The 47,592-nt window shown below is 57.4% G+C and carries 44 protein-coding genes and 3 pseudogenes; 26 read left to right on the top strand and 21 right to left on the bottom strand.

Features of this window, described 5'->3' with window-relative positions; translation table 11 throughout:
- Positions 1-91: 91 nt before the first annotated feature.
- Positions 92-217 (bottom strand): hypothetical protein, encoded by a 126-nt coding sequence (locus KGA97_RS29460; protein ID WP_263288008.1) that lies wholly within the window; start codon positions 215-217, stop codon positions 92-94.
- Positions 218-393: 176 nt separating this feature from the next.
- On the opposite strand from KGA97_RS29460, the gene KGA97_RS15730 reads away from it, so the two are divergent.
- Genes KGA97_RS15730 through KGA97_RS15720 form a run of 3 tightly spaced genes read left to right on the top strand, consistent with a single transcriptional unit; the run spans position 394 to position 2,307 of the window.
- On the top strand, positions 394-1,464 hold the full coding sequence (locus KGA97_RS15730; protein ID WP_223415922.1) for a sterol desaturase family protein: 1,071 nt from the start codon (positions 394-396) through the stop codon (positions 1,462-1,464).
- Positions 1,454-1,828: a nuclear transport factor 2 family protein gene (locus KGA97_RS15725; RefSeq protein WP_008029461.1), complete on the top strand. Its 375-nt coding sequence runs from the start codon at positions 1,454-1,456 to the stop codon at positions 1,826-1,828. The genes KGA97_RS15730 and KGA97_RS15725 overlap by 11 nt, the downstream gene beginning before the upstream one ends.
- A gap of 20 nt (positions 1,829-1,848) precedes the next feature.
- Positions 1,849-2,307 (top strand): GNAT family N-acetyltransferase, encoded by a 459-nt coding sequence (locus KGA97_RS15720; protein ID WP_192227350.1) that lies wholly within the window; start codon positions 1,849-1,851, stop codon positions 2,305-2,307.
- Between the two features lie 4 nt (positions 2,308-2,311).
- Here the strand turns inward: KGA97_RS15720 and KGA97_RS15715 are convergent, their stop codons facing one another.
- The gene (locus KGA97_RS15715; protein ID WP_223481060.1) at positions 2,312-3,748 is read right to left on the bottom strand and encodes a M15 family metallopeptidase; all 1,437 of its coding nucleotides are present in this window, start codon (positions 3,746-3,748) and stop codon (positions 2,312-2,314) included.
- Between the two features lie 135 nt (positions 3,749-3,883).
- Between KGA97_RS15715 and KGA97_RS15710 the strand changes: the two genes are divergently transcribed.
- From KGA97_RS15710 to KGA97_RS15700, 3 genes are all read left to right on the top strand, one after another.
- Entirely contained in the window at positions 3,884-6,706 is a 2,823-nt protein-coding gene (locus KGA97_RS15710; RefSeq protein WP_223437960.1) for an amino acid adenylation domain-containing protein, read from the top strand.
- 659 nt (positions 6,707-7,365) lie between these two features.
- A complete protein-coding gene (locus tag KGA97_RS15705; RefSeq protein ID WP_223481059.1) occupies positions 7,366-8,130 on the top strand; it encodes a tetratricopeptide repeat protein in 765 nt (254 codons plus the stop codon).
- Between the two features lie 280 nt (positions 8,131-8,410).
- Positions 8,411-9,415 (top strand): acetoacetate decarboxylase (ADC), encoded by a 1,005-nt coding sequence (locus tag KGA97_RS15700; protein WP_192418680.1) that lies wholly within the window; start codon positions 8,411-8,413, stop codon positions 9,413-9,415.
- Between the two features lie 53 nt (positions 9,416-9,468).
- Here KGA97_RS15700 and KGA97_RS15695 read toward each other — a convergent pair whose 3' ends face one another.
- Entirely contained in the window at positions 9,469-9,918 is a 450-nt protein-coding gene (locus KGA97_RS15695; RefSeq protein WP_223481058.1) for a MerR family transcriptional regulator, read from the bottom strand.
- Between the two features lie 234 nt (positions 9,919-10,152).
- On the opposite strand from KGA97_RS15695, the gene KGA97_RS15690 reads away from it, so the two are divergent.
- Complete coding sequence (locus KGA97_RS15690) at positions 10,153-10,983, top strand: alpha/beta fold hydrolase (RefSeq protein ID WP_223481057.1); 831 nt, start codon at positions 10,153-10,155, stop codon at positions 10,981-10,983.
- 315 nt (positions 10,984-11,298) lie between these two features.
- Here KGA97_RS15690 and KGA97_RS15685 read toward each other — a convergent pair whose 3' ends face one another.
- From KGA97_RS15685 to KGA97_RS15665, 5 genes and pseudogenes are all read right to left on the bottom strand, one after another.
- The gene (locus KGA97_RS15685; RefSeq protein WP_223481056.1) at positions 11,299-12,495 is read right to left on the bottom strand and encodes an ABC transporter permease; all 1,197 of its coding nucleotides are present in this window, start codon (positions 12,493-12,495) and stop codon (positions 11,299-11,301) included.
- The gene (locus KGA97_RS15680; RefSeq protein ID WP_223481055.1) at positions 12,495-13,706 is read right to left on the bottom strand and encodes an ABC transporter permease; all 1,212 of its coding nucleotides are present in this window, start codon (positions 13,704-13,706) and stop codon (positions 12,495-12,497) included. The genes KGA97_RS15685 and KGA97_RS15680 overlap by 1 nt, the downstream gene beginning before the upstream one ends.
- Complete coding sequence (locus tag KGA97_RS15675; RefSeq protein ID WP_008033381.1) at positions 13,706-14,392, bottom strand: ABC transporter ATP-binding protein; 687 nt, start codon at positions 14,390-14,392, stop codon at positions 13,706-13,708. The genes KGA97_RS15680 and KGA97_RS15675 overlap by 1 nt, the downstream gene beginning before the upstream one ends.
- Positions 14,389-15,540: an efflux RND transporter periplasmic adaptor subunit gene (locus tag KGA97_RS15670; RefSeq protein WP_177318176.1), complete on the bottom strand. Its 1,152-nt coding sequence runs from the start codon at positions 15,538-15,540 to the stop codon at positions 14,389-14,391. Before KGA97_RS15670 ends, KGA97_RS15675 begins: the two co-directional genes overlap by 4 nt.
- Before the next feature lie 637 nt (positions 15,541-16,177).
- A pseudogene (locus KGA97_RS15665) lies at positions 16,178-16,354 on the bottom strand (ubiquinol oxidase subunit II); the annotation flags it as partial.
- A gap of 817 nt (positions 16,355-17,171) precedes the next feature.
- On the opposite strand from KGA97_RS15665, the gene KGA97_RS15660 reads away from it, so the two are divergent.
- Both KGA97_RS15660 and KGA97_RS15655 read left to right on the top strand, forming a co-directional pair.
- Positions 17,172-18,146, top strand: coding sequence for a quinone oxidoreductase family protein (locus KGA97_RS15660; protein ID WP_223481062.1), 975 nt, complete (start codon positions 17,172-17,174; stop codon positions 18,144-18,146).
- Positions 18,143-19,069: a LysR family transcriptional regulator gene (locus tag KGA97_RS15655; protein ID WP_223481054.1), complete on the top strand. Its 927-nt coding sequence runs from the start codon at positions 18,143-18,145 to the stop codon at positions 19,067-19,069. The genes KGA97_RS15660 and KGA97_RS15655 overlap by 4 nt, the downstream gene beginning before the upstream one ends.
- A 115-nt stretch (positions 19,070-19,184) precedes the next feature.
- Here KGA97_RS15655 and KGA97_RS15650 read toward each other — a convergent pair whose 3' ends face one another.
- Together KGA97_RS15650 and KGA97_RS15645 are read right to left on the bottom strand one after the other, a co-directional pair.
- Positions 19,185-19,721 (bottom strand): DUF2867 domain-containing protein, encoded by a 537-nt coding sequence (locus KGA97_RS15650; protein ID WP_223481053.1) that lies wholly within the window; start codon positions 19,719-19,721, stop codon positions 19,185-19,187.
- Positions 19,722-19,744: 23 nt separating this feature from the next.
- Positions 19,745-20,395, bottom strand: a complete 651-nt coding sequence (locus KGA97_RS15645) for a DJ-1/PfpI family protein (protein WP_223481052.1) — start codon at positions 20,393-20,395, stop codon at positions 19,745-19,747.
- Between the two features lie 126 nt (positions 20,396-20,521).
- On the opposite strand from KGA97_RS15645, the gene KGA97_RS15640 reads away from it, so the two are divergent.
- Positions 20,522-21,082 carry a TetR/AcrR family transcriptional regulator gene (locus KGA97_RS15640; protein ID WP_223481051.1) on the top strand — a complete coding sequence of 187 codons (561 nt, stop codon included), beginning with the start codon at positions 20,522-20,524 and terminating at the stop codon, positions 21,080-21,082.
- A gap of 111 nt (positions 21,083-21,193) precedes the next feature.
- On the opposite strand, the gene KGA97_RS15635 is transcribed toward KGA97_RS15640, so the two are convergent.
- Positions 21,194-22,327 carry an aminotransferase class V-fold PLP-dependent enzyme gene (locus tag KGA97_RS15635; protein ID WP_223481050.1) on the bottom strand — a complete coding sequence of 378 codons (1,134 nt, stop codon included), beginning with the start codon at positions 22,325-22,327 and terminating at the stop codon, positions 21,194-21,196.
- Positions 22,328-22,594: 267 nt separating this feature from the next.
- On the bottom strand, positions 22,595-23,047 hold the full coding sequence (locus tag KGA97_RS15630; protein ID WP_223437306.1) for a hypothetical protein: 453 nt from the start codon (positions 23,045-23,047) through the stop codon (positions 22,595-22,597).
- A 461-nt stretch (positions 23,048-23,508) separates the two neighbouring features.
- Between KGA97_RS15630 and KGA97_RS15625 the strand changes: the two genes are divergently transcribed.
- Both KGA97_RS15625 and KGA97_RS15620 read left to right on the top strand, forming a co-directional pair.
- Complete coding sequence (locus KGA97_RS15625; RefSeq protein WP_223481049.1) at positions 23,509-25,020, top strand: HEPN domain-containing protein; 1,512 nt, start codon at positions 23,509-23,511, stop codon at positions 25,018-25,020.
- 544 nt (positions 25,021-25,564) lie between these two features.
- A complete protein-coding gene (locus tag KGA97_RS15620) occupies positions 25,565-27,127 on the top strand; it encodes a YecA family protein (protein WP_223481048.1) in 1,563 nt (520 codons plus the stop codon).
- Positions 27,128-27,207: 80 nt separating this feature from the next.
- Here the strand turns inward: KGA97_RS15620 and KGA97_RS15615 are convergent, their stop codons facing one another.
- The 5 genes from KGA97_RS15615 to KGA97_RS15595 form a co-directional block, all read right to left on the bottom strand.
- Positions 27,208-27,858, bottom strand: a complete 651-nt coding sequence (locus tag KGA97_RS15615) for a hypothetical protein (RefSeq protein WP_223481047.1) — start codon at positions 27,856-27,858, stop codon at positions 27,208-27,210.
- Between the two features lie 280 nt (positions 27,859-28,138).
- Entirely contained in the window at positions 28,139-28,438 is a 300-nt protein-coding gene (locus KGA97_RS15610; protein ID WP_223481046.1) for a hypothetical protein, read from the bottom strand.
- A gap of 270 nt (positions 28,439-28,708) precedes the next feature.
- Positions 28,709-30,148: a hypothetical protein gene (locus KGA97_RS15605; protein WP_223481045.1), complete on the bottom strand. Its 1,440-nt coding sequence runs from the start codon at positions 30,146-30,148 to the stop codon at positions 28,709-28,711.
- 238 nt (positions 30,149-30,386) lie between these two features.
- Positions 30,387-31,058: a class I SAM-dependent methyltransferase gene (locus tag KGA97_RS15600; RefSeq protein ID WP_223481044.1), complete on the bottom strand. Its 672-nt coding sequence runs from the start codon at positions 31,056-31,058 to the stop codon at positions 30,387-30,389.
- A 77-nt stretch (positions 31,059-31,135) separates the two neighbouring features.
- Complete coding sequence (locus KGA97_RS15595; protein WP_223481043.1) at positions 31,136-31,435, bottom strand: hypothetical protein; 300 nt, start codon at positions 31,433-31,435, stop codon at positions 31,136-31,138.
- Positions 31,436-31,781: 346 nt separating this feature from the next.
- On the opposite strand from KGA97_RS15595, the gene KGA97_RS15590 reads away from it, so the two are divergent.
- Together KGA97_RS15590 and KGA97_RS15585 are read left to right on the top strand one after the other, a co-directional pair.
- On the top strand, positions 31,782-32,936 hold the full coding sequence (locus tag KGA97_RS15590; protein WP_223481042.1) for a GNAT family N-acetyltransferase: 1,155 nt from the start codon (positions 31,782-31,784) through the stop codon (positions 32,934-32,936).
- A gap of 71 nt (positions 32,937-33,007) precedes the next feature.
- Positions 33,008-34,126 carry a glycosyltransferase 61 family protein gene (locus tag KGA97_RS15585; RefSeq protein WP_192229009.1) on the top strand — a complete coding sequence of 373 codons (1,119 nt, stop codon included), beginning with the start codon at positions 33,008-33,010 and terminating at the stop codon, positions 34,124-34,126.
- A gap of 40 nt (positions 34,127-34,166) precedes the next feature.
- Here the strand turns inward: KGA97_RS15585 and KGA97_RS15580 are convergent, their stop codons facing one another.
- Complete coding sequence (locus tag KGA97_RS15580; RefSeq protein ID WP_223437318.1) at positions 34,167-34,481, bottom strand: NIPSNAP family protein; 315 nt, start codon at positions 34,479-34,481, stop codon at positions 34,167-34,169.
- A 191-nt stretch (positions 34,482-34,672) separates the two neighbouring features.
- Between KGA97_RS15580 and KGA97_RS15575 the strand changes: the two genes are divergently transcribed.
- The 3 genes and pseudogenes from KGA97_RS15575 (at position 34,673) to KGA97_RS15565 (ending at position 36,604) form a co-directional block, all read left to right on the top strand.
- Positions 34,673-35,002: a DHCW motif cupin fold protein gene (locus tag KGA97_RS15575; RefSeq protein ID WP_008029418.1), complete on the top strand. Its 330-nt coding sequence runs from the start codon at positions 34,673-34,675 to the stop codon at positions 35,000-35,002.
- 134 nt (positions 35,003-35,136) lie between these two features.
- Positions 35,137-35,313, top strand: a pseudogene (locus KGA97_RS15570) (YbfB/YjiJ family MFS transporter); the annotation flags it as partial.
- A 43-nt stretch (positions 35,314-35,356) separates the two neighbouring features.
- Positions 35,357-36,604 (top strand): MFS transporter, encoded by a 1,248-nt coding sequence (locus KGA97_RS15565; RefSeq protein WP_223481041.1) that lies wholly within the window; start codon positions 35,357-35,359, stop codon positions 36,602-36,604.
- Here the strand turns inward: KGA97_RS15565 and KGA97_RS15560 are convergent.
- Entirely contained in the window at positions 36,521-37,432 is a 912-nt protein-coding gene (locus tag KGA97_RS15560) for a LysR family transcriptional regulator (RefSeq protein ID WP_207285896.1), read from the bottom strand. The genes KGA97_RS15565 and KGA97_RS15560 overlap by 84 nt on opposite strands.
- A 271-nt stretch (positions 37,433-37,703) precedes the next feature.
- On the opposite strand from KGA97_RS15560, the gene KGA97_RS15555 reads away from it, so the two are divergent.
- The 4 genes from KGA97_RS15555 to KGA97_RS15540 all read left to right on the top strand — a co-directional run bounded on the left by KGA97_RS15555 (position 37,704) and on the right by KGA97_RS15540 (position 41,255).
- Entirely contained in the window at positions 37,704-38,018 is a 315-nt protein-coding gene (locus tag KGA97_RS15555) for a DUF485 domain-containing protein (RefSeq protein WP_008029410.1), read from the top strand.
- Positions 38,015-39,685: a cation acetate symporter gene (locus KGA97_RS15550; RefSeq protein ID WP_223481040.1), complete on the top strand. Its 1,671-nt coding sequence runs from the start codon at positions 38,015-38,017 to the stop codon at positions 39,683-39,685. Before KGA97_RS15555 ends, KGA97_RS15550 begins: the two co-directional genes overlap by 4 nt.
- Before the next feature lie 82 nt (positions 39,686-39,767).
- Positions 39,768-40,322 (top strand): cytochrome b, encoded by a 555-nt coding sequence (locus KGA97_RS15545; RefSeq protein WP_223481039.1) that lies wholly within the window; start codon positions 39,768-39,770, stop codon positions 40,320-40,322.
- A gap of 3 nt (positions 40,323-40,325) precedes the next feature.
- A complete protein-coding gene (locus KGA97_RS15540; protein WP_008029403.1) occupies positions 40,326-41,255 on the top strand; it encodes an NAD(P)H-dependent flavin oxidoreductase in 930 nt (309 codons plus the stop codon).
- A 145-nt stretch (positions 41,256-41,400) separates the two neighbouring features.
- Here the strand turns inward: KGA97_RS15540 and KGA97_RS15535 are convergent, their stop codons facing one another.
- Positions 41,401-42,285: a LysR family transcriptional regulator gene (locus tag KGA97_RS15535; protein WP_207285901.1), complete on the bottom strand. Its 885-nt coding sequence runs from the start codon at positions 42,283-42,285 to the stop codon at positions 41,401-41,403.
- Between the two features lie 114 nt (positions 42,286-42,399).
- Between KGA97_RS15535 and KGA97_RS15530 the strand changes: the two genes are divergently transcribed.
- Positions 42,400-43,071, top strand: coding sequence for an MOSC domain-containing protein (locus KGA97_RS15530; protein ID WP_223481038.1), 672 nt, complete (start codon positions 42,400-42,402; stop codon positions 43,069-43,071).
- Between the two features lie 69 nt (positions 43,072-43,140).
- Here KGA97_RS15530 and KGA97_RS15525 read toward each other — a convergent pair whose 3' ends face one another.
- Positions 43,141-43,500 carry a DUF6124 family protein gene (locus tag KGA97_RS15525; RefSeq protein WP_223481037.1) on the bottom strand — a complete coding sequence of 120 codons (360 nt, stop codon included), beginning with the start codon at positions 43,498-43,500 and terminating at the stop codon, positions 43,141-43,143.
- Positions 43,501-44,030: 530 nt separating this feature from the next.
- Here KGA97_RS15525 and KGA97_RS15520 point away from each other — a divergent pair.
- From KGA97_RS15520 to KGA97_RS15505, 4 genes and pseudogenes are all read left to right on the top strand, one after another.
- Positions 44,031-45,548 carry a CoA-acylating methylmalonate-semialdehyde dehydrogenase gene (locus KGA97_RS15520; RefSeq protein WP_008039778.1) on the top strand — a complete coding sequence of 506 codons (1,518 nt, stop codon included), beginning with the start codon at positions 44,031-44,033 and terminating at the stop codon, positions 45,546-45,548.
- Between the two features lie 122 nt (positions 45,549-45,670).
- Positions 45,671-46,060: a tautomerase family protein gene (locus KGA97_RS15515; protein ID WP_223449219.1), complete on the top strand. Its 390-nt coding sequence runs from the start codon at positions 45,671-45,673 to the stop codon at positions 46,058-46,060.
- Between the two features lie 63 nt (positions 46,061-46,123).
- Positions 46,124-47,173 (top strand): NAD(P)H-dependent flavin oxidoreductase, encoded by a 1,050-nt coding sequence (locus KGA97_RS15510; protein ID WP_223481036.1) that lies wholly within the window; start codon positions 46,124-46,126, stop codon positions 47,171-47,173.
- Positions 47,174-47,432: 259 nt separating this feature from the next.
- Positions 47,433-47,592, top strand: a pseudogene (locus KGA97_RS15505) (GntP family permease); the annotation flags it as partial.

Below are 47,592 nucleotides of genomic sequence, written 5' to 3'. Positions count from 1 at the left end.
GTCCGGGATGGCGGGTTCACGCAAAACCTGTAGGAGCCCGGCTTGCCGGCGATGGCGATTTCACGGACGCCTTCGCCGGCAAGCCTGGCTCCTACGGATTGGGGGGCGTACCCATCGATTTTTCCTGATCGAAAACCTGCAATTCATCGGCGATCCGGTCGAACAGCGCCCGGTCGGATGTATCGGACAGGTAGATCGTGGGGGTGGGTTCGCTCATGTTGAGCCTCCGGAAAGTCCCGCGACTTTACGTCAGCCGCAAATCCTGTGGCGAGGAAGCAGATCCAATCTCTGAGTAGGGGGATGTGCAGAGGCTTGAACTCAATCTACACTTAAGAACCGTTCTCTGTTGCGGTTAAATTCCAATACCTTTTCTTTGAGGGAGGCAAGCTCCTGGTGGATGCCCTTGTGCTGCTTTTTAACGGCCTGACCGAGTGGGTGATCGAGCCCGTCACTCGCCAGTTCCTGGGCCTTTTCGATCTGAATGGGCGCATGGGTGTACTGTTTCTGTTCTCGTCTTACAGCATCGCTTACGCCCTGTTCCGGTTCAGGAAACATCGAGGTCTCACCGACGCGCAGTCGTTCGGGCAGTTCATCGGCGGGCGTCGGGTGTATTTCCATCGTTCGGCGTTGCTCGATTACCGCTACTACTTCGTGCGGGCGATTTTGAAAGTGGCGTTGGTGTTGCCGATTGTCGGTCTGGTGGACCCGCTCGTCCTGCGCTCCGGAGACTACATCGCCTTTTTCACCAACCTGTGGGGCGCGCGGGTGCAAGTGGAGCAGAATCTTTCACTGTCCTTGCTCTACGGGCTGGGCGTTTTCCTGGTGAAAGACTTCATGGCCTACTGGGCGCACCGCGCCTTCCATTCCAAATGGCTGTGGGCATTCCACAAGGTCCATCATTCGGCGCCGGTGCTGGTTCCAGCGACCGCCAGCCGGGTTCATTTCGTGGAAAAGATTGTCGAAAAGCTCTCGACGATCATCGGCATCGGCGCCTATGCCGGCGTCTTCTGGTATGCCTGCGGCGGCGAGATCAGCCGCTATACTTTGTTCGGCGTGACCTGGCTGGTGTTCATCCTCAACGGGCTGGTGGGAAACCTGCGTCACAGTCATGTCTGGCTGTCGTTCGGCCCGGTGTTCGAACATGTGCTGAACAGCCCGGCCCAGCACCAGATTCATCACAGCGACGCGCCGCACCATTTCAACAAGAACTTCAGCATCAACCTGTCATTGTGGGACTGGATGTTTGGCACGCTCTACGTCACCACGTCGAAACCCGAAGCCCTGCGGTTCGGCACCGGTGAGCAGGATTCTGAGCGTTACCTGACGGTTTACAGCCTGATCGTCACGCCGTTTGTGGACATTGCCCGCAAGATCCGTTCGACCAAACGACCTGATCGTTCGCGGGCGCCCTTGCGAACAATCCAGAATGCGTTAGCAGAAGTGGAGGTGAGACATGACAACTGATTCCGCGGAAAAAGAGTCTGTCAAAGAAGCCGTCAAACACTATGTCGAGGGTATGGTCTTCGCTGACGAAGCCTCGTTGCGAAAAGCATTTCATCCGTCTTGTCGCATCATCGGTCACTTCCAAAAAGCGCTTGAATGGCTGTCCCTTGATGAGTTTGTCGACGCGATCAAAACCGAAGGCCCGGCGGCAAAAGAGGTGAAGCCTTTTTGGGAAGTGATTGACCTGGACATAACAGGCGACGCCGCCGCCGTAAAAATCATCGATGATTATGCGGGGATGAGGTTTACCGATTACCTGTCGCTACTGAAGATCGATGATCGCTGGGTCATCATCAACAAGCTGTACTACTACCATGAGTCGTGAACCGCACGGAGACCATTGAGATGGATGTTCAGGTACATCGCGCCGACGCAACGCACATCGATCAAGTCGCCAGCCTCTTCGACGCCTATCGGGGGTTCTATGGCCAGCCCTCGAACCTGAATCAGTCCCGCCACTTTATCGCCGAGCGCATTGCCCGGGATGAGTCCGTGATCTTCTTCGCCCGGGACACCGACGGCGAAGCACTGGGTTTCGTCCAGTTGTTCCCGACTTTTTCGTCTATCGACGCGCATCGCACCTGGCTGCTCGGTGACCTGTTCACCGCGCCTGCCGCCCGAGGGCGCGGGGTCGCAACGCGGCTGATGAACACCGCGCGCGACTTCGCGGTGTTGAGCGGCGCCAAAGGCCTGGTGCTGGAAACCGCCACGGACAATCACGGTGCGCAGCGGTTGTATGAAGCCTTGGGCTATGTGCGCGATACGGGTTACTACACGTATTGCCTGGATTTGAAGCAGGGCTGACCGGTCACCGTTCCGGCAGGTTCCAGCGCTCGCGAACGTGCTCGTATTGCGCCTCGGGCATTTGCACCAGCAGGGGAGACTGCTGCGGATCGAGCCAGTCGAACAATCGGCTGATGTCCGCCTGATCCATGGCTGTGCAACCCGCCGTCGGCGATGTCGGGCTACGCCATATGTGGAAAAAGATGCACGAGCCCGAGGCGGGGGATGCCGGTGTGTTGTGCTCGATGACAATTCCTTTTCGATAGCCTTCTTCGCTGCGCATGCGTTCTGAGCTGTTCCAGTCCTTGGGCATCGCGGCGCCGTCGACCAGGGTGTTGTAGTGTCCGGAATGGCTGTCGTCCACGCATTCGGTGGTCGCTGTCAGGGCGAGGTAGGGCAGTTTCGTGTCGGCGCTGGTCTCGTAACCGAACGCTGTTCCCAGCGTGAAAATCCCGGCCGGCGCTTTTCCATCGCCTTCGTGTTTGACGGGTTCTGCGCCTGGCCCAACGTTGTCCAACCCTTTGCCCCAGGCCATGCCGTTTTTGCCGACCACCACCGCAAACGCCTCGCCATATTTGCGGAAGGTGTTCCCGTCGCGTTCATAGCGCTGGGCGCTGCCTTGCAGGTCATCCCAGTTTTTTGTGGTGACCACAATCAGTTGATGGCTGGCGTCGAGTGCGGCATTGGCGTCGAGCGGCGTGATGGGGAAATCCATCACGTTGTTCGGTGCCTGTGCGCTGCCATAAGTGAAGTGCCACCATTCTTTCGAGTACCCGGAGAAGCCTTCTTTTGCCATGGCGCTGCGGAGCCGCTGGCGATTGTCCTGCGCGGTCGCATTGATCGTCGGGTTGGCGGTATGCGCCCGCTCATCGAAGCAATCGAAGCCGGTGCCCATGTCGAGTGCGCCGTCATGCCAGCGCTGATCGTAGGGGGCGGTGCAATCGACCTGCGTGGCCGAGGGCGTCCAGGCGCTGGCGGGCAATGCCTTGGGCCCGGTGAGTGTCAGGTCCACGGTCGAGCCTCTGGAGTGATTCGACACCCGCGCCACATACCCCAGGCGCCAGAAGTCCTGCTTGTCCACACGCGGGTAGAACTCGGCCTTGCGTGGGTCGCCCGGTTCGGTGGCAAAGCGGCCCATATCGGCCACCGCCCGATTCGGTCGATAACAATCAAACACCTTCAAACCGTAGCCTTGCGCACGCAACGACGCTTGTACCCGGGCGAGCGCCCTGGCAGCGTCCAGCGTCAACAGGCATTCGGCGGCGGCATAACCGTCGAGTGGGTGACCGGTGAAGTTGTGGGGGCTGGCGTAGCGAATGTCTTGCTCGATGCTCGGATCAATCGCGCGCAGATAGACCATGTGCCCGGGTCGCGGCTCGGCACTGGACATGCCCGCCAGGACGCTGCCCAGCAACAGCAGTGATTGCAGCCAGGGGCGGGCGATGGTGCGAAGAGGGCGCATGCGATGTCTCCAGGATGCCGGGTACGCAATGAACGGGGGAAAGGTAGCAGACTGAGGTGAGGGGGACTAACCTCAGTCTGCATTTCCGGATCACGACGTTAACCTCGTACAGATCATGCGGAGCATAAATCCAAGATGCAGGATCATCGCCCAAATCCGACGCTTAATCTGGAGTATTGTGCCGATCGCCCGATATTCATGGACTTCTTGCAACAGGCGCAGCGCTCGCCTGACGCCATTGCGGTCGTCTCTCACGACGCGACGTGCAGTTATCGTCAGCTTGAACAGATAAGCCATGGCATTGCGTCCTTCCTGAAGGTCAATGGCGCGACCGAATCCGACCGGGTGGTTATTGTTTCCAATCGCTGTGCGGGGTTGGTCTATGCAATGCTCGGCGCCTTGCGTGCCGGGTCGACGTTCACCGTTGCCGACGTTGCGTATCCACCTGCGCGCATCGGGCAAATCATCCGAGTGCTAAAGCCTTCCTTTGTCCTGCTTTGCGGTGGGGCCACCGTCGATCTCGATTCCGAACACCTGGAGGCCGGGCGTTCGGCTCCACGGATCGTCAGCATTGCGGAAAACCCCGCCGATTCATTGCGTGAGTTCGCCTTTCACCAACATGCCTTGCCGCAAGTCGACCCTGCACAGCCGGCCTATATCACCTTCACTTCGGGCAGCACTGGCGAACCGAAGGGCATCGTGGCCACTCATGCGCCGCTGGTGCATTTCATTGAGTGGCATACCCAGCGCCATTCCTTGTCAAAAGACGATTGCTTTTCGCTGCTGTCCGGGCTGGGGCATGACCCTGTGTACCGGGATGTATTTACCCCGCTGTCGATTGGCGCAAAAGTTATCGTTCCCGCACAGTCGACCGTCATAGACCCTGTGGCATTGGCGGCGTGGATACAAAAAAATGCCATTTCGATTATTCATCTGACGCCGCCGTTGGGAAGGCTGATAGGAACCGGCGCAACACTTCAGGGTGCAAGATTCAACGCGCTTCGATACTTGTTCTGGGGGGGCGATGCATTAGGCATTTCGCTGTTCGAGCAAATGTGCGTGATCGCCCCCAATGCCGTCAGTGTCAATTTTTACGGTACGACGGAAACGCCTCAGGCAATGGCGTACCACCACGTCGACCCTGAAGCCGACAATTCCAGGATTCCACTGGGTAGAGGCATTAAAAACGCGCAATTGCTGGTTGTGAATGACACCCGTCAATTGGTGCATGAAGGTGAGGTCGGAGAAATCCTGATACGCAGCCCTTACTTGGCGCAGGGTTACTGGGAGGACATCGCGCAAACCCGGGAAAAGTTTGTGGTGAATCCGTTTACGAATGTCGAGAACGACATTTGTTATAGAACCGGCGACCTTGGGACTTATCTTTCAGATGGCAGAGTCAGCTTTCTGGGGCGGGGCGATAGTCAGGTCAAGATTCGCGGACATCGTATTGAGCTGGCTGAAATCGAAGGCGCACTTTCGAAACATCCGCTGATAAAGCAGTGCGTTGTGCTTGCCGTCAATGACAACGCGCAGGTCAGGCTGGTGGCCTATTGCGTTTCAATCAACGCTGTTTCAACGGGTGAACTGCGTGAGCACCTCAACACTCGGCTCCCGGAATACATGGTGCCGGCGTTGTTCGTCTTTCTGGATGCGATTCCACTGACGCCGAACGGAAAGATCGATAGGCGGGCGCTGCCGCGGATAGCTGCCAACACAGAGGCGGCGTCCAACCATTCCGATCGGGATCTATCGCCGCTTGCGTTAAAACTGACACAGGCTTGGGCCGAAATACTCCAAGTCCCGCGCATCGACGCAAACCTGACGTTTGTCGAGCTGGGAGGGGATTCGCTGTCGTTCGTTCAGGCCTCAATGGTGCTTGAAGAACTGATCGGCCATCTGCCCGATCAATGGGAAATGACACCCGTACATGAACTGTGTGGGTTGGCCGGTAAAACCAGCAGTTCAAAGCTGGCCATCAGGGCAATGGAAGTCCCTGTCCTTTTACGTGTTATCTCGATAATCCTGATTGTCATTGGGCATCTTCATCTGTTCTCGACCTGGTCAGTGGTAGGGGAGACAACGGTATTGTTTCTGATCTCGGGTATCAGTCTGGCGAGGTTCCAGTTTCAAGCCATCAATGAACGCGGCAATGTGCGTACGCTGGTCAGGTCAGTGGTCTTTATTGCGGTGCCGACCCTCCTTTACACACTTTTGAATCAGATACTGTTCGACCAGGTTCATTGGCAAACGATGTTGCTGATCTCCAACTGGTTTCCACCGACGATGATGGGCGGCTTTGCCTACTGGTATGTTGAAGTGCTCCTGCAGATGATTGTCATCATCGGGTTTGTTCTGTCGTTCGAGCGCGTCAGGAACATCATTGTTGCGAACCCGTTTCGCTGCCTTGTTCTGGCGGCATGTGCATTGGCCGTGGCCGACATTGTGATCAGTGCGTTTCTGTTTGACGCGTCACCGCTCTATAACCGCGTGCCACAGCATTATCTTGCAGTCATGGTGCTTGGAATGGCCGTTCACTACGCTCATTCAAGTGCCCAGAAGTGGATCGTCAGTGCGGTTGCTGTGGTTGTGATGGGTGGGGAGGATCTTCTGGCAATCTTCGGGACGGGGGCGCAGGAAGTTGCGAAGGATTATGTTGATATCGCCATCCCTGCAGTTCTCTCTCTGATTTGGGTCAAGTCAATTCCGGTGCCAGGTCTCATCGCCCGGGGGCTTGCGCTAGTTGCATCGTCAACGCTGTTTATTTATCTGACGCATTTTCAATTCCAGTCCCTGGCCCGGCATATTGTTGACCTGCCGGTATTTGCGGTGGTCTTTGCCGTCGTAGGTGGCATCGGGGTCGCGTATGGGTGGAACAAAGTTGTTCGATTCGTTTTGGTGCGCTGGAGTGGCGCAGGCAAGAAGAGCGGTTCGGATACGGTTGAGCGTGTGGCTTGATGGTGAGCTTTGTCTAATGGATGGGGGGCGAAGCGGCCTACCGGCGTCTGCACACGTTCCCCCTGTAGGAGCCGGCTTGCTGCGGGTGGCGTTCCGACGATGGCGTCCTTTCAGGCGACAGATGTGTCGATTGACCCACCGCTATCGCCAGCAAGCCGGCTCCTACAGTTGATTGGTGTCATGTCTAAGTAGCCTGCCCGCTTGAGCCTCGCTGTGGCTCGGCATGCCCTCGAGGGGCGCTCAGATCAAAAGCTGAAGGCGAGCTAACGCTCGACCTGATGAGTGGCGAAAATCAAAAGCACACGCGAATCCCTGTAGGAGCCGGCTTGCTGGCGATAGCGTCCGTTCAGCCAATACATGCGTTGACTGACACATCGCCATCGCCAGCAAGCCGGCTCCTACAGTTGATTGGTGTAGCCAGTCCGTTTTAGGTGCCGCCCCGGCCATGGATCGGTGCGCAGCTCAAGGTCGATATCACCAGCGCTTTTAAGTTGCATCAACCTTCACGCTTAGTGATGGGGTGGCAAAAAACACACGGGTTACAGGGGCCGTTGCAGCGGGAACTTCAGGCTGCCGGGCAGGTCAGTTGGAGCCCTGTATCGAGTGCTGTGGTCGGTTGTACGATCGTGCCACGAGAGATCAATCGAGTTCGCCCGCTGATGCCAACCAAACGTTTTCTGACAGGTTTTATTCTGGTGTTCTGCGCCAGCGCGTCGCTTTATTCGGTGGCTGCTGAGCGAAGACCGACAGCGCAAAGTAACAGCGCATCAACCACCTTGATCGAAACGGCCTCGCGGCAGTATGAAAATGGCCAGTTGGACCAGGCTGCCGCCACGCTGGAACGGGCCCTGCATATCCAGCCGAACAATCCGGCGACGCTGCATTACCTCGGTGTGTTGCGTCTTCAGCAGGGGCAGTACCAGCAGGCTGAAACCTTGGCGATGCGCTCGAACATTCGGGTGGGGCGTAACGTCGAGTTACGTAACCGCAACTTGCAATTGATACAGGCTGCGCAGCGGGCCCAGGCTTCCGGTATCCCACCCAATGCCAACGCAGACAGGGTCGCCGTACTGAACAAACCGGCAGTGGAGACCCAGAGGCGCAGCGAAGAAGAGAACAGCATTGCTGAACAACCTGCTCAGAATGCCGGGCGCGACGCTGGCAGTTTCGCTCGCGCAGAGGCAGCGCCGGTATTGGACTCGCCTATGGTTGGCAGGCCGGGGCCCGAAGGAAACATGCGAATGGCTTCCACCGAGCCTGCGGGTACAAACGATGTGGTCGAGATTCCCCGCGGCCATTGGCCGCCGCCGGGCAAATGCCGAATCTGGTTCCCGGATCGCCCGCCTGGGCATCAGCCCGCACCCGGTAAATGCAAGAAGCTGCGACATCGGGTTCCGCCAGGGGCCTATTTGGTCCGCGGTTGAGCTTCTGGGCGTCTGTATATGGACTCATCAGGTTGAGGACAGGCGGGTGAGCCATTCACTCCATTTGCCATCACCGATGAAGGGCCAAAACCCTCAATCGCGAATCGCTGAATCCTGGTCGATGGCACGTTGAAAACGCTGCTGCGAACAAACTGAAAATCTGCCTTTCCAGCGCTTGACCTTAAAGTTTAGTTTAACGTTAAGGTGATTTCAAGCCGGCCTCAGAAGCCTGCCCTGGCCGACGCCATCAAGCAGATGCAATCACCTGGAGAGAGACAGATTGAAACTCGCAAGCGCCGTTTTAACAGGATTGCTGTTCAACACGTTCGCCAACCATGCGTTGGCGGGGATGCCTGAAATGCCCAGCCCGACCGACACAGCCATGATCGATATCGCCGGTCACCAGGTACCCGTCGTCAAGGGCGGTTTGTACGATCGCTTTCGCTCCAACCCTCCTTTGTCGGTGATTGCAGCAGAAGTACCGGGCGTTGATTTGAGTTGGTTCAAAGGGTTGGAGAAGAACAAGGTCGACATAGGCTTTGAATCGTTCTCGCCAAACTTTTACTACCAGAACAGTCGCGTAACGGCTGTCTATACGGCAGATCTGGACAAGCTCCGGGCACTGATGCCACCCGAAGTTCTGGCAACCGCCCAGCCTCTGCAAATCTGGCCTGGTCGAGGCTTGATTGCGTTTACCGCATACACCTATGAGCACTGCGATAACGACGCCTATAACGAAGTCGCGGTGTCGATCATCACCAACAAACCGGGCAAAGCCAATCTGGGGCCGTTCACGCTGATTGGCCAGTCGATGTCTGGAGACTTCTGGGGTTATGTACTCAAGTTGCCGGTCAATACAGAGCTTGCGAGGGTTCGTGGTGTCGTCGGTTACAACCTGCCGAAATGGCTGACGGGGATTGACCGCAAAGAAGATGCCCAATCGGTGGTCTATGACATTACCGATAGCGAGACGGGCAAAGTGGACGTGTCCTTCAAAGCGCAGAAGCTCGACGACCTGTCCAGTGACGTCGATATCGTCACCAGCAGTTTCACCAATCTTGATCACCAAGGCCGGTTAGCCTATGGATATGCTGTTTCCCGCCAGCTCAGTCATGGCTCCAGCAGAAACGAGGATTCGGCAACCCTCACGCTGGGCGACGGCAGCCTGTCGAACTACATCCGCTCCTTGAAGCTGGGGAAAATGATGAAGTACGAATACGTGCCAGCGTTCCAAAGTGCGCTCTACGCGCCGAAGCCGTTGGCGGCACTGGCTGACACGCACTAACTAAACCTGCCGGCAAAAATCTGTCAGGCCTCAAAAGCCTGACAGGTGACGCCTTACTTGGACGATGCGGTATCACGGCCGCGCGGTGCTGGCGCTACACCTTCCTCCCGCAGGCGATGCAATAACAACTGCGTGTTGTCCACGCAACCCATGCCTTCCGGCTTGCTTTCAATGCCCTCGATAACCAGAAGAAGTTGCGCTTTATTCTGGGCCAGCCGTTGCTGCAGGACTTCGATTTCCTCAACCTTGCGTTTGAGCCCGCTGAGCAACTCTTCATGCTGCCAACCGTTCGCATTCATCGGCAGTAATTGTCGGATTTCTTCCAATGAAAACCCCGCCGCCTGAGCGCCCGTGATGATCTCCAGAACCCACTCTGTGTCAGGTGCGTAGTCCCGATACCCATTGGCTTTGCGCACGACAGATTTAATCAGGCCGCTCGCTTCGTAGAAACGGATACGTGAAGGCGCCAATCCGCTGATTTTCGCCAGTTCGCCTATTCTCATATTCCCCCCAGAAAACCATTGACCTTAAAGTTGACTTTAAACCTAAAGTGATTTGGTGGCCAAGCGGCGCGGATGTCATGCGTTGCTCAAACGCCATGGAATGCAGGGATAGGCGAAAGCCGGACCAGGACCCGTCTCAGAACCGCCTATGGGGTGGGCTGCACTTGTTCAACAAGGGGCACGATCAGTACACGATTCTGGTCATGGCCTCCATTTCATTCGGGAGATGCGAACATGGGTTATGTCACTACGCAGGACGGTGTTGAGATCTTTTATAAAGACTGGGGACCACGCGATGCCCCAGTGGTCTTTTTCCATCACGGATGGCCGCTCAGCGCGGACGACTGGGATGCGCAAATGCTATTTTTCCTGGCGAACGGCTACCGGGTGGTTGCACACGACCGACGCGGTCATGGGCGATCCAGCCAGGTCTGGGACGGCCACGACATGGATCACTATGCTGATGACGTCGCGGCCGTAGTCGACCATCTTGGCGTGCAGGGCGCAGCCCATGTGGGGCACTCCACCGGCGGTGGTGAAGTCATTCATTACATTGCTCGCCACGGCGAAGACCGAGTGTCCAAGGCCGCCATCATCAGCGCCGTGCCTCCGCTGATGGTGCAGACCCCGGCGAATCCAGGTGGCTTGCCGAAGTCGGTTTTCGATGACTTGCAGGCCCAGCTCAAAGCCAACCGTGCACAGTTCTACCACGACGTTCCAGCGGGACCTTTCTACGGTTACAACCGCCCGGGCGCCAAACCGTCTGAAGGCATCATCCTGAACTGGTGGCGCCAAGGCATGATGGGCTGCGCAAAGGCACATTACGACGGGATCGTAGCCTTTTCCCAGACCGACTTTACCGACGATCTGAAGAGCATCAAGATCCCCGTGCTGGTGATGCATGGTGATGATGATCAGATCGTGCCTTATGAAAACTCCGGGCCCTTGTCAGCCAGTCTCTTGCAGAACAGCACGCTGAAAACCTACTCGGGCTACCCACACGGAATGCCTACAACGCACGCCGATACGATCAATGCCGATTTGCTCGCTTTCCTGCGAGGCTAGGCAATCGGGGGGAGGGCGGGTGAAAATCCTGCCCTTATTTATGTATGGACTCGCCCCCCACTGTCTACCTGCTTTATCAAACACTGCCACCCGACCACAAGGCAAACCAATAGGAAATGTCGCCCAGGTTAACGAAATGGATCGTGACGCGCTCTTCAACGCTGAGTTCGTGATAAAACATGGCAACACCCTACCGAAGCGGTCAGGTGTTGCACTCAGTTTTTGCCGCTGCCAACCAATTAAAATCACCGGCCCAGCGCCGGCGTTATCGTCACGCAGCGTACAGCTAGCCCGTCAGGCTCATTGGCCTGGCCGCTATTCACTGCGCAGAGCCGCCACCGGATGCAGGCGGGCCGCCCGCAGTGCCGGAGCCAGGCCGGCGAGAATGCCGAGCACCGCCGCCAGCAGCAGCGCCAGCAGCAGAAACAGCGGCTGCAGCGCCAAGGGCAGGCTCGGCATGGCCAGATGCAGTAGTCCGAGCAGGAGGCCCATCAACAGCAGACCAAGCAGACCACCGGCCAGGGACAGCAGTGTCGCTTCGGCGAGAAACAGCCCGAGCACCTGCCGCGGACTGGCACCAATCGCCCGCAACAGGCCGATTTCCGCCGTGCGCTCGCCCACAGTGGTAGTCATGATGGTGAGAATGCCGACGGCACCGACCAACAAGGAAATGCCCCCCAAGGCACCGATGGCCAGGCTCAGGGTGCCGAGAACGCGGTTGAAGCTGCGCAGCATGTCGTCCTGGGTGCTCAAACTGAAGTCCTCCACGCCGTGCCGTTCGCCGAGCACCTGGCGAATCTGCCGACTCAACGTCCGCGAAGTGGTGCCGGCGCCGAACACCACATGGACTTTGACCACCCCGGTGCGGTTGAACAGGCTTTCGGCCCAATCCACCGGGATGTAGGCGATATCGTCGAGGTTGAAGCCGAGCAATTGGCCCTTTTCCGCCATCACGCCTATCACCCGGAAACGCACGCCCCCGACGCGGATCAGCTCGCCCAGCGGATTGCGTTCACCGAACAGCTCGACACGCAACTGATGGCCGAGCACCACATAGGGCGGCGAACGACCGTCACGGGCCACGGGCAGGAACTCGCCCAGGCTCAGTTGCATGCGCCAGGTCTGCGCCAGCTGATGGCCGCCACCGAGAATGTCGCTGCGCCGGCTCAGTTGACCGAACTGGATATCCCCGCTGCCCTGAATGATCGGCACCGCCGCCTCGACATGCGGCAAGCGCCGCAGGGCGTCGGTATCACTGATAGTCAGTGGCCGTACGCTGCCGAGCAGACCGCCGAGGCCGCTGGTCTGGGTCTTGCCCGGGCGCACGGTGATGATCCGCGTACCAAACTGCGAGAAGTTCTCCAGCACATAGCCGCGCGCGCCTTCGCCTATGGCCGTGAGCAGCGCCACAGCGGCTATCCCGATCGCTACCCCGAGCAGGGTCAGCAGGCTGCGCAAGGGGCGACAGGTCAGCGCCGAGCTGGTCAGCCGGAAACCATCTTGCCAGCGCATCAGTGCGCTCCCGGCGGGCGTAGCGCCGCCACCGGCTCCAGCGCCGAGGCCCGAGCGGCCGGCAGCCAGGCGAACAGCAGCGCCGTGCCGAGTGCCAGCAGCACTGCGCTAGCCCGCGCCCACCAGGGTGCATAGAGCGGCAGATCGAACGCCAGGCGCCCCAGCCAGAGCAAGGTTTCGGCCAGAAGTAGCCCCGCCAGCGCCCCCGTCAGTGCGAGCAACGCCGCCTCGCCGAGGAACAGCAGGCGCAGCTGCGCCGCCGTCGCACCTATGGCTTTGAGCAGGCCGATCTCGGCGCTGCGCTGGCTCACCGCAATCCAGGTCACGTTCATGATCAGGATGCCTGCCACCAGCAGGCTGATCGCGGCAATCCCGGCCACTGCCAGGGTCAGCACCGCGAGTATCTCGTCGAAGGCGCTGAGCAGGCTGTCCTGACTGATCAGGGTGATGTCTTCCTTACCCTCGTGGCGCTCCTTGAGCGCGGCGAGTATCAGCCGCTTGCTACGGTCGAGAAAGCTCGGACCACGCACCTCGACAAACACCCGCAACAACCCCTCGCGATTGAACAAGGCCTGGGCACTGGCCACCGGGATGATCAACATCTCGGCGAAATCCATCCCCAGGGATTCGCCCCGCTCACCGAGGATGCCGACCACCCGGAAGCGCCGGTCGCCGGCGCGCAACCATTCACCCAGGGCCGGGCGCGCACCGAATAGCTCGCGCCGGAGTTTGCCGCCGATCACACAGACGGCCTCGGCCTGCTCAGGGTCCAGCGCCGGCAGGGGTTGGCCCTGGACGACCGTCAGTTGGCGAATGGCGAAGAAGTCCCGGGTGGTGCCCAGGGTCAGCACCTCACGATTGCGGTTGCCGACTATCACCTCCATCTGCCCGGCCTGCAGCGGCGCGACCCGGCGGATGCCCGGCAACTGGGTGATGGCCTGGACGTCCTGCAAGGTCAATTCGTGCGGCGTCAGGCCGGTGAGCGGCGGCATGCGCCCCGTGGTTTCCTTGCGGCCCGGGAAAACGATCAGGATGTCGCGCCCGAGCAGCGAGAACTCGTTCAGGACGAAGGCCCGCGCCCCTGCGCCGAGACCGGTGAGCAGATTGACCGCAACCACTCCGATAGAGATGGCCAGCAGCAGCATCAAGCTGCGCGAGCGATGCCCACGCAAGGCGCCGAGCCAGAAGCCCAGGGCATCGGCAGCGCGCATCAGGTCAGCGCCCGCTGCGGCGCAGCAGTGTGGATCCGCCCGTCACGCATGTGTAACTGGCGCTGCGCGCGGGCGCCCAGGCTGGCGTCGTGGGTCACCACTATCAGGGTCAGGCCCTCGCCGTTGAGCTCCTCCAGCAGGCTGAAGACCTCGGCGCCGGCCTGGCTATCGAGATTGCCGGTGGGCTCGTCGGCCAACAACAGCGCCGGTTGCATGACCATCGCCCGGGCGATGGCGACGCGCTGGCGCTGACCACCGGACAGCTCGGCAGGGCGGTGGGCAATGCGCTCGCCCAGCCCCAGGCGCGCCACCAATTGGCTGCTGCGCTTGTGCCGTTGCGCCGCGCCGATGCCAGCGAGGACCATCGGCAGCTCGATGTTTTCCAGCACAGTCAGCCGTGCGATCAGGTGGTAGGACTGGAACACGAAACCTATCAGTTGGCTGCGCAATTGGGCGCGCCGCGCCTCGCTCAGCGTCGCCGTGGCCTCGCCCTGCAGCCAGTATTCGCCGGCGCTCGGCGCATCGAGCAAACCGAGGATGTTCAGCAGGGTCGACTTGCCCGAGCCCGACGGGCCCATCACCGCCATGTAGTCACCGGCGGCGATGTCCAGATCCAGGCCGTCCAGCCCCATCACCTGCTGCTCGCCCAACTGGAAACTGCGGCTACCGCCGCGCAGACGGATCATTGCTCAGTCTCCGCCGCATCCACCGGGATCACCGCCACGTTGTCCTTGAGCCCTTCCTGCTCGAGGCTGGCGACTATACGCGCGTCCTCGTCCAGCCCTGCGAGCACCTCGGTCCAGCGCCAGTTGCTCAACCCGGTTTGCACCTCCACCTCGCGTAACACCCGGGTGGTCGGGTCATATCGCAGCACGTGCTGCCCCTCCAGCAGGGTCTCGGTGGGGATGCGCAAAGCACGTGCGCGCTGCTCCAAGAGGATCTCGACATCGGCGCTATAGCCGGTGAGCAGGACCAGATCGGCCGGCGGCTGGTCGAAGCGCACCTCGACATCGACGGTGCGCGCCTGCTTCTCCAGTTCACGCACATAGGGCGCGATGCGGCTGACGCGGCCGGCGAAATGCTGGCCACGGAAGGCATCCAGGCTGATCCGCACGGCGGTTCCGGGGCGAACCCGGGCAGCGTCCACCTCATCGATCGGCGCCTCGACATACAGGCAGCTGTCGTCGATCAGGTCGATCGCCGGCGGCGTGGGAATACCCGGCGGCGAAGGGGTGACGAACTCGCCGAGTTCGCCGTTGATTTCTGCGACTATGCCGGCGAATGGCGCACGCAGGGTCGTCTGCTCCAGCAGTGAACGCTGCAACTGCAGGCTGGCGTCGGCCTCGCGGATCAGCACGGCAGTGGCACTGCACATCAGCTTCGCCAGGTGAGCCTTGGTCTCGGCCTGATCGAGACGATCGGCGGCAACCAGCTTGCGGTCGGCCAGAAGGCCCAGGCGATCTAGGTCGCGCCGGTCCAGATTAGCCTGCTGGCAGCGCTGTTCGCGGGCGTTGCGTTGGGCCTCCAGCCGCGCCTCGGCCTCCTGCAGCCGGGCCTGTTGCTCGTCCTGTCGCAGGCGCATGAGCACCTGCCCCGGCTGAACCCGCTGGCCCTCGCCGATCAGCAACTCGGCAACCTGGCCGCCGACATTGAAGGACAGATGCGAGCGTCGACAGGACTTCAGCGTACCCGCGCGAGTGTTGGCCACCAGCGTCTCCACCGGTCCCCGCTCAACCTCTAGCAGCCTGACCGGCAACGGCTGTGGTCGACTCAACCAGCCGCCAAGCACCATCAGACAGGCCAGCATCGACGAGCCAATCAATAATTTGCGCATGGACTGCACCTCCTCCCACATGGCTTGAGCCTAGGTCAGGAAGGTAAAAGCTCAACGCGAAGCGCCATTTATCCGACGATTTTCAGACGAGCGTCATAAAAATGGCGAATGAGATTTATTTCTCTCGCAACTGCTATCCCCCAGCCATGCCAACTCACTAAAACTCCTTGCCGCGGCGACGCTACGACGTCGAAATATCCCCGGAAACTGTGCCACGCTTTGCTCATACCCGAATGTCTTCAAGCAGCCCAGGCTGTCGGTCAGCATTGGCTCAAATTGGCCGATAGCTGCGTGTTGAACTCAAGGTCTCAAACTAGTGACGCAGGTCTAGGTAGACCGGGTAGGCGCGACTGGTTTTCGTGCTCGAAGAAAAGCCCCCGCACTCGGCTCAAGTGTGGGGGCTTTCTGGTTGAGCGAAGGGGGATTTTCTCACTTCGGTTCGGGTCGTTACGGGTAACACTGTGGTTCAGTCCGGAGGGCGATCGGCCTCATCCACCGTCAGAGCGTTCCGAGGGGCAACTCCATCGCTACGAAAGTGCTCAACGCCAACATAATTAGCAACGCTATAAACATCAGGCTCAAATGAGCGACCTGCTTATAACGGGGTATCAGCCTATTCGTGATTCGAGCAATTGATTTAACAGTGGAAGACATCACCAATCCTCACTTTTGCGCAAAACACCCAATAGTTCCTGAAGGTGTACATCAGAATCACCGGCAGGATGAACAGCGTGCCAATCAAGGCGAACAGCTAACTGGTGGCCGGTGATGTCGCCGTCCACAGGCTGACGGATGGCGGGATGATGTCCGGCCAGCAAGGTCAGCAAGGCATCCGGCGCGGCCTTTGGGGCGGCCGGCGGGTTAGTAGTTGCCGAAGGGGCCGCCGGTGGTGGCGGACCGAAATCATCCAGTTGCATGGCGTTGGCGGTGGTCAGGGTAAGGCGCATCGGACAGCGCAGCCTTGACCCGAGCAGCAAGGCGACGGAGCGGCATGGTGGTGTCGCGCGTTTCATTTTTCACCCCTCCTGTCATGCCGAATCTGCCAAGCCCTGTCGTCTGCATGATGTCCGGGACGACAGCTATTGCGGGTACGAGGGGGCGGTGCAACTAATGAGCCATTTCAATAGAGCGAAAAAAGTTCAACTTAATTAATAAACTGCTTCCGGGCGTTTCGAGTTAGAGAAAAGGTGAGTGGGGAATAATCCTCAAATCAGGTGGTAAACGCCCGGTTGCGTGGGTGTAATTCCCCATTTATGGAGATCGTAGCGACCCTGTTTCACCGACCGCTTCTGGCCGATTTCTGCCTGTCCCCACAGTCACCTTTGAGTCGATCCAAATCATACAGCCGCCAATCATGCGCCCCGTGGGGAAACCGGGGCCAGACCACCATTATCCTAAACATGGTCTGACCACGTTTTTCCGAAGCAGACGCTCTGCAATGATCTTTGGCGTCTCTACAACCGCTACACACCCGCCATCGATCTACGCGAAAAACGCGTGGTGTTATCGATTTTATTGCTGCAATCTGTGCATTAATGATCTGCAATAAACCAGTCTTGTTCATTACGGGGGCAGTTCTCACACTAGAGGCATCAATGTGAAGGCAGCTTCTGGATGAAGAGGAAATGACCATGGTATCTGCGATCCGGTTTAACCAGTTTGGCAATCCTGAAGTACTGAACCTGGAGACACTGAGCGAACAATTGCCAGGGCAAGGCGACGTTTGGCTTGAGCAAGAAGCGATTGGTGTCAATTTTCTCGACGTAACCCAACGTAAGGGCGCAGTGCCCATCGCGTTGCCATCTGGACTTGGGTTGGAAGGCTCCGGGCGTGTCGCCGCTGTGGGTGCCGGTGTCAGCAATGTGCAAGTTGGGGATCGCGTCGCTTATGCCACCGGGCCTATTGGTTCGTATGCTTCGGCCCGGCTTTATCCGGCGGCGCGACTGGTCAAAATTCCGGATGCACTGTCGTTTGATGATGCCGCAGCCGTCATGTTCAAGGGCCTCACAGCACAGTACCTTTTGAAGAGCACCTATCCCGTAGGGCATGGCACAACCATCCTTCTTTATGGTGTGGCTGGAGGACTGGGGGAAATTATGGTGCCGTGGGCAAAGCATTTAGGTGCGACCGTAATCGGCGTAGTTTCAAAGTCGGCCAGTGTCGAAAAAGCCAAGGCGTTGGGCTGTGATGAAGTCTTGGTGTTTGACGCTGACAGCCTGGCATCGGACGTCGCTCGTATCACCGAGGGTAGAAAGGTCGACGTGGTCTATGACCCCATAGGGCGCGCTTCCTTCCAGGCGTCTTTGGATAGTCTGCGGCCACGGGGTTTGATGGTCTCGTTTGGAGCTTCATCCGGTGCACCGTCTGCCGTGGAGCTATCAACACTCAATTCCAAAGGCTCGCTGTACCTGACGCGTCCTTCGTTGGCAGCCCATACGGCAAGTGCCGCTGAGTACCAGGAACGAGCAAAGGATGTCTTGGCAGCCATAGCTGCGGGTATTATCAAACCCCGGATCTGGGCGAGCTATTCATTGGCTGACGCAGCATTGGCGCATGCCGACCTGGAGTCGGGGCGTTCATCCGGGGCGATCATTCTAAAACCATGAATCTTGATGTTCTGAATAATCAATACAGTGACGAAATCGCTGCGTTTCTGGCCGTTGCCTCGCAAGGCTCATTTGTCGGGGCTGGTCGGCTATTGCAGCGACACCCTACGGTCGTCTCGAAACGACTCGCCTCAATGGAAAAGCGCCTTGGTGTTCGGCTGGTGGAGCGTTCAACCCGGCAGGTTCGAATTACTGAAGTAGGTGCCAAGCTGGAGCAGCGTCTTCGCTCCGCCATCGAACTGATGAATGAAGCGCAGCAGCAAGCAGCGGAGGGTGCCAGCGAAATTCGAGGAACTTTGCGGCTTGCGCTGCCCGCAGCCATGGGACGGCGTTGGCTTGGCCCGATGCTGCCGGAGTTTCTCAAGGCTTACCCTCACGTCTCAATCCTTGCAGACTATAGCGAGCGGCTGGTCGATATCATTGATGAAGGTTTTGACGCTGCCATCCGAATTGGAGAGTTGGAAGACAACAGGTTGATCGCCAGGAAACTGAGTGATCATCGCCGCATATTGTGTGCGTCGCCTGTTTACATCAGAGAGCATGGCATGCCTGAAACGCCTCAGGATCTGGTCAAGCACAATTGCCTTCGCTTCAGCGGCCTTGCGTCTTTTCCTCAGTGGCGACTTCATCGAGGTAATGAGCTTCAGACGGTTTCACCCAAAGGAAACCTGACGGCCAATGATAGCGAGTCGTTACTTGCGGCGGCCCGAGCGGATGCGGGAATACTGGGCGCCGGTGACTGGTTGATGAGTAGTGATATTGCAGCCGGAAAACTGCTGCATGTTCTTCCTGACTGGCAATTGGATACCGCTGGTGGAGTCTACTTGGTCAGGCCATCGGCCAAATTTCCCAGCGCCGTGGTCGTCGCCTTCAAACAATGGATCGAGTCAAAGTTCATCCCAGTGCCCCCCTGGGCCATTTGACTGGCTGATCTTCAATTCTCCCTTAATAAGTGGAGGCCCCTTGTTCAAAGGTGTCGTTCTTTCTATAGCGTCGTCCTGCCTTTTTGCCACCCTGTACTACTACGCGACCTTGCTCTCAGCCTTCGGAGCCGGTAGCCAGAGGCCAACCGATGCGCGCTGCACGGAGGAGGCTGGCCTTAACAACCAAGCGGTGAAATGGGGCAATAACGAATATGTAGGCCCGGCCTAGACGGTTGTGGCAATGGACCACGGTTGAAAAAACGAGTTGGCGACTGCCTTCTGGCTCTGCCTCTCCAGAACACAGGATCGATATCCGGAAGTCGAGGTGCTTGTCGTCCTCTCCCAACACGATTTCAGTCTGGTTCGAGCTGTAGACCTTGAAGATTTGAATCCGATCAGCAAGCGTTGCCAAATGTCTGGCTGTCTTGATACCAAAACAGGCAACGATAGTGTCTCGGACTTTCATGAGCCATCCGATCCAGGATGGCTGGTGGGAAAGGATGAATCGAGCCAGCACATCTGGATTGCTGGAGGTGCCCGCCGGGAGCCGAATCGCAAAAGCGTCCGCCAGGTTCATCGACTCGTAAAGGTGGGTGATGCCGGACCTCGAGGGTACTGGCACGGACATAATGAGTTCAAATTCTCGGGGCATCGGGGATCTCTCCTGAGTTCCAACTACCAATTAGATGACATGCCATGTCGCGTTTCTTGTTGCGATGGTTTGTCGTATAACGCTCCTTGTCGGATGCTGAGCCCGATCAACGCATCATAGAGCTCTTGCTGCCCAGCTGGCAAAACAGGGAGCAACGTCGCTCGGCGCTTGCCGACATCGAACCAGGATTCAACCAGCCATCCCACCAGATAGAGCGCCGAAAGGCATCCGCCAGCAGTTGCAACGTTCCCCTGGCATACAAGAGGCTGGTCCACGGGTTCAAGTCCCAGAGCTTGCAAGCTCGATCGTGCATCCGGATGTGTAGTTGCTTGGCCGCTGAGCAGCCCAAGCCGTTCGAGAATGAACGCTCCGGCGCATATCGAACCGATTCGCTGGCGTCTGGAGTCAAGTTCAAACGACGGCAGGAAATCCGGGGCGGCAAGTGCAGCGGGTATCCCTTCCTTGCCGCTGACGAACAATACCGCGTCGGCACTATTGGCCTCGGAAAGCGGACCGTGCACCGAAACAGGCAGGCCATGCGCCGATCGCACGATAGCGCTGGAACCCAATATCCGGACGTGCCAGTCCTCAGTGTTGCGGCCCAAAATGTCCCACATCAGGAATAGGTCGATATCAGTGAATTGGTCGAAAGCAACCAGAACGATTTTCTTCAAGGCGAGCTCCATGAAAAGTGCTAGCGTGCAAAACGCAACGGCTATCTTTGCTGGTGTTCGCAGCGTATCAATCGGTTGCGCGCCATACACAGTCTGTATGGCGCTAAACATGGAGCGAAATAACGGGTGGGAAAATTAACTCGCAACCATTGGATCGCGGCTGGTTTTGAGGCCCTCGACCAAATAGGACATAGTGGTGTTTCGGCCGAGAGTCTATCGCGCCGATTGAATGTGACCCGCGGATCGTTCTATCACCATTTCCGTAATCGCGAAGACTTTGTCCGCACCTTGCTGGCCGCTTGGGAAGAAGACTACACGGAGCGCATGCTCACTTATGCGGCACAGGGTCGTAGCGCGGGCGAAGTCCTGAAACGCTACTTGAGTATTGCCGCTGAGAAACAACCTGGGCGGGAGGTTTCCATCCGCGCCTGGTCGCTGCACGATCCGTTGGTAGGCGAGTTTCAGCAGCGTGTTGACACAAGACGACTGGACTTCGCGATACGGACGAGCCGCCGCTTGGTCCCTATGCCAGGCGAAGCAGAAGTGATTGGTCGGGTGGCCCATCTGTGCCTGATTGGTGGTCAACAGGCAGGGCTGCGGCGTGATGCCGCTCGCTTCAACAGTTTCCTGAGTCGAGCCTTTTCACTTTTCGAAGGGGCTCTTCCACCGTGGCACACGCGTCAGTAAGACGCGTGCACGGGCTTTCCCTTGTGGTTCTGACATGACGTCCGGACGACCAGCGTCATATTCGTCGAAGATCAACGCCATGGGCCGGCAGTGCCCAGGCAAGATGCAGGCTTAGTTCACCATCACCTCGTCCAGTGCCTGTTCGAGGGTGCTGACCGTGCGCTCGATATTATTCAGCTTTTCGAGTCCGAACAGACCGATGCGGAAGGTCTGGAAGTCGGCCGGTTCGTCGCATTGCAACGGCACTCCGGCGGCGATCTGTAGGCCGTGGTTGGCAAATTTCTTGCCGTTCTTGATGTCGGCATCATCGGTGTAGCTCACCACGACGCCAGGGGCCTGAAAGCCGGCTGCGGCCACGCTTTTGATGCCTTTGCCGGTCAACATGGCGCGCACCCGATCGCCCAGCGCCTGTTGTGCGTCGCGTACCTTGTCGAAACCGTAGGCTTGCGTCTCTTTCATCACTTCGTTGAATCGCGCGAGGGAATCGCTGGGCATGGTCGCATGGTAGGCATGTCCGCCCTGTTCGTAGGCCTGCATGATCTGAAGCCACTTTTTCAGGTCGCAGGCGAAGCTGCTGCTCTGCGTCTGCTCGATGCGTTCGAGGGCCAAGGAACTGAACATCACCAGGGCGCAGCAAGGGGAGGCGCTCCAGCCTTTCTGCGGTGCGCTGATCAGCAGGTCGACGGCGCATTTGTGCATATCAACCCAAATAGTGCCTGAGGCGATGCAGTCCAGCACAAACAGGCCACCCACCGCATGCACGGCGTCGCCGACGGCCCGCAGGTACTCGTCGGGCAGGATAATCCCTGATGAGGTTTCAACGTGGGGGGCGAAGACAATCTGCGGCTTCTGCGCCGCAATGGCTGCCAGCACTTCGTCCAGAGGGGGTGGGGCGTACGCAGCCTGGCGACCCGTGTCGACCGGTCGGGCTTTCAGCACCGTGGTGGCCGCCGGGATGTTGCCCATCTCAAGGATCTGGCTCCAGCGATAACTGAACCAGCCGTTGCGTATCACCAGGCATTGCTGGCCGGTGGCAAACTGTCGCGCCACCGCTTCCATGCCAAATGTGCCGCTGCCCGGGACCACCGCAACCGCCTGGGCGTTGTAGACCTGTTTCAGGGTCCTGGAAATGTTCTTCATCACGCCTTGAAATGACTGCGACATGTGGTTGAGCGAGCGGTCGGTGTAGACCACTGAGTACTCGACCAGCCCCTCAGGATCGATACTGGGATATAGCTTTGACATGGAGTGACTCCTTTGGCAGAGATGTCCGTGGTATCGACCCTGCCTTAAGCCTTGGCAAATGACAAGATTGCTCGGGATTGAATGGCGACTTCTGTTGAGCGGTTGGCATCATCAGGTCGATAACGACCAGTTACGAAGGGCAGCAGCCGACCCATTGCTGCCCTTCATGCAGGGCAGCAATGGGTCATCAGTTGAAAAAGTCGGATTTTCAGCCCGCCAGAACTCAGGCATGACTTCCACGCGTAGCGTGAGAACGATCAACCTCAATCAAAACTGCTTTGATGCGCTGGCAATGCGCTGGTACTTACGCAGCTGTCGGTTAATGTTGCGGATATCCAGAAAAAATATCTCTGCGCTACGCCAGAGCAGCATCCACGCGGTGACGGTAACGACTCCCACGGGGATGGTGCCTTCAATGCCCAGAGCCGTGCCTGCCAGCACCAAGGCTAGTGCCAAGCCCAGGAGTGTCAGCGCTACCAGCCGGTGGGTGCGAATATCCCCTCTGAGTTGTTCGCTCTTTTCCGCAAAGGTATTGCTGATGGCTTGCTGCAGGCGTTCTCGCTCATCTTCCGGGCAGCGAATGTGCAGACACAGTTCGGAGTGGTACCAGGCGCTATCTGACAGGTAGTCCACCAGCTCGGCGCTTAGCTTGGGGTTGTCCGGCGAGGCAAACGGATTGAGGTAATCGTGGGTAATCGTCAGATCGATTTTTTTTGTCATAACGAACCTTCACCTGATTGAGCTGTGGACTGAGATTTTAGTGTTCGAGGTAAAGCTAGTCGCAAGACAGCTGCTCTGCCTGATCGGCAGTTGCACGCGCTGTTGCAAGAGCGGATTTATCCGCGATGCGTTGGCTGAATGTGCGCCGCGACCGTCTGCATCAGCGCTGATTGTTATCACTCTCTCCGTGAGTGACATCAGTCAGCGGGCGGCGCATGCGCGGATAAGGGCTAGAGGCAGCTTTTGGCCGATAGCTGACTGTCACCAAGGACTGCAATCGACCCATAGCTGCCAGTTGAGAAAAAAGACATCATCTGCTCTCTTGCGAGGCTCGTGCAGGCTCCCCAAAAGATTTCCCGGAGTCATTACGGCATTGCAATTGAGCGGCGGCTAGTTGTCGAGCTATCTAGGCTTGGTTTTATTATTGCGGATCATCATCGATGGCATTGCACGGAGAATATATGGAAATTAATGATCACGGATTATTTTGGTGGGCGGGGAGTGAGCACACCGACGGATATGCTGCCGGACTACTGACAATAAATTCCAGCGGTGTTATTAGTCTAGAGTTGCACCAGACTTTACCAGGGCGCAGCGGAGCGGAGGCTGTGTTTAGGGAGGAGGTTGCATCGGAGGTCGGGATTGTTGGCTGCTTGAAAGCTACGGGGCACTACGTGCTGCTCAGGGGGCTGCAAACAAACGGTGGCCGAAGCGGTTTGATTTCATATGAAAATTTTATTGCTGAAGAGTGTTTTATTTGCCAGGAGATGATAGATACCGAAAAATTTACGAAACTAAAAATTTCTTTGGAAGGTTTGCAGGAGTGGATTCGCCCCGGGAAGATTGATTGCGAGGAGCCGCTAAATAATAAAATTTCGATAGGTCTCGAGTGCAATCCGACAGAAGCGTGGGAAACCAATACAGGGCTTGTTGAGATACGACACCATTTTACAGGGAATAAGCCAAATTTGTTTAGCAGCGATCTAAATATTGGATTGGCCTCTGAGCTTATTTATACTCCTACATCAGCACTCTCGAGCCAAGAGATAGTGGGGTGGTATCGTGCTGTTCAAGACCTCCTACTAATCCTAACCAATTGCACTTTGACACTTAAGTGGCCGAAGCTGATTTGGAGCTGCGAAGGCAAAGACCTCGTGGTTCGTTACTATTTTCGTCGACAGGAGCCAGCTGATAATAAGATTACCTGGCAACAAACCCTACTTCCATTCCCAAGGATTCGTGAAGCTTTTGGTACGATGGTCGATAAATGGCTTCTTGCTCGAAAAAGCTTAGGACCTGGTATAAGCCTCTATCTGGGCACCAGACGGAATTTCAGATTGTATGCAGAGCATCGTTTTGTGAATTTGGTGTGGGGCCTTGAAGCGCTAGGAAGGCGAACGGACCTTCCCGAATCCGACGATTCGAAAGTGAGCGAAAAAGTTAAGAGAATAACTGAGGCAATTAGCTCTGTCGAAGGACTGAATTCAGGAGATCGTAACTGGCTAAAAAATTTAATGAAACGTGCTGTTGAACGTCCGCTGTCGGAAAGGCTGTTTGAAACGTTGAGCCCCGTCGCCATTGGTATTTCTGAAGAAAACCTGAAGAAATTTTGCAAAACGTGCGCTGATCTGAGAAATGATTTATCACATCATGGGGGAGAACGCGAGCCAGGAGAATATGAGGCTTTCCTCACAGGTATTCTGAACAATAGTGAAGCGCTCTCCAAACTCTATCTCCTTGTCATATTAAGTCTATTGGGAGTTGGTGGCGACGAGTTTGAAAGAATCATGTATATGGACATTGGCTCGAACTCATTTAAAGTCTCGTTCCGGCAGGCAGGTTTGATACCGGAGGAGGACATTGAGCAGCTACTCGCTAGCCTCAGTCCTCAAGCTTTGATAACAGAGTCAAAGCCTGAGTCGGGAATCGAGTCAGAACCTACGCTCGAATCCCAAGCGGGTAGGGCCATCTAAGCAATAGTGCAGTAATTATTCGGATCGCCCAGTCCATCCACCTGGGCGGTATCGGAACGTCAGTTATCGCAGAGCTACACGCGCCACTGCTCGTCAGACTAGCCGTCGTATGTAATCTCACTATCTTCACTTTGGTATCCGAGTACAGATTGCCCACAAATGTATGCGCACTCTTGGCGACACCTTGATTATGTTCCTACACGTAGATGTGACCGAGCGCGGTCCAATAATCCAATTGAGCATTCGTGCGTAGCAAGTCATGCGTGTGTTTTTTGCCGCACTCGAAGAGTGCTTTGAGGGGTACTTCCGGGAGTTAGCTACCCTCTACGAGCGGCAGCTATTGGCCGGAAGCTGCCGCTCACGACCGGCCGCTTTAGGCAAAAGCAGACGTTCAAGCCATATCGGCAGTCCCAAGGCACACCACCTTTGGCTCACCGACAACAAAAATATGACTTGATGATTAGCGTCATTCGACGTCAGGCAATTGTCGTTAGATTACTACCTGAGTAATCTCCGGCGACCTACGCGCATCAAGGATGACTTCATGAAAAAACTTGGCAGAAACAGCCCTTGTCATTGCGATAGTGGCAAAAAGTTTAAGCGATGCCATGGCTCTCCAGAACACCTTAAGGTTCTGCAAGCTACCTTAGGTATGGCACATGAGGCGTACGAGTTCCAGCGTCGAGAACAACAAGGACTAGGTAGACCAATTTTTTCCACCCGAGTCGATGAACATCGCTTTGTTGCCGTAGGCGATCAGCTTCATGCGGCAACAAACTGGAAGACCTTTCACGATTTCTTGCGCGATTATCCAAGAATTGTCTTAGGCGATGACTGGTGGCAGTGTGAAGCAATCAAACCGATAGAGAACCAGCATCCGGTTTTAGCTTGGTTTGCCGTAGCCTCTGAGCAAGCGACGGAAAATAAGACCCTCAAAGATAAATTCATACTCCCCTCGACGGGGGCTTTGTCATCGTACATGCACTTCGCCTATGATCTATACGCGTTGAAGCATTCAACGCAAGTTGAGCCCTTGCTCATTGCACGAATCAAGAACTCTGCTGGATTCCCAGGAGCGAGGCATGAAGTGCGCGTAGCAGCCTTGCTTTTGCGGGCTGGGTTCACCCTCGAACTAGAGGATGAGACGGACCGCAGTTCAACCCACGTAGAGTTCGTCGCCACCCATGTCGCTACCGGAATAAAATACTCCGTTGAAGCTAAACGCCGCGAAGGCGCCAGACTGAAGCTTAATAAGCTGTTGTACAACGCTCTGAACAAGCAAGCGGAACATCCTCGGATAGTTTTTATCGATACGAACGACCCTCGACAGGAACATCATCAACGCGAACAACTCCCAATTCCTTTGGCGGAAACCAGAGCACGGCTTAAACTGTATGCTGAAGATCCTATCGGCAGAACGCTGCCCGCGGCTTACGTGATAGCAATACACTCCCCAGAAGAGCATCACTTGAACATGGTTAAGGTTCCTCTCAGCTTTCTGCTATGGGGGTTTCGAGTGGATGACCTGCAACCGGGTTACAAAACCCTGTTAGAACAGGTGGAGATTCGGAGACGACACTCACCGATATTCGAACTCGCCAAGTCCATGACTGAACATTTGAAAATACCGGTTTCGTTCGACGGCGAAGCGGACGCTTTTGCCAGTCAACCACCGGCAGGCAAGCTCCAGATCGGCTCTCGCTTCGTATTGCCTGTACCAGATGGGTTAGAAGTCGATGCCCTCTTGGAGAGCGGCGTTGTCATGCCGGAGCAGCAGCAAGCGTGCTGCATTTTTTTGGCGACCAATGGGACGCGGTTCATGTGCACCATTGCCCTAACAGAGGCCGAGCTGGAAGCATACAAACAACATCCATCTACATTTTTCGGCGTAATCGATCACAACGCTGGTCGCAAGCCTTTGAAAACTCCACTCGATTATTTCGATTTCTTCTGGGCGGCCGCCGGTGACACTTCGAGGGAAAATCTCCTAGAGTGGATGGCAGACGCTCCCGACTTTGGCAACTTATCCTTACTATCTCAGGAAGATCTTGCAACGCACTACTGTGTTCGCATGGCAGAGTTGATGATGGCCACAGCTCCTGTTTAGGCGCCATTGACAACTAACCACTATCGGCCAATAGCTGCCGCTCATGAGCAACCGCTATCGGCCGGAAGCGGGCGGGCGCCCTAGGCGAGCATATCTATCTGTTCCTGCATTTCGACCAAGATTGATAGTTTTTCCATTTCTACATTGTTGATTGGCAGTATTGTGTCATTAGTGGCCTCGAAGAAGCGATCTAGCGATGATTGCGTGCCTAAACAATGGTTTAAGTAGCTGATCATGCGTTTGAGAAGTTCGCAGTTTCTAATGAATTTTCTAAAGTCGGATTCATTAAATTCTGATACTTTTATTGTGCTGCCTCTTTCAGATATTTTTTTGCTGAACGCTCTTACGGCGAGCTCTTCGTCGCTTAGCAATTGCGGCGACCACGAGTTATGAATTAATTTATTACGCTCGGATATTATTTTCTTTAACTCTACCTGAAGTTTCCTTAAGACCGCTAGTGGATCAATCGGGGCTCTTTCAATTTGAAGACCGGAATTGTTCATTTTGGCAATGTGCGATTCAAGTTCGGTTGAAATGAATGCAGAGTACTTAATAAGCAAGGGGGTGGCTGTGGTTTCGCCGATTACAATATCTCTGAATTCTGAGTTTTCAACTCCCTTCAACCCTCTTCTTTCCAATGACCATTCGATACCGTTTTTCAGTTCATCACAAAGCTCTTCAAATATCCATGTGCTGATGCCGGAATAAAGGAAATATTGACTTGTTTTCACGATTGGCTTCTCACTAGCTTAAGTTTTGGTTTTGGATAAATAAGGTTTTGGCAATTCCTATCGGGGTGTGAGGAGCTGTTTTTTAAAAAATGTGCCACTTTCTCTCTTTTGGCCGGTAAAGGTCATTTGCGAGCAACTATTATCGGCCAATAGAGGAAATTTGGGCAATGTGCTTCAACTCCGCAGAGGTTTGAATCGCCCCTAACATTTAGACTCATTCGAACGTCTGCTTTTGGCCGATTTCTGCCTGTCGTGGTCGGCAGCAATCGGCCAGAAGTGGTCATCCTAGTTGAGCATCATCCGGAATGTTGTTGGCTTCAACCTCAAACCTGCTCAGCAATGCGGCACCGTCCGAAACACTAAGAATCTGATTGATCGCGGCGATTTTCTGAGTTGCACGTTCGATTTGAAAGTCAGCATTGCTGTATACAGTCTCCGCTTCATTATGGAGTGCATAAGCCAAATGGGCCGCGACACGGACGCTCATTGGAGCATCTGCATCGCTGCCCAAATAATCCGCAAGCAGCGTCCTGATCTCAATCAGTGCAAGCGCGAGTAGCCTGGTTTGATCAGTCTGCATAAATGGATCCTGAGTATTACAACGAGTTTGCGAACAGATGTCGCGAGGTTACATAAACTTTCCGTCAGTCAAAAGCGAAAGGCCGCTTTGGGCCATAGCTGTCGGTGGAGCATCGGCAGCTATGGCGCAAAAACGGACTGGGCTCCAACAATTTGTGAGGGTAGGCAATAGACTTCAGTGTTCGATTACTATGCTTTAACCCTTTTCCGCTCCATATGCTTCATCAACAGACAATTATCTAGTAAGCAACGGCTGCACTACGGGTATACCTCATAGAACCTCTGGTTCGGATTCAACTTCGGGCGCGACTAACGTCTGGATTGGGGGCGTGGGGAGGGCAACGACACCGACACCTACCAATATTGCTTGACGGCACTCTGCTGAGTAGGCTTCATCTGACTGTTCTGCTAGATATTGAACGGCTTTGAAAAGTTCGGTGGTCGGAATCAGTGCGGTAGACGAAGATTGAGCAGCTGAGATGCACTTTTCGGTGAACTGTGTTTCTCGTTCTGCTGGCACTGATAGTCGAAAGCCATTACCGAATAGGACGCCTTTAGCCGGCAGCATTACATCGTCACGTTGAAGATCTTCATGAATATTCATAGCAAGTTGACGCAGTTTGTCGACGTTTATAGCCTTATTGTCTTTGCCTTCGGCCTCTCCTAACAGCCGGCCTTCGGGGCACTGGAAGACAACGTCGAATTCAGATTCAGTATCTTTATACTGGGCAGCTTCGAATCCAAGAGTATTAAGTGCATCCACTATTGCGTATTCAAGGGGTTTGCCTTTTTCAAAGAGTAGTGATCGCAACTTTCCGGCGCTGGACAGTTGCTCTTGTACTAACTCCTTTGTTTGTTGTGCTTCCTCGACGCGGCGCTCAGCCTCTAGTAGTTCTGACCGTAATGTTCGCTCAGCGGATAAAGCGTACAAGTCGCTCGAAGCCCATCCGGGTTCCGGTGTGACCTCTGCGGAGGTGCGTAATGCCTTATCGAGCGCCACTATGGCGCCGATAAATCGTCCAGAGAACTGCTTTGCCGCTGCAGTCCAGACTTGTCCCTTTGCCTGTTGCTTGTAGAAATTTTCTGGATAAAAGTCGATATTTGGCAGTAGGATGAGCGAGCCCGTCGAAGTTTTGCTGCGAACTAATGCCGCCACAGGCTTATCGCCATTTTTGGTGGTGATGCAGACATCCGGTGTATCTGCAGATAGCAACACCATATATTCAGACGCATCCGCGAACTCTGCCCAATAGGGAGCTAAAATCTCCGCTCCAAGTGGCGCGAGCTTCATAGCACTTCCCGTAGCGTTGATTGGCTTCAGGCTTATCGGTAGGGCCGCATAATTTGTGTACTGTGTAACAATTCGAGTTGTTTTCTGATTGCGTCCTGTTCCCGAATATTGTCGTTCTCCTGTGGCGATGTAGATATCTTGTACTTGTGGAAGGAAAACAATGACGGTCTTGCCGGCCTCGATTGCTTGCTTGATCTCTCTGCGCCAGTGCTCGCAACACTCTTTTAGCTGAAAAGACGCAGAGTCATCCAGGCTTGGCTTACCTAGATAGGTGTCAACGTAAGAGCCCCAGAAATCATCAATTAACGGGCGAAAGAGCACGACATCCCAATCCAAGAGAGATACTTTTGAGCGAAATCCCTCGTAGTGAGTGTCATTCGAGGCTAATTCGAAACCCACAGTAAGTATTGCCTTTGCCATTTTGCACCTTACAAAGAAGGGGTGAGATGTCTAGTTGTTTTTATGCGAAACCTGATGAGCATAACATTTGAGTGGATTGTTGCATGATCAACGGCAGGACTTATCTGTTGCTCTGAAAAAGGCGCCTTCAGGGGCCGCTTCTGGCCGATTGCCGCCTTCCGCGAAGGGCAGCAATCACCTGAGATCCGCTAGTGAGTCTTCAACCAAACAACACCCCGCCGACATCCATCAATCGAACTCACCGCCGCGGTTCAGCCACCAACAACAACGACTGCGGCACAGGACTCTGCGGGTGCTGAGGCTCCTGCAGGCCCGTCAGTTGAAAGCCGGCCATGTCCAGCGCATTGAGCCAGCTGGACAAGGTGCGGAAGTACCACGGCATGGGTTGCCATTGCCCCTTGAACCCGGTGAAAGTCTCTTGCCGCCAGCCATCCTGATAGTCGCCGGCCGCTGCGCTCCACGGATGCAGCGTCTGGATCACCAGCGCGCCGCCGGGGGCGATCAGGGCGTTCATGGCGGTGAGCAGGGGGATGATGTCCTGGTGCAGCAGGGCGAAGTTGGCGCAGATCAGGTCGTAGTCGCTGCCGATGTCCACTTTGGCTTGCGCCAACTGTTCATAGTTCGCCAGATGCACCGGCGAAGAACCTGCCGCCCGCGCCGCCTCGACCAGCGTCGAATCGCCATCCACACCGACCCCATTGATCGCCCGTTCAGCCAGCGCCCGCAACAGCCAGCCTTCGCCGCAGCCCAGGTCGAGCACACGTTCGGGCTGACGGCTTGCCACTGCCAGCAGGATCGCCTGGTCGGTGACCTTGAGGCGGCTTTCGATGGCGCCGTTGCGGATCGCGTCGATCCAGGATTGGGCGTTGTGGTGCCAGCTATCGAGAAGGGTCGAATCGGGGGCGGGCATGTCGATGTCCGGAGTTGTGGGTTGGAGAGAAGGATAGGGCAAGTGCGCGTGGCGCGGACGCTGTTAGTGACGCTGCATTATTTTCTGCACTCTGCCAACACCACCTGGCAGGTGTCCGGCGCGCCACCGGAGCGTCCGGCGTAGCGAATGCAATTGTCCATGGATTTCTGGCGGGCCATGTCGAGGGTGGAACCCCAGGCCAGGCCACCCTCGCCGACAGTGGGCAACGCTTTGGCGTAGCAAGGTGAGCCTCCGTTTGAGGCCCAAGTGCGAGGCGTGGCAGTGTTGCGTGCGCAGCCCGCTGTCAGCGCCAGATTGATGGCGAGCAGGGCGGGCAAGACCCATGACCCGCATGGGCGCGCGGTTTTTCCGGTCATCCCGAGTTCCCTGTATCAAGAGGCTGGAGGCGTGTCTGTATCCTGCAGTTTAGACGTTGTTGCGCCTGCCCTTTGCCCGGTTTGGCGCATTTGGGGGCAGTTGCCGGGAGGGCACTTTTGAACCCGTGCCTGTCCAGAAGAGTAGAAATTTTGGCGTCATGAAATATACGGTTACGCTGCCGATACGCCGCTTGCAAAGTCCCTGCCTTGATCTTTAATAGTTACTGATGGAGGACGCGTAATCCCATCAAATATGTCTTAAATATCAATGGTTAAGCGAAAGTATCAAGTCCCGCCCGGATCTTTCTCTGATTTCACGACAGATAGCTCAAAGGATGACGAAGAAATGAAAGAGAAGCTGGCGGCCGTTATCCGAAAACTGATTTCTCCTTCATTACGTTATGAAGTCAGGAACGCGGCAACCTGGCTGCGGGACATCCTGGGGCGTGCGTGTTTCTGGAAGTGGGAGATTGCCCGCTTCAAGCTGCAGAAGGACAGTCCTTACGAATTCCTCTACATCGGCAGGAAAAAACAGCGGGAAATGGCCAAGCTGCTCATCGGCGGGAAGTCCCAGGGGCCGCCCGATACGGTCGACGACGAATCGGCACCTGCTGCGTCGAATCATGTGGTGGTGGTCAGTGAAGCACCGTCCCCGGGGGCCTTGAATGTACCCCTCTACCTGAGTGCCGTCGTACCGCTGGGGCGTCCCATCGAAGACATCACCGCCAAATACGATAGCGAGTTGCGCCGAAACATCCGCAAGAACCGGCCGCGCTACCGGATGGTCCAGACACTGCTGGATGACGAAATCGAAAAGGCCGACAGGGAAATGCTTCGACCTTATGCCGAAGCACGGCAAGGCATTCACGCTGCGCAGTTTCCCGCTCAGGAAGTCTTGAGAATTGCCAAGACCGTCGGCCGGCTCGACCTGATCATGCTGGAAGACGAGGTGGTTGCCTGCCACCTGGGTTGCGTCGTCACTCGTGGCGGCAAGCGCTACTGGAGCACGCTGCGTTTCGGGTACGTCGAGCCGATTTTTTCAGATGCGAAAAAACTGCGTGAGGTCAACTCGATTACCACCTTCATGGCGCTTGAGTGGGCTATCGACAATGGCTTCGATTATTACGACATCGGTCTTTGCGTGGCCCGCCCGGATGATGGGCTGCTGAAATGGAAAAGACGGCGCGGCGGTGATATCGATTCCTTGGGAAACCACGCGTACATGTTCGTCCGGCTGCCCAAGACCGGGAGAGCCAGATTCCTCTGGGACACGCCGCTGTTTGCTGTCGAAGGCAAGGAAATAACCTTGCACCTTGGCCTGCCGGACGGGCCAAGCGATGAGGAAGTCGCCAGCCGTTATCACGAAATGGTGTTTGGCGGGCTGCACAAAATTTATCTGTATTGCGCCAAGAGCTCGGGCGAACAGTTTCTCGACACCTTGCGCAGTCGCTATGCCAATTTGCAGACACCACCCGTCATGGAACGGATTCCATCCAGCTGAGCCATTTCCAGGACTGAATAATGACAGCGCTCGCACCTGACTTTTGACCCTGCCCGCAGGGAGGACTCTTCATGGAAAGCGATCTCTCGCCAATCAGCACATCGACCGCTGGCAATCAAAAAAAATGGACCCTGGCCGCCTACAAAAACATGGCGAGAAAAAGACTCGCACGCAAAGCCGATATCAACTTGAAAAGCATCGCGCTGAAAAGTTGGGATATTGCGCCGGGCGAGACGACTCATTCTCCGTCGGCGTTCTACCTGCCCGGTCAAATGGACCGCGTGACAGGGTGGGAGGCGAAGCGTTTTTATCCTTTCGAACATCCCGCCCGCACCATGCAGGGGCTGGGCGACGTAGAACAAGGGCCGACCCGTGGCTACTTGCTCAAGGACGTCTGGATGATCGATGGCGCGCTCTACAAGGACAACGCCAGTCTGTGGCTGTCGCTCAAGCCAAGTATGTTCCCGCGCATTACCGTGGACACCGAGATCGATCGCGCCGCCGTCTACTGCACGCAAAACGGCAATACCTGGTTTGGAACGTGGTTGATGGAAGACTGCCCGACCTATTCCCTGGCCTGCGATGAAGGCGTGCCGGTGACCACCGCGCCCTCCGCCAGGTTTCCGTTGTTTACCCAGGCTCCCGCTTACGAAGACTGGTTTGGCATGAAACCGGTGCGCCTGCACAGTGCGTTTTTTCGTGAGCTCGTGCTGTTCGACGACTTGAGCAACAATCGAAACAGGCATCTGCGTTACCGGGCCATGGGGGAAAAACTGCTGTCGCACGTCAAGCATGAGGCTCACCCGGGCGTGTTCATCCTGCGCGGTGGCGACGGTGACTTGCGCTTTTTGCGCAATGAGCTCGAAGTCGCCGAACACCTGCGCAAGAGCAGGGGGTTCCGCGTTCTCGATCCTTTGAAAACCGATGTGCCGACCATCGTGGCGACCTGCGCCGGGGCGCGGACGGTGGTGGGGGTCGAAGGCAGTCAGCTGGTGCACGGCGTCAATGTGCTCCAGCCGGGCGGTTCGTTGCTGGCACTGCAGCCACCGAACCGTTTCGTCAGCTACTACAAGTTCCTGACGGATCGCGACAGGCAGAATTTCGGCTTCGTGGTCGGAACGCCAGAGGGCGACGGCTTCAAAATCGACATTCAAGAGGTCGAGCGCACACTGGATCTGTTCCCGTCATGACGGCCTGAGGGAACCCCGGCAAAAGACTTTCCGAACGGGTTTACGCCTGATCCCCAAACACCGGCCGGAAAAAACTCCGCTCATAGCTGAGGATGAATTTTTTATCCTCGGCATACTTGAACGCCGCGATGCAGTCCGCGTCCTTCATGGAGTCCTGCCGATAGCGCTCGTACTCGGCAAGGCTCGCAAAAGTGAACATCGCCAACGCAATGTTGTTGGCGCCCTCGGACGGCAGGAAATAGCCGTGGTGCTGGCCGCCGAATTTTTCCACCAGTGGAATCCACAACTTTGCGTAGTGTTCGAATGCGCCGATCTGGTACGGATCCAGCACGTACTTCAGGTAACAAGTGACCATGTTTTCGCTCTCTTCTACGGGAGGGTTAAACCATTCAAAGGCTGTTCAGCCATTCGGCAGTTTCGCAGATCACCTGGCTGCATGGGAGTCTTCACTGAACCCTGTATCCCGTAAATGCGGGCCATCTGTGTCTATCGGCTACATTGCGAGGTTGTTACGTTTGCGCCTCCACCGTATTCGATGAGGTAAAAATGGATCTCACCGCCATCCCGTTCGGGACGACCGACTGGTCGACGATCGAACCTGTCACCCATGCCGGCCAGACCGGAAACGCCTATTGGCGAACCTGTCAGTTTGGTTCGACGCGTGTGCGAATGGTTGAATACAGCCCCGGATACCTCGCCGATCATTGGTGCTGGAGAGGTCATATCCTGTTGTGCCTGGAAGGCGAGTTGCACACGGAACTGGAGGACGGTCGACAATTCACGCTGACGGCCGGCATGAGTTATCAGGTGGGCAACAATGCTGAAGGGCATCGGTCGTTCACCACCAGTGGCGCAAAATTGTTCATTGTGGATTAAGGCGTCGGATTGAATTTCGCCACTGGCCGTAGCGCTGGGTATCTCTATGGGAGATAACCCGATCAGATTAATTCGCTTCTTGAGATATATCCCGCGCGCGTAATGTCTGCCCTGTCTGAAGTAGAGAAGGGCGGATGATGAACAGGTTGAACACAACGATCGCCAATGCGCAGCCCGCGTTGCGGCCAGCCAGCGCAGGCTGGGCAACGGTGGCAGGCTTTGCTGCAAGCCTGGTCGGCATCGGCCTTGCGCGGTTTGCATATACGCCGTTGCTTCCAGCGATTATCGGCGCCCACTGGTTTGATCCGTCCAAGGCGGCGAAAAGCTCCAGCGATTCCCGGAGCCTTTGACACCGTGAATTACTCCGATAGAAACGTGATGTATTGGCGCCGCAACCTGACCGTTTGTGTGTTCGGCTCGTTCACGACCCTGGTCAGCCTGAGCATGTTGTTGCCCTTTTTACCGTTGTACGTTCAACAACTGGGCGTGACGTCGCAGGCGGACGTGGTGCAATGGTCGGCCGTGGCATTCGGCGCGACTTTTTTCGGCACGGCGATCACCGCGCCGTTGTGGGGGCGCCTGGCTGACCGCTATGGCCGAAAACCGATGCTGGTCAGAGCGGCCATCGGGATGGCCATTGTGATGTCGTTGATCGGGCTGGCCCGGGACGTTACCGACCTGGTTGCACTGCGCCTCATCGCCGGGCTCATCGGTGGCTACGCATCGGCGTCCATCGTCATGATCGGGTCGCAGGTCCCGCGCGAAAGGGCGGGTTGGGCACTCGGTGTCTTGTCCACGGGGGCCTTGTCCGGCAACCTGATCGGGCCACTGGTTGGCGGTTTTTTACCTGAGCTTGTTGGTATTCGCGGCACCTTTTTCGTCGGTGGAGCAATGATTGCGGTCGCCGCCATGACCACCATCCTGTTTGTTCGTGAGGATTTCGACCGAGCGTCGGACGCCAGACAACGGGACAGGAAAAACCGGCCTGAGGGGGCCGGTTCGAAATGGCCGGTCATCGCTGCACTGCTCATGACCGCGATGATGGTATTGCTGGCCAATATGTCGATCGAGCCGATCATCACCGTCTACATCGGCGACCTCGGCGTACCGGTTGATCATCAGGCGCGGATAGCCGGCGTGGTCATGGCCTGTTCCGCGTTGGGCAGCATCCTGACCGCCGCCAAACTGGGGGCGCTGGCCGACCGGGTGGGCGGCTGGAGCGTAATTGTCGGTTGCCTGTTGCTGACGGCCGTGGTCATGGTGCCCCAGGCGTTCGTTACGCAATGGTGGCAACTGGCGGTATTGCGCGGCGTCATGGGCATGACCATTGCCGGGCTCCTGCCCGCGATTGCCAAGTTGATCCGGCATTCGGTCGAAGAGCACAACACCGGCAAAATCCTCGGTTACCTGCAATCGGCGCAGTTCTCAGGGCAGGTGATAGGTCCATTGATTGGCGGCCAGATTGGCGCCCATCTCGGCCTGCATCATGTGTTCCTGGTGACGGCGGCATTGCTGGTGTTATGCGCCTTGATGAACGGCTGGGTGAGGAATCGCTACCTGGGCGACACCGTCCAGACGAACGCTGTCCAGAAAAGTGGATAACGCGCTGGAAAAATAGCCATCAAGGCGCCTGACGAACACCGTCTCTACATCGGCGATGTCTGGCGCGAGTTCATGCACGTTGACCAACCCCTCGCGCAAGGCGTTCGCCACAACGCCTCGGGGCAACAACGTGACTCCGACGCCCGCCGACACACAGGCAATGATCGCTTCAATCGAGCCAAACTCCAGTGGCTCAGGCGCCAGGATGCCCAGGTTGGCCAGCAGGGAATCCAGGCGCTGGCGGTAGGAGCAACCGATTCGAAAAACCACCGTCTTCAGATTGTCGACCGCGGCGACCGCGTCCAGCGTGTCAATGGCACAGGATGTGACCAGCACGAGCTCTTCGCGGAAGGCTTGCTCACTGAGCAATTCCGGGTGATTGACCGGGCCCACGACAAACGCCCCTTCGAGCTTACAGTCGATGACGCCCTGGATCAGGCTGCAGGTGGTGCCGGTGCGAATCACCGGGCGAACCTCCGGGTAGGCCTTGGCAAATTTTGCGATCAGCCGTGGAAGGCGCAGCGCCAGCGTCGTCTCGAGCGTACCGATCTCGAAGACACCTTTTGGATGCCCATCATCGCGCGCAGCGCAGGATGCATCGGACAGGAGCCGGGAAAGGCGGGCGGCGAACGGCAGGATCCGACGCCCAGCCGGCGTGACCTGAACCCCTCTGGCGCTGCGTTGGAACAGCGCCACCCCGAGCTCGTCCTCCAGCGACCGAATCCTCGCGGACACGTTGGACTGCACGGTGTTCAGCTCGCTCGCAGCCTTGTTCATGCTGCCGTGGCGCGCAACCGCATCGACCACCTTCAGATCCGTGACATCCATCGAATTCACCTATCTCTAAAACCAATAACCAACCGCAAATAAACAGCGTTCAGCAGATTAGTTTTCGTGTGCGGCAAAGGCAAGCAATGGCCGACATAGGGTGCGATTGAATTCATCAAAAAAGATCATACGCATCATTAATGATCGTTTTACATGATCTTTGGCCGGGCATAGGTTGAGGGTGCAAATACACCGCAGCCAGTGGCAAATCGAGTCTTCGAATTTGAGGCTGTGGAACAACAATAACTGTCCACTGCTACACGGAGTCAACGTGAACCATGCATCCGAGTCAGCCAGAATTCGCAACCATCCCCGGTACCAGGATTTGGTATCACGGCAGCGAAGATTCGTCGCTTGTCTTACTGCCGCCACCCTTGTCCCGTACTTCACGTTCATCCTCGTCGCGGCGTTCGCGCCCCAGCTTCTAGCGCAGAAACTCTCCGCAACCAGCATCATCAATATCGGTTGGCCGCTGGGCGTCGCCTTCATCGTCGGGGCCTGGTTGTTTACCGGCCTGTACATCCTGCGCGCCAACGGCGAGTTCGATGACCTCACCGCAGAAATTCGCGAGGGGGCCATCGTATGAAACCCATTCTTCGGTACCTCATTCCTTCTCTGTTGGGCGCGGTCGCGACGTGCGCCTCGGCCGCCGATGTCTTGCAGGCGGTGGAAAAACAGCCGCTGAACATCACCGCTATCGCGATGTTTCTGGTCTTCGTGCTGACCACCCTGGGCATCACTTACTGGGCTGCCTCCAAGACCAAATCGATGGACGATTTCTACAACGCCGGCGGCGGCATCACTGGTTTCCAGAACGGTTTGGCACTGGCGGGGGACTACATGTCGGCGGCGGCGTTACTGGGCGTCACCAGCATGATTTTCTTCAACGGTTTTGATGGAGTGCTCTACTCGATCAGCTTCTTCGTCGCCTGGCCGTTGCTGTTGTTCCTGTTCGCCGAGCGCATCCGCAATCTGGGGCGCATCACCATTTCGGACATCGCCTCGTTCCGGCTCGATCAAAACCGGATTCGCACCATGACCGCGTTCGGTTCGTTGACCGTGGTCTGCTTTTATCTGGTGGTGCAGATGGTCGGGGCAGGGCAACTGATCCAGTTGCTGTTCGGTCTTCCCTACAACTACGCGGTGATCGCTGTCGGTCTGTTGATGGCGATCTACGTCACGTTTGGCGGGATGGTCGCCACCACCTGGGTGCAGATCATCAAGGCAGGCTTGCTGCTGGTGGGCGGGACATTGCTCGCCGTGTTGGCGTTGAGCAAGTTCGGTTTTTCGTTCGAGCTGCTGTTCGAAAAAGCGGTTGCCGCCCATCACGATGGCGAGCGGATCCTGCTGCCCAGCAAGCTGGTGGCCGACCCATTGGCGCTCATCTCGCTGTCGCTGGGCCTGGTCTTCGGTACCGCAGGATTGCCCCATATCCTCATGCGCTTTTTTACCGTGCCGGACGCCAAGCAAGCGCGCAAATCGGTATTCGTCGCGACGGGCTTCATTGGCTTCTTCTACCTGATCGTTGCGGTGTTGGGGTTGGCAGCCATCGTGATCGTCGGGCAAGACCCGGCCTTCTACGAGTCCGGCATTGTCGGTGGAAAGCTCATCGGCGGCGGGAACATGCCGGTGATGCATCTGGCAAAAGCCGTCGGCGGCGACCTGCTATTGGGCTTCATCTCCGCCGTCGCGTTTGCCACGATCCTGGCCGTGGTCTCGGGGCTCACCATGGCGGGGACCTCGGCGATTTCACACGACCTCTATGTCCAAGTCTTCCGCAAAAACCGTGCGGATGCGAAAGACGAGCGGCGTGTGTCGAAGATCGCCTCGGTCGGTATCGGCATCGTTGCGGTGGTGCTGGGCATTTTGTTCAAGGACCAGAACATCGCCTTCCTGGTCGCGCTGACCTTTGGCGTGGCGGCCTCGGTCAACTTCCCGATCCTCGTGCTCTCGATGTACTGGAAAGGGCTGACCACACGCGGGGCGTTGATCGGTGGTGTCGCCGGGTTGGTGAGCTCGGTCAGCCTGGTGATTCTCTCGCCGGCGGTGTGGGTCAAAGTGCTGGGCAATGCCGACGCCATCTTCCCCTTCGACTACCCGGCCATCATCTCGATGAACGTGGCGTTCCTGTTTACCTGGCTCGGCTCGGTCACTGACCGCAGTCGCGGGGCAGCGCTTGAACGCGAGCGCTTCGATGATCAGCTCATCCGCGCCCGCACGGGCCTTGGCGCATCGCAAGCGGTCAGCCACTGAGACTCGGCACACCGTCATCGCGATGACGGTGTGCCGGTCATTTCCATACCCTGATTTGTGCTCTCTGCAAAAGGAGTCAGCCATGCAACTTCGAGACAATGGCTTAAGGTTTTCACCCATCACGGTCGTGCTGCACTGGGTCGTGGCGTTGTCGCTGCTCGCCATCCTCGGCTTGCAGGTGATGATCGGCCAGGCGTCCAGTGAGGCCGGGCGGATGTCGTTGGTCCACCTGCAAAACCTCATGGGGCTGATCCTGTTTTTCGTATCGATCTATCGGTTCTGGGCCAGGATCACCGCTTACCACCCGCTGCCGGTGGGCACGCCCAATCCTATTGAAGTGATCATCAGCCGTTCCGTTGCGGTGGCGCTCGCCCTGGCGATGGTGCTGCTGCCGGTCGCGGTGTGGGCCTCGCGGTCGGCGGCCGGCGAGGGGGTGGGGCTGCCCGGAGGCTTTTCGATTCCGGCGCTGTTGCCCACCAATGCGGCATTGAAGCAGGTGGTCGATGTGCTCTTCGATATCGGGGCGTCGGCGTTCCTGGTCGGCCTGGCCTTGCACGTGTTCGGTGCGCTCAAGAATCACTTTCTCCTGAAGAACAACACGCTCAAGCGGATGCTTGGAAAACATGTGGAGCTGTGAGCCATGAACGAAGCCAGATTCGATTTTGCAGGTAACGCCATCACTCAATTGTGTGGCGTGAAATACCCGATTTTTCTCGGCGGGATGGCGGCGATTTCCGGCCCGCCGCTCGTTGCGGCAGTCGCCAACGCCGGAGGCTTGGGCGTGGTGGGCGGCTTGCGCCTGCCACCCTTGACCTTGCGCCGATGGATACAGGAAACCCGAGCGCTGACCGACAAACCCTTTGGCGTGAACCTGGTGCCGCAGTTCGGCGGGCCTGACGTGTTTGAAGCGCAATTCCAGGTCGTGCTCGAAGAAAAACCGCGCCTGCTGTCCTTGTTTTACGCCGAGGCCTATTCCGCCGACATGATTCCCCGGGCCAAAGACGCGGGGTTGGTGGTCATGGTGCAAACGGGCTCGGTGGAGCTGGCGAAAATCGCCATCGCGCAAGGCGCTGACATCATCGTGGCGCAGGGCAGTGAAAGTGGCGGTCATTTGAATCGAGGCACCATCGGCATCATGCCGTTGCTGACGTCCATCCTTGCGGTATCCGAGGGGCGACCGGTGCTGGCGGCCGGTGGCATCACAAACGGTGACGATGTCCGCGCGCTGATGTCGCTCGGCGCGTCTGGGGTGGTGGTGGGCACCGCGTTTATTGCCACCGATGAGTCGAATGCGCACCCGCTCTACAAGCAAAAAATTGTCGAGGCGACGACGGATGACACCGAGTACCGGACCGGGTATTCGTTCGGTTGGACCTACGGCACGCCGCACCGGGTGATCCCCAATCGTGACAAGTGGAACCTGCTGCGTTTCATTGGCGGTGGCGCCCGCGCAATCGACAAACCGCGCATGGCCAAGAAGCTTTCGCTGTACGCGGGGCAGGGCGTTGGCAAGATCCACAGCGTCGTCCCCGCAGCAGAACGTGTGGCGGAGCTTGCCCTTGGCTTGTAGTAAGCCTCTCCTCGATTAACCTGTAGGAGCGAAGCTTGCTCGCGAAGGCGGTAGTGCATTCAGTTTCAATAGTGAATGCCCTGACGCTTTCGCAGGCAAATCGGAACGCCGCACCGCTCGCAACTACAGTGTCGAACTGAGTGTTTTACGCCGCCGGCCGGGCAATCTGCTCCTGCGCCAGGCCGATAAACGCGCTCATCGCCGAGGTGATCATCGAGTCGTTCCTGCGGATGAACACGGTCGAAACCTTGGCGAATTCGGCCGGCAGCGTGTGGCAACGAATCGCATGCCGCACGCTGCAATTCTCTGCGATGGCCTTGGGCAGCAAGGTCACGCCCATGCCCGCCGCGACGCATGACAGGATGCCGTCGAGGGTGCCCAGTTCCATGATCTGGTTAGGCACCAGCCCGACTTGGTAGAACCAGTTTTCCAGGGTGGAGCGATAGAAGCATCCGGTGCGAAAGACCAGCACGGTTTGCTGGGGGATTTTCTCGATGAGCGCGGGCAGTGACTCGAAGCGGTTGCTGCTGACCAGCACCAGTTCCTCTTGAAACACCTCCTCCTGCGCCAACGCTGGGTTCTGGTGAAATCCGCCGACGAACGCGCCATCGAGCCGATGGGCTTCAATTGCCTTGATCAGCTCGACCGTCGTCCCGGTCAGCAGCGACAGTTGCACTTCGGGGTATTGCTCGCGGTACTTCGTCAGCACCTGTGGCAAGCGAATGGCGGCGGTGGTTTCCATTGAGCCCAGCCGCAGCAGGCCGGTCGGAACACCGGTGTCCGTCAACGCATTGCGACTCTCTTCTGTCAGCTGCAGGATGCGCCGCGCATAACCGAGGAAGGTCTCGCCCGCCGACGTAAGCACCACCCCGGATTTCTTGCGGATGAACAACTCTCGATTCAGTTCGGCTTCCAGCTCCTTCACCCGCATGGTGACGTTGGACTGCACCGTGTTCACGTTGACGGCGGCTGCGGTGAAGCTGCCGAGTTCGGCAACCGCGCAGAAAATCTTCAGTTGGCGCATTTCCATGATCGTCACCATCCATCATAAAAAGTGATTATGGACATATTTAACGATCACTTTACGGTCATTGTCGGTGGTTAGTAAAGTGGCCGAAACCCGGTAAAAGATGCGGATCGACCCATGACACTCACTTCGAAAATTGATCACGTCTTCGCCGGCGGCCTGGGGCTGTTGAAGCCCGAAGGGCAGCGTACGGGCATCTTCAAACAGCGCCGTTCAGGCCCCGTTCGCGTCGAGCTTCACGGGATTGTCGGTGACCAGCATGGCGACACCAGGGTTCACGGCGGTCCGGAAAAGGCTGTTCATCACTATGCGGCCGAAAATTATCAGCACCTGGCGCAGGCCTTTGCGCACTGCGCCCATGAGCTGCTTCCCGGCAGCCTGGGGGAGAACATTTCTGCGCTCGAACTCTCGGAGCGCAACGTGCACATCGGCGATGTGTTCCAGATGGGCAGTGCGGTGTTGCAGGTCTCTCAACCGCGCAGCCCTTGCTGGAAAATCAATCATCGTTTCGACGCCGAGCGCATGTCGATGCATGTCGCCAAGGAGCGAATCACCGGTTGGTATTACCGGGTGCTTCAACCGGGCTTCATTGAAGCGGGCGACAGGATCGAGTTGCTGGAAAGGCAAACGGAGCGTTTTTCCATCGATGAGTTCTGGCAGGTGCAGTTGTCGCACCGGCCGGTGATCGACGATCTGCTGGCGCTGGCGGCAAGCCGTGGGTTGGCCGATGACTGGAAGCGGCGCCTGTCGGAGCGGGCGAAGTGGCTGCAGAAAGCGCTTCAGGTCTGAAGCTGCACACACATCCAACTGTGGCGAGGGAGCAAGCTCCCTCGCCACAAAAGCTCCGCTTAGCGGTGTTCAGTCTCGCGGATCAATCTGATCCAGCACCCGATTCGCCGTGATCTCCGCCAGCATTATGCTGTTGGAAATGCCCAGCAGCGCATTGCGCGACCCACCGTCCAGAAGGTCCACCAAGTGATGGACCATCACATCGACCGAGGCCAGCGTCTCGACCAGATAAACCATCAGGGTTTCGGTCGTGAGCGCTGGGTCCACGGTAAACAGAGTGCTGGGTGTGCGCGTCGTGGCTTTGATGTCGGCAGCCGACGGGAAGTGGTAGTCGAGGGCACGCTCGGCGGCCTCGTTGAGTTTGTTTGAATCGGGTTCGTATGGGGAAGCTGGATCAGTGTCTGGCGGATTGGGTGAAGGTTTGACCATGGTTCTGTCTCCAAAAACGTGGAGCCGTCACCGACTTGCGACTAAACAAGGGGTGGCAGCTGTACGCAGGTTAGTCGACCGGGGGAGACTCAAAACCGGCGCACCCGAAGGCGCCCTGCGCACAGCTACCATGAAGTTCAGGCATGAAATGACCTGACTGTCTGGATGCCAATACGCTTTGAATCACCCCCGGGCGACTAAACCCGACCACTGATGAGCAGTGGCACGAATCAAGTTACCGGGCACCCCCAAAGCGCACAAGCCGGCGGATTCTGGCGTACCCGTAGGCAACGGCGCAAGGTTTTGTAGCTTTCATCTCGTAACCACGAGCGCGCTTAAACAAGCATTCTCCAGCGCTGTTTAACACCTAAAACACCTTCACCATTTCTGATCCATAAGATCATTAATCATCATTTTACATGATCCTTCTGCTGGCCTACTTTGACCCTGGCAGGCGCGCCATCGGCCGCCTGGCGCTCTCCCGACAACAACAAGAGATGGCTCTTATCCACCACCAGGGGACACCCGCCATGAGCAACCAGCCAGCAGACATCGCACACTACATTCACGGCCGCGTGACGCACGGTACTTCCGGTCGCACGCAGAACGTCACCAACCCTGCCATCGGTTCCGTCATCGGCAAAGTGGCCCTCGCCAATGCCGCTGAAGTCGACGCGGCAGTGAAGTCGGCAGCGGCCGCGTTTCCCGCCTGGTCGGCGCTGCCGCCGCTGCGTCGCGCCCGCATCCTGTTCAAGTTCCTGGCGTTGCTCAATGAACACCGCGACACACTGGCGCGCATGATCACCGCCGAGCACGGCAAAGTTTTCACCGACGCCCAGGGCGAAGTAACGCGCGGCATCGAGGTCGTCGAGTTCGCCTGCGGCATCCCGCAACTGCTCAAGGGTGACTACACCGAACAGGTCTCCACCAACATCGACAACTGGACCATGCGTCAGCCGCTGGGCGTGGTGGCCGGCATCACCCCGTTCAACTTCCCGGTGATGGTGCCGATGTGGATGTTCCCGGTGGCCATCGCCTGCGGCAACACCTTCGTGCTCAAGCCGAGCCCCATCGACCCGTCGCCTTCGCTGCTGATCGCCGAATTGTTCAAGGAAGCCGGGCTGCCGGATGGCGTGTTCAACGTGGTGCAGGGCGATAAAGAAGCCGTGGATGCGCTGATCGATCACCCGGACGTCAAAGCCGTGAGCTTTGTCGGATCGACGCCGATTGCCAACTACATCTACGAGACCGGTGCCCGCCACGGCAAACGTGTCCAGGCGTTGGGCGGCGCGAAGAATCATATGGTGGTGATGCCCGATGCCGACATCGATCAGGTGGTCGACGCGCTGATCGGCGCCGCGTTCGGCTCTGCCGGCGAGCGCTGCATGGCGATTTCGGTGGCGGTGTTTGTCGGCGATGTCGCCGATAAGGTGATGCCGAAACTGGTGGAACGCACCCGCACGCTCAAAGTCCTCGAAGGTACGAACCTGGCCGCCGAGATGGGCCCGATCGTGTCGCAAGTGGCGCTGCAACGCATCACCGGCTACATCGAACAAGGCATTGAGGAGGGCGCAGAACTGCTGGTCGACGGCCGTGGTTTTGACGGCGCCCAGGCTGGCGCGAATTGCGCCGAAGGGTTCTGGCTCGGTGGCACGGTGTTCGACCATGTCACCCCCGAGATGAAAATCTACAAAGAGGAAATCTTCGGCCCGGTGTTGGCGTGCATGCGCGTGAAGGACTTCGCCGAGGCGGTCGATCTGGTCAACTCGCACGAGTTCGGCAACGGCACCGCTTGCTATACCCGCGACGGTCACATCGCACGTGAATTCGCCAGCCGCATTCAGGTGGGGATGGTCGGTATCAACGTGCCGATTCCGGTGCCGATGGCGTGGCACGGTTTTGGTGGCTGGAAGCGCTCGCTGTTCGGTGACACACACGCCTATGGCGAAGAGGGCGTGCGCTTCTACACCAAGCAAAAGTCGATCATGCAGCGCTGGCCGAACAGCATCGCCAAGGGCGCGGAATTTGCCATGCCGACCTCCAAGTAAGCACCGCTTTCTGCTCCACAGGTTTGGGGTGGATGACGTGTTGGCGCGGGCTTGCACGGCATCGTTTTTCCCAGGGGGAGCGAACACCTCGCTCCCGGTTTTTTCCGCACAGGTGAACCGCTATGCCGCTGCTCAAGTTCGACCTCATTCAGGGGCGCAATGACCAACAACTCAAGACCCTGCTGGACGTGACCCATCAGGCGATGGTCGAGGCCTTTGAGGTGCCCGACAGTGATCGCTACCAAAGCGTCACGCAACATCGTCCGGGGGAGTTGGTGCTGCACGACACGGGATTGGGTTACACGCGCACGACCAGCGTGGTGTTGCTGACGGTGATTTCGCGACCACGTTTACAGACGCAGAAAACCGCGTTCTACCGCTTGCTGGCCGAGAGGCTGCAAGCCGAGTGTGGCCTGTCACCCGACGACCTGATTGTTTCGCTGGTGGAGAACACCGATGCGGACTGGTCCTTCGGCCGTGGAAGGGCGCAATTTCTGACCGGCGAACTTTAGGGTTTGCCGCGTGGGCCAAAGGGTCCGTTTTTACCTCTGTGCAACTCTCTTTCAGGTGATGCCATGTCCACTCCGTTGCTGTCTCTTTTGAACATTCGACTGCCCGTCCTTCAATCGCCGATGGTGGGGGTTTCCACGCCCCGACTGGCGGCAGCGGTGTCCAGCGCCGGCGGCCTCGGCGCGATTGGCATCGGGGCAAGCAACGTCGAGCAGGCGCGGAACATGATCCGCGAGACGGCCGCGCTGACAGACAAGCCGTTCAATGTGAATGTTTTTTGCCACCAGCCTGCTGTCCACGACAGCGCTCGCGAGACGCAGTGGCTGACATTTCTGGCGCCGTTCTTTGCGCAGTTCGGGGCCGCTGCACCGACGGCGCTGCGTGAGATCTACACCTCATTCGTCGAAGACCCGGACATGTTGCAGATGCTGCTGGAAGAACGGCCGGCGGTGGTCAGCTTCCATTTCGGGCTGCCACCACAACCGGCCATCGATGCGCTCAAGGCTGCGGGCATCATCCTGTTGTGTTCCGTGACCAACCTGGCCGAAGCGCAGAGCGCGGAACGCGCCGGGGTGGATGCGCTGGTCGCCCAAGGTTACGAAGCCGGGGGGCATCGCGGGGTATTCGATCCAAAACAGGACTCGCAAATGGGGACGTTTGCGTTGGTGCGTGTGCTGGCGGCTGCTTGCCAACTGCCGGTGATCGCGGCGGGCGGCATCATGGACGGCGCAGGGATCAAGGCCGTCATGCAGTTGGGTGCCAGTGCCGCGCAGTTGGGAACGGCGTTTATCCTCTGCCCCGAATCCTCCGCCAACAGCGCCTATCGCGAGGCCTTGAAGGGGCCGCGTGCGCACCAGACTGCCGTCACCAGCGTCATCTCCGGGCGTCCTGCCCGAGGCATGGTCAACCGCAACTTCACCTGCCTCGAAAAGGCTGGCGCGGCACTGCCAGACTATCCGCGCGCCTATGACGCCAACAAAGCGCTCAACGCCGCGGCCACCGCCCAGGCAAACACGGAGTTTGCCGTGCAGTGGGCGGGGCAGGGGGCGCCCCTGATTCGGGAGATGCCGGCCGCTGCGCTGGTGAATGTGCTTGCTGCGGAAATGCACGACTGAGCCAATCGGTCATCTGCGGCGAGCCGACATTTCACCGACTGCGCAAAACGATTCAAACACGAGCTGTACTTCAACATTAATGGCTCAGGCGCGATGAAAATCCGCCTGGCCCAGTTTCAAAAAACACGACCCCCCATACCTCTGCACGACAACCCTTATCCCTCTACGAAAATTACTTTCGCCTCGTTTGAAAATCACCTCTCGAAATGTTTTATGAGTTTCACAACCCATTCGACGTGACCCTTTCGAGGAGTACCGCATGACCCTGTCCTTCGGCTATTGGCTGCTGGTATATGCCGCCATCGCCATCATCGCGCTGATCGTTCTGATCGCCCGTTACCGACTCAATCCCTTCATCGTCATCACCCTGGTCTCCATCGGCCTGGCATTGCTCGCCGGCATGCCGCCGTCCGGCGTGG

Origin of the sequence: Pseudomonas sp. BF-B-15, assembly GCF_019946675.1 — a bacterium.
GTDB classification, from domain to species: Bacteria; Pseudomonadota; Gammaproteobacteria; order Pseudomonadales; family Pseudomonadaceae; genus Aquipseudomonas; species Aquipseudomonas migulae.
This window is presented reverse-complemented; position numbering and strand designations above follow the sequence as displayed.

What these genes read in the sequence shown, in the direction of transcription:
- KGA97_RS29460 (WP_263288008.1), bottom strand. Translation starts at nt 217, where the DNA reads ATGAGCGAACCCACCCCCACGATCTACCTGTCCGATACATCCGACCGG.
- KGA97_RS15725 (WP_008029461.1), top strand. Translation starts at nt 1,454, where the DNA reads ATGACAACTGATTCCGCGGAAAAAGAGTCTGTCAAAGAAGCCGTCAAA.
- KGA97_RS15720 (WP_192227350.1), top strand. Translation starts at nt 1,849, where the DNA reads ATGGATGTTCAGGTACATCGCGCCGACGCAACGCACATCGATCAAGTC.
- KGA97_RS15715 (WP_223481060.1), bottom strand. Translation starts at nt 3,748, where the DNA reads ATGCGCCCTCTTCGCACCATCGCCCGCCCCTGGCTGCAATCACTGCTG.
- KGA97_RS15710 (WP_223437960.1), top strand. Translation starts at nt 3,884, where the DNA reads ATGCAGGATCATCGCCCAAATCCGACGCTTAATCTGGAGTATTGTGCC.
- KGA97_RS15705 (WP_223481059.1), top strand. Translation starts at nt 7,366, where the DNA reads ATGCCAACCAAACGTTTTCTGACAGGTTTTATTCTGGTGTTCTGCGCC.
- KGA97_RS15695 (WP_223481058.1), bottom strand. Translation starts at nt 9,918, where the DNA reads ATGAGAATAGGCGAACTGGCGAAAATCAGCGGATTGGCGCCTTCACGT.
- KGA97_RS15690 (WP_223481057.1), top strand. Translation starts at nt 10,153, where the DNA reads ATGGGTTATGTCACTACGCAGGACGGTGTTGAGATCTTTTATAAAGAC.
- KGA97_RS15685 (WP_223481056.1), bottom strand. Translation starts at nt 12,495, where the DNA reads ATGCGCTGGCAAGATGGTTTCCGGCTGACCAGCTCGGCGCTGACCTGT.
- KGA97_RS15680 (WP_223481055.1), bottom strand. Translation starts at nt 13,706, where the DNA reads ATGCGCGCTGCCGATGCCCTGGGCTTCTGGCTCGGCGCCTTGCGTGGG.
- KGA97_RS15675 (WP_008033381.1), bottom strand. Translation starts at nt 14,392, where the DNA reads ATGATCCGTCTGCGCGGCGGTAGCCGCAGTTTCCAGTTGGGCGAGCAG.
- KGA97_RS15670 (WP_177318176.1), bottom strand. Translation starts at nt 15,540, where the DNA reads ATGCGCAAATTATTGATTGGCTCGTCGATGCTGGCCTGTCTGATGGTG.
- KGA97_RS15660 (WP_223481062.1), top strand. Translation starts at nt 17,172, where the DNA reads ATGGTATCTGCGATCCGGTTTAACCAGTTTGGCAATCCTGAAGTACTG.
- KGA97_RS15655 (WP_223481054.1), top strand. Translation starts at nt 18,143, where the DNA reads ATGAATCTTGATGTTCTGAATAATCAATACAGTGACGAAATCGCTGCG.
- KGA97_RS15650 (WP_223481053.1), bottom strand. Translation starts at nt 19,721, where the DNA reads ATGCCCCGAGAATTTGAACTCATTATGTCCGTGCCAGTACCCTCGAGG.
- KGA97_RS15635 (WP_223481050.1), bottom strand. Translation starts at nt 22,327, where the DNA reads ATGTCAAAGCTATATCCCAGTATCGATCCTGAGGGGCTGGTCGAGTAC.
- KGA97_RS15630 (WP_223437306.1), bottom strand. Translation starts at nt 23,047, where the DNA reads ATGACAAAAAAAATCGATCTGACGATTACCCACGATTACCTCAATCCG.
- KGA97_RS15625 (WP_223481049.1), top strand. Translation starts at nt 23,509, where the DNA reads ATGGAAATTAATGATCACGGATTATTTTGGTGGGCGGGGAGTGAGCAC.
- KGA97_RS15620 (WP_223481048.1), top strand. Translation starts at nt 25,565, where the DNA reads ATGAAAAAACTTGGCAGAAACAGCCCTTGTCATTGCGATAGTGGCAAA.
- KGA97_RS15610 (WP_223481046.1), bottom strand. Translation starts at nt 28,438, where the DNA reads ATGCAGACTGATCAAACCAGGCTACTCGCGCTTGCACTGATTGAGATC.
- KGA97_RS15605 (WP_223481045.1), bottom strand. Translation starts at nt 30,148, where the DNA reads ATGGCAAAGGCAATACTTACTGTGGGTTTCGAATTAGCCTCGAATGAC.
- KGA97_RS15600 (WP_223481044.1), bottom strand. Translation starts at nt 31,058, where the DNA reads ATGCCCGCCCCCGATTCGACCCTTCTCGATAGCTGGCACCACAACGCC.
- KGA97_RS15595 (WP_223481043.1), bottom strand. Translation starts at nt 31,435, where the DNA reads ATGACCGGAAAAACCGCGCGCCCATGCGGGTCATGGGTCTTGCCCGCC.
- KGA97_RS15590 (WP_223481042.1), top strand. Translation starts at nt 31,782, where the DNA reads ATGAAAGAGAAGCTGGCGGCCGTTATCCGAAAACTGATTTCTCCTTCA.
- KGA97_RS15585 (WP_192229009.1), top strand. Translation starts at nt 33,008, where the DNA reads ATGGAAAGCGATCTCTCGCCAATCAGCACATCGACCGCTGGCAATCAA.
- KGA97_RS15580 (WP_223437318.1), bottom strand. Translation starts at nt 34,481, where the DNA reads ATGGTCACTTGTTACCTGAAGTACGTGCTGGATCCGTACCAGATCGGC.
- KGA97_RS15575 (WP_008029418.1), top strand. Translation starts at nt 34,673, where the DNA reads ATGGATCTCACCGCCATCCCGTTCGGGACGACCGACTGGTCGACGATC.
- KGA97_RS15560 (WP_207285896.1), bottom strand. Translation starts at nt 37,432, where the DNA reads ATGGATGTCACGGATCTGAAGGTGGTCGATGCGGTTGCGCGCCACGGC.
- KGA97_RS15550 (WP_223481040.1), top strand. Translation starts at nt 38,015, where the DNA reads ATGAAACCCATTCTTCGGTACCTCATTCCTTCTCTGTTGGGCGCGGTC.
- KGA97_RS15545 (WP_223481039.1), top strand. Translation starts at nt 39,768, where the DNA reads ATGCAACTTCGAGACAATGGCTTAAGGTTTTCACCCATCACGGTCGTG.
- KGA97_RS15540 (WP_008029403.1), top strand. Translation starts at nt 40,326, where the DNA reads ATGAACGAAGCCAGATTCGATTTTGCAGGTAACGCCATCACTCAATTG.
- KGA97_RS15535 (WP_207285901.1), bottom strand. Translation starts at nt 42,285, where the DNA reads ATGGAAATGCGCCAACTGAAGATTTTCTGCGCGGTTGCCGAACTCGGC.
- KGA97_RS15530 (WP_223481038.1), top strand. Translation starts at nt 42,400, where the DNA reads ATGACACTCACTTCGAAAATTGATCACGTCTTCGCCGGCGGCCTGGGG.
- KGA97_RS15525 (WP_223481037.1), bottom strand. Translation starts at nt 43,500, where the DNA reads ATGGTCAAACCTTCACCCAATCCGCCAGACACTGATCCAGCTTCCCCA.
- KGA97_RS15520 (WP_008039778.1), top strand. Translation starts at nt 44,031, where the DNA reads ATGAGCAACCAGCCAGCAGACATCGCACACTACATTCACGGCCGCGTG.
- KGA97_RS15515 (WP_223449219.1), top strand. Translation starts at nt 45,671, where the DNA reads ATGCCGCTGCTCAAGTTCGACCTCATTCAGGGGCGCAATGACCAACAA.
- KGA97_RS15510 (WP_223481036.1), top strand. Translation starts at nt 46,124, where the DNA reads ATGTCCACTCCGTTGCTGTCTCTTTTGAACATTCGACTGCCCGTCCTT.